This is a genomic window from Bacillus sp. SG20033, assembly GCF_044570195.1.
GTDB lineage: Bacteria > Bacillota > Bacilli > Bacillales > Bacillaceae > Bacillus > Bacillus subtilis.
The window spans coordinates 1,674,964-1,732,634 of record NZ_CP172606.1 but is presented as its reverse complement, the minus strand read 5'-3'; the positions used below and the strand labels follow the sequence as shown (position 1 = coordinate 1,732,634).

The window sequence follows — 57,671 nt, the reverse complement described above, 5'->3', positions numbered from 1 at the left end:
CATCTTCGGGATTTGATACATCCGCTTTGACAGCAATTGCTTTTCTGCCCATTGATTTAATTTCATCTACCACTTCATTTGCTTTCGCTTCATTGCCGGAGTAGTTCACGACAACATTTGCGCCGCTTTTTGCCAGATCAAGGGCGATTGAGCGGCCGATTCCGCGGGATGCGCCAGTGACAATAGCCGTTTTATCATTAAGCATTATCATTCTCCTCCTTAAGCGTTTGAATTGCCAGCTCGATCGTTTCCGGATCTGATACAGCAATTGTTTTTAACCGTCTATTTACTTTTTTCACAAGGCCTGAAAGCACTTTTCCGGGACCGATTTCAATAAAAGTCGTAACACCCTCTGCGATCAGCTTGTTAATGCTTTCCTCAAAACGAACCGGAGAGTAAAGCTGCTCAATAAGTTTTTCTTTGATATCTGCTTTTTCAGTCATCACGTCAGCAGAAACATTTGAGATGACCGGAACGTCAGCGTCTTTTATGTCACAGGCGTCCAATACCTCTTTCAGCTTTTCAGCAGCCGGTTTCATCAGTTCAGAATGGAACGGACCGCTTACTTCAAGCGGAATTGCGCGTTTTGCGCCGTTCTCTTTTGCCAGTTCAGATGCAAGCTCGACCCCTTTAGCTGTTCCGGAAATGACGATTTGGCCAGGACAGTTGAGATTCGCAAGCTGTACAAGGTTGCCTTCCTCTGTGACTTTATCGGTTACTCGCTTTAATGCTTCAGCATCCATGCCGAGAATCGCAGCCATTGCTCCTTCGCCAGCCGGCACCGCTTCATTCATAAACTCTCCGCGCTTTCTGACGGTATAAACAGCATCTTTGAAAGACAGAGCGCCAGCCGCAACCAGTGCAGAATATTCACCAAGGCTGTGTCCTGCTGTGAAATCAGGTGTAATGCCAGATTCTTTAAATTTCTCAAGAACAGCGATGCTTGTCGTAAGCAAAGCAGGCTGCGCATTGTATGTAAGTGTTAATTCTTCAGCATCCCCCTCAAAAATAAGCGAGCTGAGTTTTGTTTCCAACGTTTCATCGGCTTCATCAAACAGACGCTTTGCAGCAGGCACCTGCTCATAAAGCTCTTTTCCCATGCCGATAAATTGTGATCCCTGACCCGGGAATAAAAATGCAATCTTACTCATGATGTAAAAACCTCCAGACTACTCATCTGTTTTTTCTTCTTTCACTTCTTCCTGAATGAGCGCAGCCACATTTTGGCTGACCATCTCTCTTGCTTGCCGAATCGCATGGAATACAGCATTTGAATCTGAAGAGCCGTGCGCCTTGATCACAGGCGCTTTTAAGCCAAAAAGACTTGCTCCTCCATAATTCGAATACTCCATTTTCATTTTCATTTCTTTCAATTTTGGCTTCAGCACAGCTGCTGCAAGCTTGGATGTCAAAGTAGACGTCATTACGTCTCTCATCATTTTAAAAATAGACAACGCAGAGCCTTCCAGCGTTTTGAGTGTAACATTCCCGGTAAAGCCGTCTGTTACTACAACGTCCGCCACATCATCTAAAAGGTCTCGCGCTTCCACGTTTCCGATAAAATTGATGTTTGCTGTTTCTTTTAAAATTTGAAACGTCTGCTTCGTCAGTTCGTTTCCTTTTTTATCTTCTGTTCCGACATTTAAAAGTCCGACTCTCGGTGAAGTGACACCGCGCACTTGCTGAGAATAAACAGAACCCATGATGGCATATTGAACGAGGTGCTCCGGTTTGGCATCGACATTGGCGCCGACATCAAGGAGAAGAAATCCGTCTCCCGAAACAGTCGGAAGTGTCGGGGCAAGCGCCGGACGGTCAATTCCTTTAATTCTTCCGACAATAAAGAGACCGGCTGTCATTAATGCACCGGTATTTCCTGCTGAAATGCAGGCGTCAGCTCTGTTTTCCGCAACCTCCTGCGCCATAAGAACCATAGATGAGTTCTTTTTTCTTCGCACGGCACGGACCGGTTCATCCGTAGGCTCAATCACTTCATCTGCGTGCAGCACCGTGATGCGATCTGATGTAGTTGTTAAATGTGATTCTATCGTTGTTTTGTCACCGACAAGTGTGATATGGAGATCATCAAATGCCTCTATACCTTTTATAACTCCGTCAATAACAGCTTTGGGAGCGTGGTCTCCTCCCATTGCATCTACAGAAATTCTCATGCATGCTCCACCTTTATGAATGTTTTGAACGATACATGTCAAAGCGTCCAGAAAAAACAATTTCTTCGCCAACGTAGCTGTTCACTTCGACAACCGTTCTTCCTTTTTCTTTTTCGACAGCCGTCACTTTCGCTTTTGCTACGACACGTTCACCCTGCTTTACCTGTCTTGTAAAGCGGATGTCTGCACTTGCAGTCAGCGCCAGCTCGTCATCAATGACTGCAACGGCCAAAGAATTCGCCTGTGCAAATAAATGGTGTCCTCTCGCAATCTGATTCCGGCTGAACACGTGCTCCTGTTTTATTTCTAAAATGGATATCGCCTGATCATCCAGCTCAAGGTCAATAATTTCTCCGATAACTTCATCAAGTGACAGAGACTTCACTTCGTCCTCAAGTGTTTTCTCTGCCACGTTCTTAATTCTTTCTCTCAGTTCAGGTATGGAAAGCTCTAAGCGGTCCAAACGTATCGTCTGGATGCTCACCCCGAATTTACCCGCTAATTCTTCATCTGTAATAAAGGGGGTTGCTTGAATCGTCTGCTGAAGTAATTCCTGGCGTTCTCTCTTATTTCTTCTCATATCTAAACACCATCCGGACAATTAAGACTAGGTACTAATAGTAGTATATAATTTCATAGATTGGAATGCAACGATTGTTTCTGGCTGAACACCAAAAACTTCTGATACTCAGCTTAATTTTTCCCCGTCCATTACTCCGCTCTTCAGCAATTCATCTCTTAACACAGCGTATTCCGGCTCCTTCCAGAACGCGTCAGAAGCCACAAGATTCGCAGCATCCTGCCTTGCCGTTTCAAGCGCTCTGTAATCATGAACCATGTCCGCCACTTTAAATTCCGGCATTCCGCTTTGTTTTTTTCCGAAGAAATCACCGGGACCTCTCAGTTCCAGATCCTTTTCAGACAGCTCGAAACCGTCATTGGTCTCCGACATGATCCTCATCCGTTCTTTCCCTGTTTCTGATTTTGGATCAGCCATCAGAATACAGAAAGATTGATGCTCACCCCGTCCAACACGGCCGCGCAGCTGGTGAAGCTGTGATAGTCCGAAACGGTCGGCGTCATAAATCACCATAATCGTTGCATTCGGAACATTCACGCCAACCTCCACAACAGTGGTTGATACGAGAATTTGACAGTGATTTGCGCTGAATTCTCTCATGACCTGGTCTTTTTCATCGGAATGCAGCTTTCCATGCATAAGGCCGACATTCCATTTTCCCCGAAAAATATCAGAAAGCATATTGTACACGTCAATGGCGTTTTGCACATCAAGCTTGTCTGATTCTTCAATCAGCGGACAGATGATATAAGCCTGCCTGCCTTGCTTTAATTCTTTTTCGACAAATGCCAAAATACGATCCAGCATGTCATGTTTTACCCAATAGGTTTCAATTCGCTTTCGTCCAGCCGGCATCTCATCAATGACAGATACATCCATTTCACCGAACACTGTGATCGCTAATGTTCTTGGGATTGGAGTGGCTGTCATAAAGAGAACATCGGGATCCTGCCCTTTGTTCCGAAGCTTTTTGCGCTGCTCAACTCCAAATCTGTGCTGTTCATCAGTAATAACGAGACTCAGCGCCTTAAACTCCACCTCGTCTTGGATTAAAGCGTGTGTTCCTACAAGAATATCAATCTCACCCGCCGCAAGACGCTCAAGCAGTTCTTTTCGCCGCTTCCCTTTAACAGAGCTTGTCAAAAGAGCAACGCTGACGTCCCATTTTTCAAATAGCGAAACGAGCGAATCAGCATGCTGCTCGGCCAGAATTTCTGTCGGCACCATGAGCGCTCCTTGGTATCCGGATAGGATCGCGGCATACAGTGCAATGGCGGCAACTGCCGTTTTTCCTGATCCAACGTCCCCTTGAAGAAGGCGGTTCATTCTGTATGGAGAAGACATGTCTGCTGTTATTTCGCGAAGAACGCGTGACTGGGCGTTTGTGAGGGGAAACGGGAGGCTTTTGATAAATCTCATGAGTTCTTCGTTTGAAAAACGCTGCCGTATCCCTTGTGTCTGCTCTCTTTCCGCCTTTCGGAACGCCTGCATTTTCAACTGAAACAACAAAAATTCTTCATAAACAAACCGCCGTCTGGCAAGCTTTAATGCTTCCCTTGTTTCAGGCTGGTGCATTGCTTTTAACGCTTGATAATAGTCAGGCAGTTTATAGCTTTTTCTTAGCTTTTCCGGAAGAGGATCAGGAAGTGAGTCTGCATATTGGGTCAGCGCCTGCTGAATAAAGCGCCTCATCATTTTGACGGTAACATTTTCTTTCACAGAATACACTGGTTCAATACTTTTGTCTTCTTGATGCGGCCCGTTTTTCAACTCCTGAACAGAGATGGTTTGGCGGTGCTTGTCCCATTTACCTGAAACCGTCACCACAGAGCCGAGCGAAAGCTTCTTCTTCAAATAAGGCCGGTTAAAACATACGGCTGTGATTAAATAGTGGCCGACCAGAAGCCTGAATGTCAGCCTGTTTCGTTTTTTTCCGTAATAGGTAAGAGAAGGCTCTGAATGAACCTTCCCTTCGACTGTGACTCTTTCATCATGCTTTACTTCTTCTAAATCCCTCAGCTCGTAGTCATCATAGCGATAAGGGAAATAATTCAGAAGATCAGAAATGTCATAAATACCGAGTTCGTGTAATGTTTTTTCTGTTTCCGGCCCAATACCCTTAATGTTAGCTATACTAGTTTGCTGATGTTGTTTCACGTGAACCTAGCGCTCCTCCGAAAATTTTTTTCTCTAATTCTCTTCCTGTCGGTGTTGCCGCTAAACCGCCCTGGCCTGTTTCTCTAAGTGCAGTTGGCATCGTTTGGCCTATTTTATACATGGCATCGATAACCTCATCACATGGAATGCGGCTTGTAATGCCCGCCAATGCCATATCAGCGGCAATCATCGCATTTGACGCGCCCATCGCATTCCGTTTCACGCAAGGCACCTCAACAAGCCCTGCAACAGGGTCACACACGAGGCCTAGCATATTTTTTAATGTAATGGCCATGGCCTCCGCGCTTTGTTCGGGTGTTCCTCCTGCCATTTCAACAATGGCCGCAGCCGCCATGCCTGAAGCTGATCCAACCTCTGCCTGACATCCTCCGGCGGCGCCGGAAATGCTTGCGTTATTAGCCACGACAAATCCGAAAGCCCCGGCCGTAAACAAAAAGCGGATCATTTGTTCTCTTGTTGGATTCAGCTTTTCTTTTACAGCAAATAACGTACCGGGCACCACACCTGCAGAACCTGCAGTCGGTGTCGCACAGATGGTTCCCATTGCTGCATTTACTTCATTTGTTGCAACGGCTTTCGATACAGCATCTAAAATCAGCGGGCCAGACAGGCTTTTTCCTGATCGAATATAGGCCTGCAATTTAACGGCATCTCCGCCTGTTAAGCCCGTTTGGCTCGTAACTCCCTCGAGTCCTTTCTGAACCGCCGCTTCCATAACAGACAGGTTATGATCCATCTGCTGAAAAATGTCCTCTTTTGTTTTTTCTGTTACTTCCATCTCTTGAGCTATCATCACATCAGAGATCAATATTTGTTTTTCTTTAGTAATCTCAATTAATTCTTTTACATTACGAAACATAACTGGCTCCTCCTGACCCTTTTCGCTAGTCAGCAATCTTTGTCACTTGAATAATATTCGGCAGCTTCGACAGCTCGTCGAGAATGTGGTCGTCAATATTTTGATCGACCTCTATTGTCATCAGCGCAAGCTGGCCGATATCTTTCCGGGCTACTTCCATATGTCCTACGTTGATTGAAAATTTAGCCAGAACATTGGCAACACCGGCAATTGTGCCAAACTTGTCATTATGAACAACTAATATGGCCGGATGATTTCCTGACAGCCGGAGCTCAAAACCATTCAATTCTGTGATTTCAATCTTTCCTCCGCCAATCGAAATACCTGTCAGTTCCAGCTCACCCTTTTCATCAGAAATGGTGATTTTTGCTGTGTTCGGATGGACCGGGACTGCGTCTTCTACCCGAAACTCTATATCAATTCCTTTAGCTTCTGCAATTTGTATAGCGGTTTTAATCCGTTCATCGAATGTATCAAAATCAAGCAATCCGCCGATAATCGCGACATCTGTGCCGTGGCCCTTATACGTTTCCGCAAACGAGCCGTAAAAAGATACAATGATGCGCTCAGGCTCTCTTCCAAATAAACTTCTGGCCACTCTCCCGATTCTGGCAGCTCCCGCTGTATGAGAGCTGGACGGACCGATCATAACCGGGCCGATAATATCAAAAACGCTTCTGTATTTCATGCTATTCCTCCTTATGAACCAGAGCTTATTAGCGCTTTGCTTCTAGACTAATTGATCAGATATAAAATGGCAAGCGGGCGCGTTACAGCGCTGCCGCACTTAAAAGCAGACATAAGAATAGAAGGGCAAATTGCCCTTCTATTCTGCAGAAACTATATACGAATACAGAGGCTGTTTCCCATTGTGGATCTCAACCTCAATCTCCTCGTACTTTTCACTGAGAAACGCTTCAAGCTGCTCAGCTTCTTCCTGAGACGCATCCTCACCATATAGAATGGTCACGATTTCATCATCTTCTCCGATCATTTCTGACAGCAGCATTTTCGCGGCTGACAGCTGATTTTCAGAAGTGCCGATAATCGTTCCATTCAGAATGCCCATAAAGTCGCCTTTTTTAATATCTTTACCGTCAATATGAGTATCTCTGACTGAGAACGTCACCTGTCCGCTTTTTACTTGCTGAATGGCGCTTAGCATATTGGCCTCGTTCGCTTCAGCTTCTTGATCCGGGTTAAAAGCCAGCAGGGCTGACATCCCTTGCGGAACCGTTTTAGCAGGAATGACAAAAACCTGTTCATCCACTACGCTGGCCGCTTGGTTAGCAGCCATGATAATGTTGGAGTTATTCGGCAGGATAAATACCGTATCTGCATTTACAGACTTCACGGCCTCAACAATATCCTCAGTGCTTGGGTTCATGGTCTGGCCGCCTTCAATCACAACAGAAGCGCCAATGCTTTTGAATAGGTCTGAAATTCCTTCTCCCATCGCTACAGTCACAATGCCATACGGCTGTTTTGCCGGCGGTGTTTCGTTGTCTGCAGGTTTGCTTTCTTGACTGATGATAGAGGTATGCTGTTCTCTCATATTTTCTATTTTTATTTTGATCAATTCACCGTAATGCTGGGCGTAGTTTAACACGTTTCCCGGCTCTTCAGCATGAATATGAACCTTCGCCAGCGATTCATCCGCAATCACAAGCAGAGAATCTCCGAACTGGCTGAGGTCTTGCCTGAACGTACCTTCGTCGAACTCTCTTTTTGTCTGATCAAGCCTAACCATTACTTCGGTACAGAATCCAAATTCAATATCTTCGGTATTCATCATGCTTTGCGCGCTCTTGTGATGCTCCGCGCTGACCATGTCGTCAAGTGACGGAAGAACTGCTTTCTGAGGTACAGTTTCACCTTTTAATGAAGCAAGGAAACCTTCATACACACAAAGCAGGCCTTTGCCCCCGCTATCGACAACTCCTACTTCCTTTAGGACAGGTAGCAATTCAGGGGTGCGGTTTAAAGACGCCTCTGCTTCTTCTGTCACTGCAATCATCAGCGCAGTGATATCGGTTTCTTTTTCTGCTAAGATCATCGCTTTTTTTGCAGCGTCTTTTGCAACTGTTAAAATGGTGCCCTCTACAGGTTTCATGACAGCTTTATACGCCATGTCCACACCTGCTTGCAGCGCAGCGGCAAACTCAAGTGCATTAATTTCTTTTTTCGTTTCAATGCTTTTGCTAAATCCGCGGAACAATTGGGATAGGATAACTCCTGAATTTCCGCGTGCTCCCATGAGCAGCCCTTTAGATAACGCGGAACCCACCTTCCCGATATCATCCGTATCCATTTGTTCAACTTCTCTTGCTCCGGAAGTCATCGACAGGTTCATATTTGTTCCCGTATCACCGTCCGGCACCGGAAACACGTTCAGTGCATCAACTGCACTGGCGTTTTGAGACAGATTCTGCGCTCCCGCAAGAATCATCTCGGCAAAGGTTCTGCCGTTTAATGTTCTGATAGACAATCCTACTCCTCCTAACTACGGGTTCGTCACTCGTACGCCTTGGACATAAATATTGACAGAATCCACTGCCAGTCCGATGGTTTGATTTACTGTGTACTTTACTTTTGTTTGGACATTATGTGCCACTTCAGAAATTTTCGTGCCGTAGCTGACAATGATATACATGTCGATATGTATCTGTTCTCCTTCTTGGCGAACTTGGACACCCCTGCTGAAATTCTCTTTCCGAAGGATTTCAGTCAGTCCGTCTTTAATCTGGTTTTTAGAGGCCATGCCGACAATGCCGTAACAGTCAACCGCCGCGCCTCCTGCAACCATCGCGATGACTTCATTAGATATATCAATCTGTCCGTACTTCGTTCTTAATTCAATGGACACACTAGTTCCTCCTTCGAATGCATAGAGTTACAGCTATTCTACTATATGGTTTCCATTATGAAAAGACCAGGCAATAATCGCTGGCCGTACCTCTACATATACTATAGCGCTGCTGTTTCCGCAAGATGTCAAGTGAATTTTCTTGAAAGATGATGAAACAATAGTTGCAAACGTTTTTTAGCTGTGGTAAATTATTTAAAGTATCCATATCGAAAGCATCTAAGATTATATGAATGTTAAAAAGTAGATGTTTTGTGCAAGTGAGGAGGGAAACAAATGGCACGTAAATGCGTTATCACAGGTAAAAAAACAACAGCTGGGAATAACCGTTCTCACGCAATGAACGCTTCTAAGCGCACTTGGGGCGCGAATCTTCAAAAGGTTCGTATCCTTGTGAACGGAAAACCTAAAAAAGTATATGTATCTGCTCGAGCTTTGAAATCCGGTAAAGTTGAGCGTGTATAACAAAATGAACGCCTGCCCCGATATGTGGCAGGCGTTTTTATGTGGTGAAAGAGGGCTTTGAACCCCTGGGCATTAATCTTTTCTAAATGAGCCCAGCATCGCCCGGACAATTCCTCCTAAAAACTTCGGCAATTTAATGGTGTAAAATTTCATTTTTGTCCCCTCCTATAACGTCCCGTAACCGCCTTGTTCATTGTTTTCAGCAATTGAATGAAAGCACATGCTTAATCCGTGCTTCTTATCATTATTAATATGCCTTTTGCAAACGAAAAAGTACCTCGTGAATGAATGAGTTCGTTACTAATACATAGTGTTGAACCGAGCGTAATATGACAATTATTTAGAGGATATTTAAAACCGGTCAGGGTCAGCTCATGTATGTCTTCGGAAAACGGTATGAAGGAGATATATCGCTTATTTTCATCCTTCTCAATATCATATTCACCAGGAGGGAACATTTGAATATGATTTTGTTTGTCTATCAGCCTAATTTTTATGTTCGTTTTTACACCTCTATACAGAAGCTGAATGTTTCCTAAAAAATGATCAGCTCTGCCGCCTGTAATGCCGAAAATCTGAATAATATCCGGCTGCTTTTCCAGCGCCCAATCAAGGGCGAGGTCTAAATCTGTTTGATCTTTTTCTGCTTGATACACATGAAGGGCGGGAGCTGCTATTTCTATTCGCCGGCGTTCTTGCTCTGTTATGCTGTCAAAATCTCCGAAGGCTTCAACAGGAATGATCCCGGCATCTAAGAGAGTGACGGTGCCTTTGTCAACCCCGATCCAAAGCGTGTGTTCCTCCGTATAGCTGGTTAGATCGGGAATGAGATTTTTCGGGCCTCCCGCAACGATATTAATTGTTTTCATCTCTGATTCCTTTCTCTGCATACAGGAAAAAGAGCTTAGGCTATTGTATGCCCAGCTCTTTTCTAAAGCTGCTTATTTACTTCCTCTGATTTCAGAAATTGCTTTTTTGCGGTCAGACTGGCCATAAACAGCTGAACCGGCAACGAGTAAATTTGCGCCCGCTTCAATGACGAGCGGAGCGGTTTCTTTGTTGACGCCGCCGTCTACTTCAATTAACAGATCTTTTTTTCCTTTTTCATCCGCCATTCGCTTAACCTCTTTTATTTTAGGAAGGACTGAATGAATAAATTTCTGCCCGCCGAAGCCCGGGTTCACCGTCATTAAAAGAACAAGATCGAGATCGTCGAAAACATGCTCGATGACTTGTACAGGGGTATGCGGGTTTAGAACTACTCCGGCCTTCACTCCTTGCTCTTTAATGAGCTGGATGGTACGGTGCAGGTGCGGACATGCCTCAGCATGCACAGACAGGATATCTGCGCCTGCTTTCGCAAAAGCCGGGATATAACGATCCGGCTCTTCTATCATTAAATGGACATCGAGCGGCAGATCCGTTACCGGCCGGACTGCTTCTACAATCAGCGGACCGATTGTGATATTCGGGACAAAATGGCCGTCCATAACATCAATATGAATACAATCGGCTCCGCCTTTTTCTACATCTTTAATCTCATTGCCTAAAGCGGCAAAATCAGCGGAAAGAATAGATGGTGCAACCTTTATCATTATGCTAATACCTCGGCTTTCTGTCTTTAATCTCCGTCATAAATTCAACATAATGGTCATAGCGATACTGCTTTAATTCCCCGTCTTCAACAGCTTGTTTCACCGCACATTTCGGCTCTTTCAGATGTAAACAGCCTCTAAATTTGCATGAAGCGCTTTTTTCTCTGATATCAGGGAAGGTATAGCCCAGCTCTTCTTCCTCAATGTCTGTAAATTCAAGCGAGCTGAATCCCGGTGTATCTGCAACCAAACCTCCGGACGTGTGAATCAGCTCCACGTGGCGGGTTGTGTGTTTCCCGCGGCCCAAATGCTCTGAAATCTCGTTTGTTCTCAATCCGAGCTCCGGACTGATCGCGTTGAGAAGCGAGGATTTCCCAACACCGGACTGACCGGCAAATACCGTTGTTTTATCCTGAAAATGCGGGATGATGTCCGCTAAACTGTCTTGGTCCTTAGAGGAGGTAAGGTATACGTCATAACCAATATTCCGATAGTCCTCTGCATAGGCTTGTATCGTATCTTCTGTATCTTGATCTTCAATCAGATCCATTTTAGTAATGCATATAATCGGCTGAATATCATTGGCCTCAACGAGAACCAGGAAGCGGTCGAGCAATGCCGTGCTGAAAGAAGGCTGAACCGCTGAGAAAACCAGGACCGCTTGATCAACGTTGCAAATTGGCGGCCTGATAAGCTCGTTGGTTCTTTCTTTAATTTCCATTAAATATCCTTCTTTGTCATTTTCAGCTTGATACACAACGTAATCACCGACAAGAGGGGTAATTTTGTTTTTTCTGAAAATGCCTCTTCCTCTGCATTGTATTACTTTATCTGAATCCTCTGATTCATCCAGTACATAGTAAAAGCCGCTTAGCGCCTTAATAATTTTGCCCTCAGGCATATTTTCCCTCCTTGTTATTCATCTTTCGGATACTCAATGGTTTTGTAGCTGACAACTTTATTGTTTACCATTACTTGATAGTACCCTTTTTGGCCGGGTTCAATCTTTAGTTCGATCGTTCGTTCAGTCGGCTCTTTTATCTTAAATTCTTCGTAAGTGTCAGAGATGCTGTGATCAGCATCGTCAACCGCGATTTGCACTTGAAGCTCGTCCCCTTCATTTTCTGGTTCATAGGGGATCTTGACCTTTTCTTTCACTGTTTTCGCAGGTTTTTTCTCTGGTCCGAGAGAGAATGTCACTTCAATTTCGTTTCCCGGCTTTACTGCCGTACCTGCTGCTGGTTTTTGTTTGACAACCTGTCCTTCTGGAACATCATCTGAGTATGCTTCTTTTTCTACAAGCTTCAATCCGTTGTCTTCCAGATATCCAGACGCTGCTTCTTTACTGTAGGTTTTCAAGTCTCTAAGTGTAATGTCTTCGGGTCCGATACTGACTGTAAGTTTGACTTGATCTTCACTCGGGACAAGCTCAGTCCCTGCTGAAGGATTTTGGTCAATGACAGTTCCCGCGTTTTTCTCGTCATTCACTTCATTTACCGTTACATGTTTAAACCCTTGGTCCTTCAACGCTTTTTTTGCCTGGTCGACCGTTTGGCCTGTCACATCACCGATCTCCGTTTTTGCTTTTCCGGTGCTCTTATAAAGGGTGACCGTGGCGCCTTCTTTGACTGTGGTATCCGCTTTAGGATCCGTTTTTACCATCAGGCCCTCTTCAATTTTTTCATCTGAGATTTCCAACACCTCGGAATCAACCTGTAAACCTTCTTTTTCCAAGAGCCCTGCGGCTTTTTCGTATTCCATTCCGGAGACATCAGGTATTTTGACATCCTTAGGCATGAAAAGCGACGGAAAAACAGTGACAGCAAGAATTCCAGCTGTGATAAAAACGAGGCATATCGTGAGCAAAACCCACGGCCACTTTTTTCTTTTGCCGTTCTTCTTTGTTTTGTTTTCTTGTGCGGTTGTCACTTCAGCTTCTTTTTCGCCAGCAGCTTTAGCGAGTTCTTCATCTTTAATGATAGGTATCGCTTTTGTCATTTCTTCATCTTCTTGAACCGTAAATCTCTTTTCATTGATTCTGTCGGCATCAAAAGCTGTTTTTATGTCTGCTTCCATGTCTTCAGCCGTTTCGTAGCGATGAAAAGGATCTTTGGCAGTTGCCTTGAGTATAATGTTTTCAACGCTTTGGGGGACCGATGGATTCCACCTTTTTGCCGAAGGAGTTTCCGCTTGAAGATGCTTCAAGGCGATGCTGACTGCTGACTCTCCATCAAACGGAATACGGCCGGTTAAAAGCTCAAATAGAACGATTCCAAGCGCATAAATATCCGATTTTTTTGTGGCTAAGCCGCCCCGGGCCTGTTCAGGTGATAAGTAATGGACCGAGCCCAGAACTGAATTGGTATGGGTGATTGTGGTCGAACTTAGTGCCATCGCAATTCCAAAATCCGTTACTTTGATATTTCCCATATGATCAATCAAAATGTTATGCGGCTTGATGTCTCTGTGAACAATCTGGTTTTGATGGGCATGAGCGATGGCTGAGACAATTTGCTCCATGATGTTCAGCGCTTCTTTAGGGTGAAGCGGCCCATTTGCTGTTATGTATTCTTTAAGCGTCATGCCTTCAACGTATTCCATGACAATATAATAAATATCATCTTCCTCGCCCAAATCGTAAATGCTGACAATATTCGGGTGATCGAGGCTTGATGCGGATTGGGCTTCTCTGCGGAAACGTCTGATAAATTCATTGTCATTTGCATAGTCAAACCGCAGGATTTTAATTGCGACTTCACGGTCTAGAATGATATCCTCAGCTAAATACACGTTGGCCATTCCCCCGCCGCCTATAACGCGGAGAATTTGGTAACGCCCGCTGATCCGCTTGCCGATTAGCACTGATCTTCACCCTCTTCAACTTGTAAAGCAAGCTCAAGCAAAACTGCTGTTATGTTGTCTTCTCCGCCATTCTGATTGGCTTTGTCCACAAGCAGGTTTACTTTTTCCTGAGGAGCTGAATCGCTTTGCAGGATGTCTTTTAACTCAGTGCCTTCCACTTTATTCGTCAGTCCGTCAGAACATAGAAGCAGTTTGTCTCCGGGTTCTATATCAAAGGAACGGGTGTCAATGCTGACTGACTGGTCTGTTCCAAGCGCCTTCGTCAACACATTTTTTCGCGGATGATGTTCAGCGTCTTCTCTGGAGATCTCTCCAGTGCGAACCAGTTCATTTACAAGCGAATGGTCTTCTGTCACTTGAACGAAATCATCGTCTTGAAGCAAATAGCATCTGCTGTCTCCGATATGGGCAACAGAAACCGTTTTCCCCGTAAAAAGTGCACATACAATCGTCGTCCCCATGCCTTGGCATTCTTCGTGGGCTTGAGCGTGATCGTATATTTTGCTGTTTACCGAAAGAATCTGTTCTATGAGCCATTTTTCACAATCCGAGGGCGCAGTTGGAATTGTCTCTGCTTCATTCCATTTCTCCCCCATGGCTTTCACAGCCATCTTGCTCGCAACATCTCCAGCAAGATGGCCGCCCATGCCATCAGCGACAACCGCTAATACAAATTCATCTTTCCCCTTGAATATCCCCGCATCATCTTCATTATGCTGGCGGATTTTTCCTGTATCTGTTTTTAAGGCTGTTAACAACCCTCATCACCTCGTCTCGTCTTGACGCTCCTTCGCGCGAAGCTGACCGCAGGCTGCGTCAATGTCATGTCCTTGCTCTCTTCGGATTGTGACATTTACTCCGCGGGATTTCAGCGTTTTTTCAAAAGCAAAAATCTGATCACGCGGTGTGCGCACATAGTCCCGTTCAGGCACGTAGTTTACCGGAATCAAGTTCACGTGGCATTTGACTCCTTCCAGCAAGTCGGCAAGCTCTTCGGCGTGTTCCACCTGGTCGTTTACGCCTCCGAACAGCCCGTATTCAAAACTGATCCGGCGTCCCGTTTTATTAATATAATATTTAACGGCTTCCATTAGATCAGGCAGTTTATATGCTCTGTTAATCGGCATCAAACGGCTTCTGATTTCTGTGTTCGGCGCGTGCAGAGAAATTGCAAAGTTAATCTGCATTTGCTGATCAGCAAATTCGTAAATTTTCGGGATGATTCCACTCGTAGAGACCGTAATATGGCGAGCACCGATATTCAGGCCCTTGTCATGGTTAATGATTTTCAAGAAAGCGAGCATTTCGTTAAAGTTATCAAAAGGTTCACCGATTCCCATGATCACGACAGAGCTGACGCGTTCATCCGTTTCATCAAGAGCTTTTTGCACTTTGACTACTTGAGCGACAATTTCCCCTGCTTCAAGGTTTCGTTTTAAGCCTCCAAGCGTTGACGCGCAGAATGTGCAGCCAATACGGCAGCCGACTTGTGTCGTTACACATACAGAATTGCCATACTCGTGTCTCATTAAAACGGTTTCGATGGTATAACCGTCATGAAGCTCAAACAAAAATTTCATCGTACCGTCTTGAGAGGTTTGTTTAACAGCCGTTTTCAGCGTTGTTAACACAAAGTGAGTGTTTAATTTCTCACGCAGATCCTTTGAGAGGTTTGTCATATCTTCAAAAGAAGATACGCGTTTTTCATATAGCCATTCAAAGATCTGGGCTGCACGGAACGATTTCTCTCCATTATCTGTCAGCCATTGTTTGATTTCATCTAATTCAAAAGAATAAATAGACGGACGCTCTGTCCGCAATTCTTTTCTTACTTTTGTTTTATTAAGTTCTGCCATTGCTTATCCCTTCTTTCTCATGCTGCAAATAAAGAAACCATCTGTTCCGAAATAATGAGGAAGGATTTGAAGCCTTCCATCCCGAACAAAGGGTCTCACCTTTTCAGGCAGCCGCTTTTCAAGAGACAAATCGGGTTCAAAATCAGGATGTTCTTGTATAAACGCATGTATTACTTCATCATTTTCTGTCCGGTCCATTGTACACGTACTGTAGACAAGAGTGCCACCTTTTTTTACTAATGGTGCGATTTCCCTCAGGATCGACAGCTGGATTTCAGCTAGACGCGCGCTGTCGTCAGGCTTTTTCGTGTATTTCATGTCCGGCTTTCTTCTGATAACACCGAAACCTGAGCACGGAGCATCAACCAATATCCGGTCAAACTGTTCGTTTTCAAACGTTTCCCCCGCTTTTCTCGCATCCATTGTCTCCGCATGAATGATTGTCAGGCCAAGACGGTTTGCCGCTTCTTTGATCAGCTTCACTTTATGTTTGTGAAGATCAAGCGACGTAACGCTCCCCTTGTTCTTCATTAATTCTGCGATATGAGCTGACTTGCCGCCAGGCGCCGCACACGCGTCAAGCACTGTTTCATCAGGCTTAGGATCAAGGGCGCGGGCGACGAGCATGGAGCTCTCATCCTGGATGGATACTTCGCCGTTTTGGAAGAAATGAGTTCCGGCAATTGATCCCTTTAAGAGCTTCACAGCATCTTCAGCGAGGTCGCCTTTTTCAACTTCGATTCCCTCAGCAGCCATTTGGTCAAGTAGCTCAGCTCTGTCTGCTTTCATTTGATTGACACGCAGCGTCTGTTTCGGCGGAATGAGATGGATGCGGCAAATCTTTTCCGCAGCTTCAAATCCATACGCATCCGCCCACTCTTTCACAAGCCACTCCGGATGGCTTGTTTCTGTCGCCAGCCGGCGTACAGGATCTTCGATCGCGTCAAAGGATGGAACACCTTCGCGCTGAATAGAACGGAGCACGCCGTTGACAAATGAAGCAATGCCTTTGTGTCCGCGGATTTTAGCAATCTCAACCGCTTCATGGATGGCTGCCCTGTCTGGAATCTTCTCTAAATACTCCATTTGATATAAGGATAGGCGAAGAAGCTGAATCACCCACGGCTTTACCTTTTGAGGCTTATTGATAAACGGTTTAAGCATATAATCAAGCGCGATCTTATTTTGTAATGTACCATAGACAAGTTCAGTCAAAAGCCCTCTGTCCTGATCACTCAGTTCATTTGATTTAATGACCGATTTCAGCAGCAGGTTGCTGTATGCCTGGTTTTGTTCTAATTTGATCAGCGCCTCAAGGGCGATGTCACGAACACTAGTTTTTTTCATTGTTTACTCCTAACACATCACCGGCTTCAACATGAGCGCCTCGCACAAAGTCTTCGCCTTTCATTCGTTTTTTGCCTGCCGGCTGGAGTTCGGTTAATAACAGAGCCGTCTCGTTACCTGTGGCAACGATAATCCCTTCCTTTTCAACTGCAACGACTGTGCCGGGCTCAGCTTTGGTTGGTGCGGGTGTTTTTTTCGATTCCCACACTTTCAAGTTTTGTCCATTAAGCGTCGTATAGGCAACAGGCCAAGGATTTAAGCCGCGGATCTGGTTGTAAAGCTCTTCGCCCGTTCTGGACCAGTCGAGCAGCTCTTGCTCTCTTTTGATATTAGGCGCGTACGTCGCTTTCTCTTCATCCTGCTTTTCAGGTGATATGCTGCCGGCAATGACGTTTGGAACCGTTTCAGACAATAGCTTCGCGCCAGCAACGCTTAATTTATCGTGCAGTGTTCCTACATTGTCGGTTTCTTCAATATCCACTTCCACTTTTGAGATCATATCGCCCGCATCCAATTTTTCTACCATATACATAATGGTAACCCCGGTTTTCTTCTTTCCCTGCAGAATGGAATAATGGATCGGTGCCCCGCCGCGCAGTTCCGGCAAAAGGGATGCGTGAACGTTAATGCAGCCGTATTTTGGACTGTCGAGAAGCTCTTTAGGCAAAATTTGTCCGAATGCCGCCGTTACAATCAGGTCAGGCTTTAATGCCAGCACTTTCTCAATTTCTTCTGTCAATCTGACTTTTTCCGGCTGAAGAACCGGGATGCTGTGACGCAATGCCTCTTCCTTTACCGGAGGAGGTGTCATGACTTTTTTTCTGCCCTTCGGACGGTCCGGCTGTGTGACGACCCCCACTACTTCATATCCGTCCTCAATCAGGGTTCTTAAAACAGGAACTGAAAAATCTGGCGTTCCCATAAATACGATTCTCGTCATCAAATCATCCTTCCATATCCGCTAGTTCATCTTCTGTATAGTATTTACTTATTTTAGATGTAAACAGCACACCGTCTAAGTGGTCCATTTCATGCTGCACGGCTCTTGCTAAAAAGCCTCGCGCTTCCAGAATGAATGGTTTTCCCTGACGGTTAAACGCGCGCACTTTGACATAATCGGCACGTGTGACATCACCATAGACGCCAGGAAAGCTCAAGCATCCTTCAATTCCTGTTTGCTCGCCGCTTTTTTCTAAAATTTCAGGATTAACAAGATCAATTCTCCCTCTGTCATCCCCGATGTCTACAACGGCCGCTCTTTTTAAAATGCCGATTTGCGGCGCTGCCAGTCCGACACCATCCATTTCAAGCATGGTGTCGTACATATCGTCAAGCAGTTTTTTTAATTTTTTATCAAAAACAGTCACGGTTTCCGCAGGTGTTTCCAAAACCTCCGCAGGATGTGTGACGACCTTTTTTACTGCCAATTTGTTACCCTCCAAGACGTGAGATCTTACATCATCATATAAGGATTCATATCAATTGAAATCATTACATGTTTTTGTTCAATTTCGCGTTTATAATGTTCCAGTATCTTCTTCAATAAAGCGGATAACTGGGTTTCCTGTTTGTATTTTATCACGCATTGATAGCGATATCTATCTTTGATCCTGGCTATCGGCGACGCGCTTGGTCCGAGAATTTTCGTGTCAGCTCCGCAGTTTGCTTTCAAAAAATGAGCGATTTTTTCAGCTGTAACCGCTGCTTTCGCCACTTCCTCATGAGAAACAGTCACAAGAGCCAAATAGTAGTATGGCGGATAGGATTGCTCTCTCCTGTGCGCCATTTCATGCTGATAGAACGTTTCATAATCGTGTGTTTTCGTCAGCTGGATACTGTAATGAGACGGTGTATACGTTTGAATGATGACATGGCCGGGCTTTTCATGCCTGCCTGCCCGGCCGCTGACTTGCGTTAACAGCTGAAATGTTTTTTCAGCCGATCTGAAATCAGGAATATGAAGTGTTGTATCAGCACTTAACACTCCGACAAGCGTGACATTCGGAAAATCAAGCCCTTTCGCGATCATTTGCGTTCCGAGAAGAATATCCGCTTTTCCTTCTCCGAAAGCTGACAGTAATTTTTCATGGGCGCCTTTCCGTGATGTCGTGTCAACATCCATCCGAATCACTCTCGCACTTGGCAGCACTTTTGTCAGCTCTTCCTCCACTCGCTGTGTTCCCGTTCCGAAAAAGCGGATATGCTCGCTTGCGCATTCAGGACAAGTGTGCGGAACAGGCTCTTCATGTCCGCAATAATGGCATTTCAGCCTTTGGCCGTAACGATGATACGTCATGGAAATGTCGCAGTGCGGGCATTGCGGGACATAGCCGCAATCCCTGCACATCACAAAGGAAGAATAGCCCCTCTTATTTAAAAACAGCACCGCCTGCTCACCCTTGGCAATCGTTTCTTCAAGCTTTTCCATCAATTCAACTGAAAACATCGAGCGATTGCCGTTTCTAAGCTCCTCTCTCATATCGACAAGCGAAACCTCAGGCATCACCCGATGGTTAACACGGTGCTTCAGTGAAAGAAGCTCGTATACGCCCTTTTGCGCTCTTGCATATGACTCTAATGTCGGCGTAGCACTCCCTAATACAACCGGGCAGCTGTGATGCTCAGCCCGCTTGATTGCCACCTCTTTCGCATGATAGCGCGGCATTTCTTCCTGTTTATAGGAAGACTCGTGCTCTTCATCGATGATTATCATTCCGAGATTTTCAAACGGAGCAAAAATGGCGGATCTGGCACCGACGACAAGCCGTACTTCCTTCCGGTGGATTTTACGCCACTCGTCATATTTTTCTCCTGTGGATAAACCGCTGTGCATGACTGCCACCTGGGAGCCGAAGCGGCCCTTGAAGCGGTTGACCATTTGCGGCGTCAGCGATATTTCCGGTACGAGGACGATGGCTTCTTTTCCTTTCGCCAGTACTTTTTCAATTGATTGCAGATAAATTTCCGTTTTTCCGCTTCCTGTCACGCCGTGAAGGAGGAACACTTTATGCTCATCGCTGTCCAATGTCTCGCGTATGGGCTCGAAGGCAGCCCTCTGTTCGTCTGTCAGCGGCAGGGGCTCTGTTTTTTTGAACATTTTGTCCTGATAGGGATCTCTGTAAACCTCTTCATAGCTTTCCTTCAAAAGCCCTTTTTGGATAAGGGTTTTGATGGTTGCAGAGCTCGTGTCCGTTTTTTTGCACAATTCCGCCGCAGGAATTTTCACACCTTCCGGCTCAGAGATGAGAAAGTGAAGAATCGCCTGCTGTTTTGCTGCTTGGCGGGACAATCCCTCAGCCTGCTTAGCAAGCTCTTCTTTACTCGCATTTGCCTGAATATGCCTGACCATTTTTTTATTGGTTTTTTGCGCGACTTTATACGTCACGTCAATGTCCCCTTTTTGAACATGCCTTTGAATCAGTTTCAGCGTATCATGATCGGGTATATCCGAATACAACAGCGTCTTTGTTTCAGTAAACAGCCGTTCCACTTGCGGCGGAAGATCGGCGCCGTGTGCAATTTTTAATTCTTTTTCATATTTCGCCTTTAAGGCGGCAGGCAGCATTGCTTGAAGCGCCGTTATTTTAAAAGACAGCGTTTTGTCTGACAGCCATGATGACAGATCCATAAGCTCCTCTGTCAGAACAGGTGTAAGATCTAATAAATCCTCTACTTCCTTGACAGATTTTCCCGATAGGTCAGATGCTTCTTTGACTGCTGTCACAAACCCTTGAATCTTACGGGGGCCAAACGGAACAATGACCCGCATCCCCGTTTTGATCATGCCCTTGAGATGGTCTGGGATTTTATAATCAAAAGGCCTGTCTATATTTTTGGTGCTCACATCAACGATGACTTCGGCAAAATTCATGAGCGCTCTCCGGTTTGTTTTGAGAGGGCTGCGATCTCCTGAAGGATTTCAAAAGAAACATCGAGCTTAGACATAATCGGGAGTTCGCGTTTATGCCCGTCTTTGAAAAAGATTGTCACGATATTCGTATCAGCACCAAAACCGGCCCCATTTGCTTTCACATCATTTGCCACAATCAAATCAAGGTTTTTAGCGGCGAGCTTTTTACGTGCATAGTGTTCAATGTCTTGTGTTTCGGCGGCAAATCCGACCAAAATCTGCTCTTTCTTTTTCTCGCCCAATTCTTTCAAAATATCGACTGTTCTTTTCAGTTCTAAGGTCATGCCGCCGTCTTGTTTTTTCATTTTATGGTCAAATACTGTTTTCGGCGTAAAATCGGCTACCGCAGCTGTTTTAATGACTATATCGCTTGCGTCATACACAGAGAGCACAGCTTCGCGCATATCCGCAGCCGATTGAACAGTGATAAACTCAGCAAGGCCTTTAGGCTGATCAAGTGAAACAGGCCCAGAAATTAAGGTTACCCGTGCGCCGAGCTGAACAGCAGCCTCCGCTAGTGCGTAGCCCATTTTGCCCGTCGATTTATTGGTAAAAAACCGGACAGGATCAATCGCTTCCCGCGTTGGGCCGGCTGTAATGACCACATGCTTGCCTTCTAAAGGAGCGGATGTTTCTTCAGCAAAATGTTTCTCGGCCAGCTTTACGATGTTTTCCGGCTCTTCCAATCTGCCTTTTCCTACGTAACCGCATGCTAAATAGCCCTCACTTGGCTCAATAAAACGATAACCGTCCTGATAAAGAACAGAAATGTTTCGTTTGACTGCCGGGTGGTCATACATATGAACGTTCATCGCCGGCGCGATCCAAACGGGAGCCGTTGCTGCCAACAATGTTGTCGTCAGCATATCATCAGCGATGCCGTTTGCCAGTTTTCCAATCACATTAGCCGTAGCCGGCGCTACGATAATCAAGTCGGCCCAGTCTGCGGCATCAATATGAGAAATAACGCTTGGATTTTGTTCTTTAAATGTATCTGTATAGACTTCGTGGCGGCTCAATGCCTGAAATGTCAGCGGTGAAACGAATCGGCAAGCGGATTCAGTCATAATCACTTTGACATTTGCTCCTGCCTGAACCAGCTTGCTTGTTAACGCACAGGCTTTATAAACAGCGATGCCTCCGCTCACGCAAAGTAACACATTTCGATTGTTTAGCAATGAATTCTCCCCCTCTGCACTTTACAAAACCGCACGGAAAAAAATAACAACCTACATGATATAGGTTGCTACTTGTGCTACTATTCGCGGTCTTCCTTTTCAAACGAAAGCAGGCCTGCATCAATTTCTTCTAAAGCTTTGCCTACATATTTGTGTGAAATCGTATGTTCAATCATTTGGTCTTTTTTGATTTGCATTTCACGGGCGCGTCTCGCAGAAACAGTCACGAGCGTATATTTTGAATCTAATTTATTCATTAAAGAATCAATTGACGGATCTAACATTGATTATTCAACCTCCAGCATTTTCTTATATCTTGGTGCAACGCGTTCACGCTTCAAATGTTCAGCAAGAACGATTGCTTTGATTTTATCGCAAGCCGTTTCGACATTATCGTTTTCAACGACATAGTCATAAGCATCCATCATTTCGATCTCAGCTTTTGCAGCTTTCATTCGATTTTCAATCAGAGCGTCTGTTTCTGTGCCTCGTGTCACGATTCTGTTTTTCAGTTCAGAAAGGCTTGGAGGCGCAAGGAAAATAAACAGGCCTTCCGGGAAAGCATTTCTCACTTGAAGAGCCCCTTGAACTTCAATTTCTAAAAAGACGTCTTTTCCATCTTGAAGCGTCTGTTCAACATAATCGACTGGCGTGCCGTAATAATTGCCGACATACTCTGCCCATTCAAGCAGCTTGTTGTCCGCAATCATTTGCTCGAATTCATCTCTTGTTTTGAAAAAATAATCGACTCCGTTCACTTCGCCCTCTCTTGGACTTCTTGTGGTTACTGAAATCGAATATTCAAATTTTGTGTCTTCCTGCGAAAAGATCGCTTGTCGAACCGTTCCTTTACCAACTCCTGAGGGACCTGAGAGAACGATTAATAACCCTCTTTCTTTCATGCGGCAATTACCCCTGCCCTTCATCCATAATTTCTTCTTTAACAGAAAGTCTGTGTGCAACTGTCTCAGGCTGGACGGCAGATAAGATAATGTGATCACTATCCATGACGACAACTGCACGGGTTCTTCGTCCGTATGTAGCGTCAATTAGCATTCCGCGGTCTCTTGCATCCTGAATCATCCGTTTGATTGGCGCAGACTCCGGGCTGACAATCGAAATCATCCGATTGGCGGAGATGATATTGCCAAATCCGATATTAATCAGTTTAATCGTCATCTTCTACGTTCCCCCTGTAAAATAGACGTCTCTAGTTTAGCCTAGTAAGACCGTCTGTAAACAATACGCACAGTCACTATTCTATATTTTGCACTTGTTCTTTTATTTTTTCAATAGAACTTTTCATTTCAACGACAAGCTTTGTGATCTGATGATCATTTGCTTTTGAGCCGATCGTATTTGCTTCCCGATTGAGCTCCTGAACAAGAAAGTCGAGTTTGCGCCCGACAGCTCCGCCACTAGCTAATATATCACGAAACTGGGCGAAGTGGCTCTTCAGCCTTGTAATCTCTTCAGTGATATCAGAGCGGTCTGCAAAAATAGCGCATTCTGTTACAAGCCGGCTCTCGTCTAATACGTCTTCAGTCCATTCTTTGATTCTGGCGTACAGCCGTTCCCGGTAACGAGATACGACATCTGCAGCCAGCAATTCAGTTTCTCTCACCAGCTCTTCAAGCTGATCAATATGCATCAGGCAGTCTTTCGCTAAGAGCAGCCCCTCTTTTTCACGCATTTCACAGAGACCTTTTACCGCTTCTTCTGCAGCATCGATGATCAACGCCTCCAGCTTGTCATTTTGCGTCTGTTCTTCATGAACCTGGACGACATGATCAAGCTTAAAGAAATCCATTACATCGGGCTCTGCAGACAATTGATACCGCTTCTTCATATCTCTCGCGGCTGCGACAAACTCATCGAGCAGCGGCCAATCAATTTCAAGCCTTTTCTCAACAAGCATATCGCTGTCAACGGATACGAAAAGCTCAATTCTTCCGCGCTGAATATGCTGCAGAATGGTCTGTTTCAGCTTATCTTCAAAATATAGCAAAGGCCTTGGCAAACGAGCGTTCACTTCTTTAAATCTGTAGTTCACAGATTTAAGTTCAACGCTTACAGAGAGATCGTCTTGTGTTTTGCTTGCACTGCCGAAGCCTGTCATACTTCGTATCATTTTAAAACACCCAATTCTTCCCTGTTCTCATAATAAAAGGGCAATAGACACGCTATTACCCCTAAGATTATATCATATGAATTTATTTTTTTCTTGTTAAAAGTGACCCCGCCAGCAAAAAAGTAGGGATGGCGGACATACCGATGACGAGCATCCAGTCCCCCGGCGTGATGGCTACAGTATGGAAAATCGGCTGAAGCGGCGGATAGTAGATTACTACAAGCATCAGCAAAATGGATGACAATACCGCGCCGATTAAATACAGGTTTTGAAACGGATTTCTAGAGAAAACAGAAGTTTCGCTGCGGCAGTCAAAAACGTGAATAAGCTGAGCCAGCACCAATGTGGCAAACGCGATCGTCTGGGCATAAGCCAAGTTTTCCGGATTGCGGTGGTACACGATGATAAACGCTAAAATAGTGGCAACTCCGATTAAAAATCCTCTGGAAACGACCTTCCATCCTAGCTTGCGGGCAAATACCCCTTCTTTCGGATGACGGGGCTTGCGCTTCATGACGTCTCCTTCCGGCTGATCCATGCCGAGCGCCATTGCCGGCAATCCGTCCGTCACCAAGTTGACCCACAAAATCTGAATCGGAACGAGCGGTAAAGGAAGGGCGAGCAGCATCGCAAACAGCATGACAAGGATTTCTCCGACGTTAGACGCCAACAGGTATCTGATAAACTTCCTGATATTTTCGTAGATGTTCCTGCCTTCTTTTATCGCTGATTTAATCGTCGCAAAATTATCATCTACGAGAACAAGAGATGATGCTTCTTTGGCCACATCTGTCCCGGTAATGCCCATAGAGACGCCGATATCAGCTTGTTTAATGGCAGGAGCATCATTGACGCCGTCTCCCGTCATCGCCACAATATGCCCGTTCTCCTGATAGGCTTTTACGATTTTTAGTTTATGTTCAGGGGAAACGCGGGCAAATACATACACATCCTCCACCACATGAGAAAGCTCTTCTTGAGAAAGTTCATTCAGCATCTTGCCGTCCATGATTTTGCCGCTTTTCGGAAGGAGGCGCAAGTCTTTCGCTATCGCTTTAGCGGTTTCTACATGATCACCTGTTATCATAACGGTCTTAATTCCTGCTTCACGGCATTCTTTTATCGCCTGTCTGACTTCCGGCCGCGGGGGATCAATGATACCTGAAAGGCCAAGCATGGTCAGATCTTTTTCCGCCTGCTCCATTGACGGTGTTTCGCCTGCTTTTATCGGCCTGTAGGCGACCGCTATCGTTCTGAGCGCCTGTGATGCCAAATGTCTTAATACCGCCTCTGTTTCTGCTTTTCTTTCATTTGAAAAAAGAGCCGCTGAGCCATCATAATAAATACGGGAAGATCGCTGCATCAGTACATCCGGTGCACCTTTTGTAATGATATAGCGCTTTCTGTCTTGATCCTCTACGATGACAGTCATCATTTTCCGTGCAGAATCAAACGGAAATTCTTCGATCACCCGGTAGTTTGATTCAACAAACTCCTTTGAAAAACCGCCTTTTCTTGCCGCGGTGAGCAGCGCTCCCTCTGTCGGATCTCCGTCAAGCACATATTCGCCGTCTCTTTTCTCAATATTGGAGTTGTTACAAAGCGCTCCGAACAGAAGCATCTGCTGAAGCGGCTTATGTTCATTGACACTGATCTCTTTTTCGTTTAGTGTGAAGCTTCCTTTCGGTTCATAGCCGGCCCCTGCCACTCTCCATGTTTTCCCTCCGGACCAGACATGTGTCACCGTCATTTTGTTTTGGGTCATTGTCCCTGTTTTATCTGAACAAATGATAGACGCACACCCAAGCGTTTCAACAGCAGGAAGCTTTCTAACAATGGATTTTTGTTTAATCATCCTCTGTACACCAAGCGAAAGCGCCACTGTCACAATCGCCGGCAGCCCCTCCGGAATAGCGGCTACCGCTAACGAGACACCTGCTAAAAACATACTGTACAGATCATGACCCTGAATAACACCGACAGCAACGACAAGTACGGTCAGAAGCAATGCAACAACAATCAAAATCTTCCCGAGCTGCTCCAGTCTTCTTTGCAGCGGGGTTGACAATGTCCCTGCCGATTCAAGCATGTCGGCAATTTTCCCCATAGCCGTATTCATTCCTGTCCCGACGACAACCCCCACACCGCTGCCGCGGGTCACAATCGTACCCATAAATGCCATATTGGTAATATCGCCAAGTGAAACATCCGGTTTTTTCAATTTATCAGCATGCTTCACAACCGGGATTGATTCCCCGGTTAGCGCTGATTCTTCTATTTCAAGGCTTCTCGCTTCAACAATTCGAACGTCTGCGCCAATTCTGTCCCCGCTCGTAAATTTCACAATATCACCCGGCACCAGTTCCTTAGAAGGAATCTTTGTCCAGCTTCCTTCCCTGAGTGCCATGACATGCGGTGTTGAAAGCTCTTTTAAAGCCTGAAGAGATTGCTCAGCACGCCTTTCTTGAAAGAAACCGAGTATGCCATTCACAAACACAATCGCAATAATCGCAACCGCATCTACATATTCACCAAGAAAACCTGAGATTAACGTTGCCGCCAGAAGCACAAGCACCATAAAATCTTTGAACTGCGCGAAAAACAAGAGAAGCGCTGAAGTTTTTTTCCCTTCTTGCAGCTCGTTTGGTCCATGCTTGTCAAGGCGTTTTTTTACCTCTTTTTCTGTTAATCCTTGTTTCATGGACGTATTGGTTGCCTCTAGTAAATCTGTTTGTCCCATTTCATGAAACTTCATTCCGCTCGTCCACTCCCCTGCTCTCTTATAGAGATATCACTCTATAAGCATGCTTATTCTGACTCGTCCCATTTCATGCTATAATTATCGAATGCAGGAAGAATGAGAGGGTGTATTGCATATGTCGTTTGATGGCATGTTTACATACGGAATGACACACGAACTTAACGAGAAAATAATGGGCGGACGAATTACAAAAATCCATCAGCCATATAAGCACGATGTGATTTTCCACATCCGTGCCCAGGGAAAAAACCAAAAACTATTATTATCGGCACATCCGAGCTATTCACGGGTGCATATCACGGCACAAGCTTATGAAAATCCAAGCGAACCGCCAATGTTTTGCATGTTGCTGAGAAAGCATATCGAAGGCGGATTCATTGAGAAAATTGAACAAGCGGGCTTAGACCGCATTATGATTTTTCATATCAAAAGCCGAAACGAAATTGGCGATGAAACCGTACGAAAGCTTTATGTAGAAATTATGGGCCGCCACAGCAATATCATTTTGACTGACGCAGCAGAAAATGTGATCATCGACGGACTTAAGCACTTATCACCGTCAATGAACAGCTACCGTACAGTACTGCCCGGCCAAGATTATAAGCTTCCGCCTGCTCAGGACAAAATATCGCCTCTTGAGGCGTCAGAAGATGATATTTTGCGTCACCTCAGCTTTCAAGAAGGAAGGCTTGATAAACAAATTGTCGACCACTTTTCAGGGGTGTCTCCGCTTTTCGCCAAAGAAGCGGTTCACAGAGCAGGCCTTGCCAACAAAGTCACACTGCCAAAAGCGTTGCTGGCACTGTTTGCCGAAGTGAAAGAGCACCGTTTCATTCCCAACATTACGACTGTAAACGGAAAGGAATATTTTTATCTGCTGGAGCTGACTCATCTAAAGGGCGAAGCGCGCCGTTTTGATTCATTAAGCGAACTGCTCGACCGTTTTTATTTCGGAAAAGCTGAACGAGACCGGGTCAAGCAACAGGCTCAGGATCTTGAGCGTTTTGTTGTAAACGAAAGGAAGAAAAATGCCAACAAAATCAAAAAATTAGAGAAAACCCTGGAGTATTCGGAAAACGCGAAGGAGTTTCAGCTTTACGGAGAGCTTTTAACCGCTAATTTATATATGCTAAAAAAAGGTGATAAACAGGCTGAGGTCATCAATTATTATGATGAAGAAAGCCCGACAATCACGATTCCTTTAAACCCAAACAAAACGCCTTCTGAAAACGCACAGGCCTATTTCACGAAGTATCAGAAAGCGAAAAATTCGGTCGCAGTTGTCGAGGAGCAAATCAGGCTGGCACAGGAAGAGATCGAATATTTTGATCAGCTGATTCAGCAGCTTTCGTCCGCTTCTCCCCGGGATATCAGCGAAATCAGGGAAGAGCTTGTTGAGGGCAAATATTTGCGCCCTAAGCAGCAAAAAGGCCAGAAAAAGCAAAAACCGCACAATCCGGTGTTAGAAACATATGAATCCACCTCAGGCCTGACAATTTTAGTGGGTAAGAACAATCGTCAAAATGAATATTTAACGACCAGAGCGGCGGCAAGAGACGATATCTGGCTTCACACGAAGGACATTCCCGGCTCCCACGTTGTGATCAGAAGCAGCGAACCGGATGAGCAAACAATCATGGAAGCCGCGACAATTGCAGCTTATTTTTCAAAAGCTAAAGATTCAAGTTCAGTGCCTGTAGATTATACAAAAATCAGGCATGTCAAAAAACCAAACGGCGCGAAACCCGGTTTCGTCACCTATGACAGCCAGCATACCGTCTTTGTCACGCCTGATGCTGATACTGTCATCAAGCTCAAAAAAAGCTGAGCCGCATAAAGAAAAGCCAGAGCATTTGTATGCTCTGGCTTATTTCTTTCTTCTCACTTGATAAAGCCTGTTCACTTCAGCAACAAAATCGCCGTCAATCAGCTTATCCACGTTTTCAGCAAGCTCTTTCGTGTGCTTTGGACTGGCTCCGCTTGTAGAAACAGACACAGTGACATGCCCTCTTTTTACGATTTTCGGCATATATACATTGCCAAGCTCAGCGTCACTGACACAATTGACAAGCTGAAAAGGCGAAGCGGATTGGGCAATTTCTTTGTTCACTGCCGCATTATCCGTCGCAGCAATAATGAAGAAAGCATTGAGATAATCTTCTTTTTCAATTGTCCGTTTTTCCCATTTGATACGCCGCTCTTCTGCCATTTGCTTGATTTCCGGTTCCACATCCGGACTGACAAGCGTTATATCAGCTCCCTCAGAAATCACCGTTTTCAGCCTTCTGAGAGCGATGCTGCCGCCCCCCGCAATCACAACCTTCTTCTTTTCCAGGCTAATGTGCAGCGGAAGCATATGAACCTCCATCAAAATCAAATTGTCCCTCAGAATTTGCCGCAGTTTCTCTCACACGGTTCAAAAATGCGTTTTTCACATGAGGATGAAAACCGATATAGGAAGAGAGGTAGACGTTCGGATTATGGGCTTTTAATTTCTGAACCTCTCGTTCGATTTCATTCATCAGCATACCCGTAAAAAGCAAATATGGAACGATAAAGGTTGTTGTGCCGTCATCTTTTTTAAGTTCTGAAAAAACCTCTTTGTAATTCGGGCCGCATGCTGTCAAAAAGCACGGAATGATTTCCTTGACTGGAATCATTTCCTGAAGAAGATTAGCAATACCGGTTACGTCTCTTTTGACATCTGGATCTGAACTTCCCCTTCCGATGAGCACCACTCTGGCATTTTCATATGGAACACCTATGTCTTTCATTCGGTGATATACAGCCTTGACTACTTCTTCGTCAATCCCGATCGGCTTTCCGTATGAAATGCGGACTGACGGATATCGGGATGCAGCACGCGCAATTTCTTCCGGAATATCATGTTTTGCATGCGCAGCTGTTAAAAGAAGCAGAGGCACCACTGCGATATGAGTGGCGCCTTGCTTCACACATGCTTCAAATCCTGTCTCAATTGCCGGCTCCTGAAGCTCTAAAAAGCTGATTTCTTGTACTGGCACAGAGATGTGGGCCTTGCATCCTTCCAAAAAGGCTGCGGCTTCTTGCTGCGCTTTTTTGACCCGGCTGCCGTGGCCGACATATAAAATTGCTTGTTTCATTTTTACAACGCCTCGCTTAAATCTTGTTTTTTCAGTTCAGATTCAAACCATTCCAGCTTATAGTGATAATTTACAACATTTCCAATGACAATTAAACTCGGATTTGTAATGTTTTCTTTTATCACCGTTTCTGAAAGGGTGTCAACTGTACAAAAAACAGATTTTTGCTTGTCCGTTGTTCCCCAATGAATAAAGGCTGCCGGCGTAGAACCGTCCCGGCCGTTTTCAAGGAGTTTTCTTTCAATCTGCTGCACGTTTTTGATACCCATATAGATGACAAGTGTATCAATTCCTGTAGCCAGCGCTTTCCACTTTTCCTCAAAATCTTCTTCTTTTTTATAATGACCCGTTACAAAAGCGACGTTAGAGCCCGCCTCCCGATGAGTAACAGGAATCCCGGCATAAGCGGCTGCCGCGATTCCAGACGTAATGCCGGGGATGATTTCAAACGGAATTCCGTTTTCAGAGAGACATTCCGCTTCTTCTCCCCCCCTGCCGAACACAAAAGGGTCTCCGCCTTTCAGCCTGACAACGGTTTTCCCTTTTTGCGCATACTTTACAAGAAACCGATTGATGGTTTCTTGCTTCATCGTATGAAAATCTGGAAGCTTCCCGCAGTAGATCAGGTCTGCTTGCTCTTTGGCATATTGTAAAATCTCTTTATTTACTAATCTGTCGTATAAGATGACATCAGCTTTTTCAATGGCTTTCAGCGCTTTAATTGTCAGCAGATCAGGGTCACCAGGACCCGCTCCTACAATATATACTTTCCCCATCGTATTTCCCCCGATCTATTCGAGTTCTTCCAGAGCATTCGCTGTGATGTTGTTCTCGCTTGCATTCCGGCATCTGAGAAGAACGCAGCAGATCATATTCAGCTCAATTTTTGTTTAACAAACTCGATCAGCTGATTTTTACACGCTTCACGGTCATGCTGTCCAGAATCAAGAACGAGCTCTGGAGCTTCCGGTTCTTCATAAGGTGAATCAATTCCTGTAAAAAACGGAATCTCGCCGTTTCTTGCTTTTTTGTAAAGTCCTTTCGGATCTCTTTGTTCACAAATATCAAGGTCGCATTTAATGTAGACTTCATTAAATTCGCCCGCTTCCACAAGCTCGCGAACCTGTTGTCTGTCCTCGCGGAAAGGAGAGATAAAAGCAGTAATCACAATGGTTCCCTGCTGAACAAAAAGCTTCGCCACCTCTCCGATCCGGCGGATGTTTTCTTTTCGGTCTTCATCAGAAAAACCAAGATCCTTATTTAGGCCGTGACGGATATTATCCCCGTCCAGCACAATGACTTGGTAGCCTTGCTCAAACAATTCTCTCGCAGCGGCGTTGGCAATGGTTGATTTGCCTGAGCCGCTTAACCCTGTCAGCCAGAGAATGGAGCTTTTATGCTTGTTTTTTTGCTGATACTCTTCTTTTGTGATAGAGGCTTCATGCCATACAATATCGCGATTTGTCACTGCCAGTCCTCCTTAAGATACGCCTACTTCTTCTTTTTTCTTCATCCCTTTGATTAACACTTCTACTACTTCTTTTCGACTGAATTCAGCAGGCGGCAGCACACCGTCTCTCAGCATACCTCTTACCTTAGTGCCTGATAAAATGACGTGATGCTCTCTGCCATGAGGGCATGTTTTCGCTGTTCCCATATTTCCGCATTTTTTACAGAAGAAGCTGTGCTCAAATTTCAGCGGTGTAATTCCGAGTTCTTCAGGTTTAAATGTGTCAAACAGCTCCTGTGCTTCGTATGTTCCGTAATAGTCGCCTACACCTGCATGATCACGGCCGACGATGAAATGTGTGCAGCCGTAGTTCTTTCTGACAAGCGCGTGGAAAATTGCTTCTCTCGGGCCTGCATAACGCATCGCCGCTAAAAAGACACCAAGGAAAACGCGATCTTTCGGGTAATAATGATCAAGAAGCACTTGGTAGCTTTCCATCCGTACATCAGCTGGAATGTCATCAGATTTTGTTTCACCTACTAACGGATTCAAGAACAAGCCGTCTACTGTTTCAAGAGCCGTTTTTTGAATGTATTCATGCGCTCTGTGAACAGGGTTTCTTGTTTGGAAACCGACAATGGTTTCCCAGCCTTTTTCCGCAAACTGGCGTCTCGTTTCTGACGGTTCAAATGTAAATTCAGGGAACTGTTTTGAAGCTTTTTTAATCAACGTAATCGGTCCGCCGACATATGTATTGCCGCGGCTGAACAGCTTTTTAACACCAGGATGCTCCTGTTCATCTGTTTTGTACACATTGACAGCTTCTTTTTGTTTGTCAGGCACGTACAGGTCTTCGATTTGGATAACGCCGTATGTTTCTCCTTCATACGTTAACTTTACCGTTTCACCAAGTGACAGTTCCGCTGCTTTTTGCGCATCGACCGGAAGCGTGATTGGAAGAGACCAGACAACGCCGGAAGAAAGACGCATGTTTTCGACTACAGATACGTAATCTTTTTCATTAAAGAAACCTTCAATCGGGCTGTATGCACCGATACCGATCAATTCCAAATCCGCGAAAGAAATTAAATCAAGTTCAATTTCTTTTTGAATGCCGCTCACATCATATGATTCATCTACTCTGTTTACTAATGTTCCTCCGTGTGGTGCTAAGCTCATAATATCCATCTCCTCCTAGTTAACTTATAAAATTACTCAGATTAATGATCAGATTCCCCCGCCTTGTTCGTGGATTGAGCGTCTCTCTTTACGAATGGCCTTTGTCAGGCTGACGGCACCGCCCGCCGCTAGAAGCACACTTACCATGATAAAGATCGAATAATAATCTGCTTTTAAAAACAAGGATACAAGCATATAAGAAATCGATAAAGATAAAAATGGCGATACGATCCATACCTTCAGCATCGTTTGAACAACTTGTTTATGGAACACGTTCGGACCGTTTTTTGCCATGCCTATTCCGATAATAGACGATGACGTGACTTGCGCCAAGGGCACCGGCATCCCAAATACAGAACTGATGATCACCAGTCCGGCTCCTGTACCGGATAAGAGAATGCCTTCCCCTTTGGAGAATCTCGTAATTTTCTTCCCGTTTGTTTCTAGCACACGCCGGCCTAATAACAGTGCGCCAAGAGCAACAAAAGCTCCTCCATACAAGGTTCCTTTTCCGACATCAAGCACATCGGCAGCTACTAACGGGCCAACAGCATTCGCCACGTTATTCATGCCGGCAGAGAATGCTTCGAAAAATCCGGCAACTAACAAAACAACGCCGAGGATTTTTTGTTTTTTAGAAGATTTTACTTCAATCTTAAAATAACGAAACAGCTTAGATACGAAATAGGTGAAGCCGAAAGCGAACAGCGGGACAAAAACCCAAAATGACACAATGATCAGAAGATTGTTCACAAACAATACTTTATAAGCCACTCCCACGCCGACAACCGCGCCGACTGTTACTTCACTTGTCGACAAAGGTATGCCGAGCAGATTAGCAGTAAAGAGCGACAGGGCAGCAGCTCCAATAATGATGCAAACAATCGTCAGTGTAATCGTCTGCTCAGGAATAATGCCGGAGCTGATTGTTTTTACAACCTCGCCTCCGCCAATGACCGCCCCGGCAAAGACACCGACTGCGCATAGGATCAAAGCGTAGGTTTTCTTTTTGATGGCTCCGGAGCCGTAAGCAACCCCCATCGAAGCTGCAGCGCCGCTTGCACCAATATTCATCGCGAAAAACAAGCTAAATAAAATAGCGGCTAATTCCATTTTGCAGCTCCTTATTCATGCAGTCCGCATTCTGTTTTCGCCATACCATTCCATCTGCCTGAGCGCAAATCCTCCGCTGTAAAAGCGGGAGCAGTGCAAGGCGCACAGCCAATACTTGGATATCCTTGGTCATGAAGCGGATTGTAGTCCAGTTCATTCCGGGATGTGTATCTCCAAATGTCTTTCCAAGTCCAATGGATAAGCGGGCAAACTTTTACTGACTTGAATTTTTCATCTTTGTTTAAGAAATTCGTATTGGCACGGCTTGGCCCTTGATCACGGCGCAGGCCGGAAAGCCAGGCTGGATGTCCTGAAAGCGCCTCTCTTAAAGGAACGACCTTTCTAAGATAGCAGCATTGATTCGGCTCTCTTTCCCACAGTTTGTCACCATGTTCTTCGGCTTGTTCCTCAAGGGTGAGGTCTGGTTTTTTCAGGATGATATTAAGACCCGGATAACGCTCTTTCACTCGTTCAATTGTTTCATAGGTTTCTTTAAAATGAAGTCCTGTATCAAGAAACACAATCTCTGCGTCTTTTTTCACTTTATAAATTAAGTCAATCAGAACGATTCCCTCAATTCCGAAACTGCAGGCATAAACAAGCTGATTGCCGTAATGGCCGTATGCCCATTTTAAAACTGACAGCGCTCCTTTATAAGGATCGTCTTCCGGAAATGTAATCGTTGGTTCTTCCCAATTATCATACGTTAACATTTCTTCTTTCCTCCTTTCGGAGACAAACAAACAGTAGCTTTCTGCCGGTTGTCTTTTCCCAATTGTAATGTGATTCGCGGCTGCTGATATCACAGACAGCCTTTTTTCCTCTTAAAATAAAAAACTTTCAATCCGGCGGAAAGAAAGACAGGAACAGCATGTAGCCCTTATCTTTCAAAATGGAATTCATTTTGCTGGAAGTAGCACCTTACAAACTATGCAGGTTGCCGGGCTTCATAGGTCCAGTCCCTCAGCCGCTCTTGATAAGTTTTTAGATTTGTAGTAAATTTTAGCACAATTCTAACATAAGTCAACCCGACTTTTTTTATAGGATTAATAAAAAAACAGGCCTCATAGCCTGTTTTCAAGTACAGCAAGGCTTTGAAGCCTCTTTACATCATTTGAATTTATTTTTTATTTTTTAAACCAATCTTTTGACTCGGGATTTCGTTTCCATGTTTGCAGCTTTTTTAGATCATCTGAATGAATATTTCCGTTTTCAAGCGCGACCTCTGTGAGCGTATCATAATCAGTTAATGAGTAGTATGGCAGTTCTGCCTTTGCGAAGGTTTCCTCCGCTTTAGGAAGTCCGTACGTAAAGATTGAGACGACACCAAGCACCTCACAGCCGGCCACTTGTAAAGCTGCACAAGCTTCAAGCACACTGCCTCCTGTGGAGATTAAGTCTTCAATGACGACTGTTTTTTGCCCTTCTTGCACAGCTCCCTCAATCTGATTGCCTTTACCGTGCGCCTTCGGCTTGCTCCTCACATAACACATCGGAAGATTCAAACGGTCAGCCGCTAAAGCAGCATGAGGAATACCGGCAGTTGCTGTTCCCGCAATCATTTCAGCTTCAGGAAAATGCTCTTTGACAAGCTTGCTGATACCTGATGCGACATCGTTTCTGACCTCTGGGAAAGATAGCGTAAGGCGGTTGTCACAGTAGATTGGTGATAAAATGCCGCTTGCCCATGTGAACGGCTCGTTCGGGCGTAAAAATACAGCTTGGATGTCTAATAGATGTTTTGCGATGATTTGTTTCAAGATTTGATTCCCTCCCATTCAAGTCTGACAGCCTTATAGGCTTTTACCGGGTCTTCCGCTTTTGTAATCGAGCGTCCTACTACAATCGCTGATGAACCTTTCTCTCTTGCAATGGCAGGCGTCGCCACGCGGACTTGGTCATTCGCAGCGTCCTCTGACATTCTGATCCCTGGAGTGACAGTCAGAAATGAAGGCGACACCGCTTGGTAAATGGCTTTTGCTTCATGAACAGAGCAGACCACTCCATCCAGTCCGCTTTCTTCCGCCTTTTTGCTGTAGTGCACAACCGTATCAATCAGAGACTTTTCGATCAGCAGTTCATCTTTCATGATTTGTTCAGATGTGCTTGTCAGCTGGGTTACCGCGATAAGTGACGGACGTTTTTTTCCGGCCGGCGTACCTTCTTCTAAGCCTTCGAGAGCTGCCTGCATCATTTTTTTGCCCCCGGCAGCATGAACATTGACGAGGTCTACGCCAAGACTGGCAAGGCGCTTCATCGCTTTGTTTACAGTAGTCGGGATGTCATGGAGCTTGAGATCTAAAAACAGCTCGCAGTTTCTTTCTTTTAATTGTTTCACGATCGATGGTCCTTCTTGATAAAAAAGCTCCATTCCAACCTTTACAAATAACGGTTCTTGCTGAAAAGACGCTAAGAACGCAAGTGTTTCTTCAGCTGATGCAAAATCAAGCGCGATGATGGGCAGGTTGTTTTTCATGATTCCAGCTCCTTCCGATGCATTCTTCAATTGATTGATAGCCGTATTGGCGCAAAACAGATGGGAGCTGTTCAATAATCTCTGGACATGCAAAAGGATTCACAAAGTTTGCTGTTCCGACAGCGACTGCGCTTGCTCCCGCGAGAAGAAATTCCAGGGCATCTTCAGCAGTCTGCACGCCTCCCATTCCGATAATCGGGATGTTGACCGCCTGGCTGACTTCATACACCATGCGAATGGCAACCGGCTTCACAGCAGGGCCGGAAAGCCCCCCTGTTTTATTCGCTAATATCGGTTTGCCGGTTTTTAAATCGAGTCTCATGCCGATTAGTGTGTTGATCATCGTAAGACCGTCCGCTCCCGCTTCCTCGATCGCTAAGGCAATTTCTGTGATATTAGCCACGTTCGGGGAAAGCTTCACATAAACGGGTACATCCGAAACCTCTTTCACCGCTTTTGTCAAATCGGCAGCCATTTCAGGATTCGTGCCAAAAGCGATTCCGCCTGTTTTCACATTCGGGCAGGAAATATTCAATTCAAGAGCATGAACATTTGGCGCTTTGCTGATATGCTCTGCGACTTCAACATAATCCTCGACTTGAGAACCTGCGACATTGGCAATGATCGGCGTATCAAACTGCTCAAGCCACGGCAGCTCATTATGCAACACGCTATCCAGCCCCGGATTTTGGAGACCGATCGCATTGAGCATTCCAGCACCAGTCTCAGCTACCCGCGGCGTCGGATTCCCAAAGCGTGGCTCCTTTGTCGTAGCCTTAATCATGATGGCTCCAAGACAAGACAAATTATAAAAACGTGAAAATTCTTTTCCAAAACCGAAGCAGCCTGATGCAGGAATGATTGGGTTTTTCAAATGAAGTCCCGGCAATTTCACCTCTAGCATTACAGCGCCACCTCCTGAGCTTTAAATACAGGCCCGTCGAGACATACTTTTACATAGGACGTCTCACTTTCGTTTGTATGGCACACACACGCGAAGCATGCGCCGATTCCGCAGCCCATTCGTTCCTCCATGGACAGATATACTTCTTTATGAGCATATTCCTGTTTTAACGCCTTGAGCATCGGTGTCGGCCCGCAGCTGAGGAGGATATCAAACTCTAGATTTTTCCGTTTAATCACATCTGTGACAAATCCGGTTTCCCCGTAGCTTCCGTCAGCTGTTGCCACATACGTGTCTCCGTACTGCCGGCATTCTTCCTCGTAAAAAACATCCTTTGCCGATTGGAATCCTAAAACGTGGATGACATTTACCCCTTTTTCAATCAAGCGTTTCGACAGCTCTTGGAGAGGCGGCACACCTACTCCGCCTCCTACCAGCAAAGCCGTCTTTCCGGGTTGAACTTCATTAACAGGAAAGCCATTTCCCAAAGGCCCGAGGACATCCACAAGTTCTCCCTGCTGCTTCAGTGACAAGAGTCTTGTCCCTTCCCCATCTACCCGATAAATGATGGTGACTTCATTTTTTTCAAAGTTGACGTCTGCGATGCTGATTGGCCTTCTCAAAAGAGGCGTAACCGCTTCGCTCACTTTAAGATGAAGGAACTGTCCAGGGGTTGTAAACCCTTGGACAAGCTCCCCTTTCAGAACCATTTGAAACACCCGGTCTGCAATTTGCTGGTTAGAACATACTGTCAAATACGCTTTTTTCATATAGTGACTGTCGCCTCCTGATTTGTGTTGACTGCCGGCATTTGATCAGCACGGAATGTCATGCTTTCCAGCACTCGCAATATCGCCTCTGCCGTATCTAAAGATGTTAGGCAGGCAACACCATTTTCTACTGATTCACGTCTGATTCTAAAACCGTCTCTTGCCGGCTGCTTTCCTTTTGTCAGCGTATTGATGACAAACTGCGCTTCTCCGTTTCTGATGACGTCAAGCAAGTTCGGGCCATCCTGACCGATTTTTCCGACGACCTTCGCTGGAATGGAAGCTTCTTTCAGGTAGCCTGCCGTTCCTTCCGTCGCTAAAATGTTGTAGCCGATCGCGTGGAACCGCTTAGCAATGGCAAGCCCTTCTTCTTTGTCCTTATCAGCTACTGTTAAAAGCACGGAACCATAGTTCGGGATTTGAATACCTGAAGCAATTAAGGCTTTGTAGAGCGCCTTTTCAAGTGTCGAATCTTTCCCCATGACTTCACCTGTTGATTTCATTTCAGGCCCTAACGTAATGTCCACTCTTCTCAGCTTGGCAAAGGAGAAGACCGGCGCTTTTACAAATACACCTTGCTGTTCAGGCTGAAGGCCCTCTGTATAGCCAAACGCAGCCAGCTTTTGACCAAGAATGATTTTTGTTGCGAGATTCGCCATTGGGATACCCGTAATTTTGCTTAAAAACGGTACGGTTCTGCTTGATCTCGGATTCACTTCTAGCACGTACACCTCACCTTGCGACAAGACGAATTGAATATTGAGCAAACCGACAATATTCAGCCCTTTAGCCAATGCGATCGTGTATTGTTCAATTTTTTTCTTAATGTCCTCTGTGAGAGACTGAGGCGGATAAACAGCGATTGAGTCTCCGGAGTGAACGCCCGCACGTTCAATGTGCTCCATAATTCCCGGAATGACGACTGTTTCACCGTCGGATACTGCATCGACTTCAATTTCTTTTCCTGTCAAGTATCTGTCAATTAATACAGGGTGCTGTGGATTGATTTTAACTGCGTTTTTCATGTAATGAAGCAGCTCTTCTTCATGATACACAATCTCCATCGCCCGGCCGCCAAGTACATAGGAAGGACGCACCAGTACCGGATAACCGATATCACTCGCGATGCTTACCGCCTGATCAACTGATGTCGCTGTTTTGCCAAGCGGCTGAGGAACACCAAGTTCTCCAAGCGCTTGTTCAAATTTATCCCGGTCTTCTGCACGGTCTAAATCTTCTAATGAAGTTCCAAGGATTTTCACTCCGCGTGCAGAAAGCTCGTCAGCAAGGTTAATCGCAGTTTGTCCGCCGAACTGTACGACAACACCCATTGGCTGTTCAAGGTCAATGATGTGCATAACATCTTCAATTGTAAGCGGTTCAAAATATAGCTTGTCTGAGATGCTGAAGTCTGTTGAAACGGTTTCCGGGTTGTTGTTGACAATAATGGCTTCATAGCCTGCTTGTTTAATTGCCCATACAGAGTGAACCGTCGCATAGTCGAACTCGACACCCTGACCGATTCGAATCGGACCCGAACCAAGCACCATCACACTTTTCTTATCTGTAACGACAGATTCATTTTCTTCTTCATATGTGCTATAGAAGTATGGCGTTTCTGACTCAAATTCCGCGGCACACGTATCTACCATTTTGAATACCGGCGCAATCCCCGCTTGTTTTCTCAAGCTGTAAAGCTCGGATTCTTTCATTTTCCATTCACGGCTAATGTACTGATCAGAGAAGCCGAGTTCTTTTGCCCGTCTCAGCACATCCGTATTGCCCGCATTGGCCTTCAATTCTTTTTCAAACTGTACGATTCCGAACAGCTTATGCAAGAAGAAAACATCGATAGCGGAAAATTCATGGAGGTCTTCTACCGTGTAGCCTCTTCTGTACGCTTCAGCTAAGTAGAATAAGCGTTCATCACCGGCCTTTTTAATTCGCTTTTCAAGAAGCTCATCTGAAATGTCAGCGGCATCTTTCAATTCAAGATGATACACATCCGCTTCCAGTGATCGCACTGCCTTTAGCAATGACTCTTCAAGCGTGCGGCCGATTGCCATGACCTCACCTGTCGCTTTCATTTGCGTGCCAAGCTTTCTGTTTGCTGATTCAAACTTATCAAACGGCCAGCGCGGAATTTTGGATACGACATAGTCAAGAGCAGGTTCAAATGCTGCATATGTTTTTCCTGTCACCGGGTTCATCATTTCATCTAATGAAAGTCCGACTGCAATTTTAGCAGCGAGCTTTGCAATCGGGTATCCCGTTGCTTTTGATGCAAGGGCAGATGAACGGCTGACACGCGGATTTACTTCAATAATGTAATATTGGAAGCTGTCTGGGTCTAAAGCGAGCTGCACGTTACATCCGCCTTCGATTCCAAGCGCGCGAATCAGTTTTAACGATACATTCCGCAAGAGCTGATATTCGCGATCGCTGAGCGTTTGGCTCGGCGCGACAACAATACTGTCTCCAGTATGGATTCCAACCGGATCAATGTTTTCCATGTTACAAACGACAATGGCGTGATCCTGGCTGTCTCTCATGACTTCATACTCGATTTCTTTATAGCCGGCGATGCTTTTTTCAAGCAGACATTGGTGTACCGGGCTTAATTTCAAGCCGTTCTCAACGATTTCTTTTAGCTCTGTTTCATTCGAGCAGATGCCTCCGCCTGTTCCGCCTAATGTATATGCCGGGCGGACAATGACAGGGAATCCAATTTGACTGACGAATTTTTCTGCTTCTTCAAGGGAGTGGATAATCTCACTTTCAGGCACCGGTTCATTCAGTTCATTCATTAATGTTCTGAACAAGTCACGGTCTTCAGCTTGCTGAATCGCAGACAGTTTCGTGCCAAGCACTTCGACGCCGCATTCTGCCAAAACGCCTCTTTCAGAAAGCTCAACCGCAAGATTCAAACCGGTTTGGCCTCCGAGTGTAGGAAGAATGGCATCCGGGCGCTCTTTTCTGATGATTCGTGTCAGGAATTCAGGTGTGAGCGGTTCAATGTAAACCCGGTCAGCCATTTCTGTATCTGTCATGATCGTGGCAGGGTTTGAGTTGACAAGGATGACTTCATAGCCTTCTTCTTTCAAAGCAAGACAGGCTTGTGTTCCCGCATAGTCAAATTCTGCTGCTTGGCCGATGATGATCGGTCCAGATCCGATTACTAAAATTTTGTTAATGTCTACGCGTTTTGGCATACCGCTTCCCCTTCTTTCTCTGTTGTTTCGATCATTTCGATGAATCTGTCAAATAGATGGTTGGCATCCTCAGGACCAGGTGAGGATTCGGGATGATATTGAACCGTAAATGCCGGCAATGTTTTATGCTTCAGCCCTTCAATCGTATCGTCGTTAATTGCGATATGCGTCACTTCCAGTTCTGTTTTACTGATAGACGAAACTGTATATCCATGGTTTTGAGATGTTAAGGCAACTTTTCCTGTAGCCAGCTCTTTTACCGGGTGGTTTGAGCCCCTGTGGCCGAATTTCATTTTTTCAGTATTCGCCCCGCACGCCAGCGCGAATAATTGGTGGCCAAGACATATTCCGAATAATGGCACTTTTCCAAGAACACCTTTAATCATTTCAATCGCTTCAGGCACATCCTTCGGGTCTCCAGGTCCGTTAGAAAGCATGATACCGTCCGGTTTCAGCTGAAGCACCTCTTCCGCTGTAATGTTGTAAGGCACAACGATGACGTCACATTTCCGTTTGTTCAGCTCTCTTAGAATCCCGTGTTTCATGCCGAAGTCAACCAAGACAATGCGTTTGCCTCTTCCCGGGCTCGGATATGCTGTTTTTGCTGATACTTGGGATACTTGATTTCTTGGCAATTCCGTTTCGTTCAGTCTTTTCAGCACTGCTTCGATATCTTCATCAGATGAAGCGAATGTTCCTTTTAGCGCGCCTGCCGTGCGGATCATTCTTGTCAGCTTCCTTGTATCAATCCCCTGGAGTCCGGGAATGTTTTTCATTTTTAAATACTCGTCTAAGGTGTATGCTGAACGCCAGTTGGAAGGCAGCTCACATAATTCTTTGATGATCAGCCCTTTTACAAAAGGGGTAATGGATTCAAAATCATCACGGTTAATGCCGTAATTTCCGATAAGCGGGTATGTTAATGTTACGATCTGTCCGCAGTAAGAAGGGTCAGATAAAATTTCCTGATAGCCTGTCATCCCAGTATTAAAAACGACTTCTCCCATGTTGTGTTCTAAGCTTCCGAAGGCTTCTCCCTCGAATACTGCTCCGTTTTCCAGTACTAATCGTCTCTTCATTTGACAAGTCTCCCCTCTTCATAAGCAAGCTTCCCTGCCGCAATTGTAGCGACCGGCCAGCCGGTGCAGCTGATGCCGTTGAATGGTGTATTTTTTCCTTTTGATAAAAATGTCTCTTTGTCTATAACTGCTTCTTTTTCTAAATCGATTAACGTAATGTCCGCAGCTTGCCCCGTTTGTAATGTTCCATATGGGAGACCGAACGCTTCGCATGGCTTGATTGTCATGTAGTCAATCAGCTGCTTCAGCGACCAGCTGCCATTTTTGACAAAGTGTGTGTAAAGAAGCGGGAATGCTGTTTCTAAGCCGACAATTCCGAATGGCGCCAGTTTCATTTCTGTTTTTTTCTCTTCTTCCGTATGCGGTGCATGGTCTGTTGCGATAAAATCAATTGTTCCGTCTAAAAGACCTTCAATTAAAGCAGCTCTGTCTTCTGCACTGCGGAGCGGCGGATTCATTTTATAGTTTGTGTCCAGCCCCGGGATATCCTCATCACAAAGCAGCAAATGATGCGGCGACACTTCTGCTGTCACTCTGATTCCCGCTTTTTTCGCATCGCGTACAACCCTGACAGATTCTTTCGTGCTGATATGGCATACATGATAATGGCAGTTTGCCGCCTCAGCCAGCAGCACATCGCGGGCAATATGAACCGATTCACACACAGAAGGAATGCCGTTGAGCCCGTTCGCTTTGGAGAATGTCCCCTCATGTACGCTGCCTCCGTAAATTAAGGAGTTGTCCTCGCAATGTGCAACAATTGCTTTGTCAATTGCGGCTGCCCGTTTCATCGCTTCATACATCATTCCTGCTGTCTGTATACCAACGCCGTCATCTGTAAAAGCAAATGCCCCGGCTTCTTTTAACGCTTCAAAGTTTGTCATTTCATCGCCGATTTGCCTGATCGTAATGGATGCATATGGAAGAACTCTGACGCATGATGTTTCTTTAATTCTGTTTTGCACCCATTCCATCTGCTCCTTTGTATCAGGAACCGGCCGCGTATTCGGCATTGCTGCTACTGTAGTATAGCCGCCGCGTGCCGCTGCTTTTGCCCCGGTTTCAATAGTTTCTTTTTTCTCTCCGCCCGGCTCTCTGAAATGCACGTGGAGATCAACAAACCCAGGTGAAACGAGCAAACCTTTTGCATCAATTACCGTTTCATTATCCGTTGCATCAAGCTTGCCGATTGCGGTGATGGTTTCTCCAGTCACTCGGATATCCGCTTCTGTTTTTTCACCATTTTCGTTTAGTATCCAGCCGTTTTTAATGAGATATGACATACGCTGCTTCTCCTCTTTTCACATTGGTTTGTAAGGCACGCTGTATCACTGCCATTCTGATAAATACGCCATTTTGCATTTGCTTGAAGATTCTTGATTTTTCGCTTTCTACTAAGCTGTCATCAATCTCCACTCCTCTGTTTACCGGAGCAGGATGCATGATGATCGCATGCCGCTTCATACGCTCAGCCCGTTCTACGGTCAAGCCGTATTTGTTTAAATAGCCTTCCTGGCTGACAGCGGACTGATGTCGTTCATTTTGAATGCGCAGCAGCATGACAACATCGGAAGACTCAACTGCTTCATCCATTGAGACATACGTGCCGAATGTATTTTCTTCATCCTGCCATTCCGAAGGGCCGGAAAATAGGACCCGGGCACCCAATCTTGTCAACACTTCCGCATTTGACCTTGCCACTCTGCTATGCTTGATGTCGCCGTGAATGGAGACGGTAAGCCCTTTGAACGTATTGAACTCTTCATAAATCGTCATTAAATCAAGCAGTGATTGTGTTGGATGCTGGCCGCATCCGTCTCCCGCATTCAGAATCGGAATGTTCACCTGGCTGACAAGCTCTTCATAATACTCATCCTCACTGTGCCTGATGACGCAGACGTCCACACCGATTGATTCGAGCGTCCGGATCGTGTCATATAAGGTTTCGCCTTTTTGCACGCTTGTGCTTGTTCCATCAAGGTTTAGCACATTCATGCCCAGCTTTTTTTCTGCGACCTCAAAGCTGAACCGCGTTCTCGTGCTCGGTTCGAAAAACAGGTTTGCGGCAAACTTTCCTGTAAGCTGATTGTCTGTTTTTCCGCTTTTAAGGTCTTGTGCTGATTGAAGCAAATCTTTGATTTCCTCAGTGCCGAGTTCACTCATCGTCGTTAAATGCTTCATGTTCTTTCCCCTCTCTTTTCAACTTAAGGCTGAAAAAAACCCCGGTCTAAGATAGACTCGGGGTATGGTTAAATAGAGGGCAGCATTGAAGCTTCCTTCTCTTCATAACCCTTCCAAGCCTCTCTGGACTTTCATTAAAAGGTTTTAAATATGATGTTGTTCAGATGTGTCTGTCTGCTCTTCCTTCGCCTGCGGAAGAATCAGGTTTAAGATGACACCGACAATTGCGGCAAGCGCCATTCCTGACACTTGGAATCCGCCTTGAGATACTTGGATAAAAGCGCCTCCTACACCGATGACAAGGATAACTGATGTAATAATGAGGTTTCTGTTGTTTTCATAATCAATTTTGTTGTCAATCAGCATTCTCAGGCCGCTTGAAGCAATGATTCCGAACAGCAGGAAGGAGACGCCTCCCATGACCGCTGACGGCACTGAACTGATCAGCGCTGAAATTTTGCCGATAAAGCCGAAGCAACAGGCAATCACTGCCGCTCCTCCGATGACAAAGACGCTGAATACTCTTGTGATGGCCAGCACGCCAATGTTTTCTCCGTAAGTCGTTGTGGGCGGACCGCCGATCAGGGAAGCGAGGATTGTCGCCACACTGTCACCCATAATAGAGCGATGAAGACCTGGCTTTTTAATGAAGTCTTGTCCGACAACCTTGCTCAGCACCATTTGGTGGCCGATATGCTCTGACATTGTGACAAATGCGACAGGAACCATTGCGGCTGCGATGCCGAGTGTAACTGACGGTGAATAATCTTTGAACGGAATGATAAATTCAGGCACTGCGAACCATTTCGCGTCAAGCACCGGCTGGAAGTTGACAATCCCTTGAGTAAGGGCAAACAGGTATCCGCCGATGATTCCGATCAGAACCGGAATCAGGCTTAAAAATCCTCGTAAGAAAATCGCACAAATAATCGTGATTGCCAGCGTAACTCCTGCGACACTAAAGTGCTTTAAGCTGTAGACCAACTCACTCGCGTTTGGATCAGCATACATCGCCATGTTTACCGCAGTGCTTGCCAGTCCCAGCCCGATGACGATAATAACAGGCCCTACGACTACAGGCGGGAGAATCTTCATCAGCCATCCTGTTCCAAGCTGCCTGATCAATAAGGCAATCAGCCCGTACACCAGCCCTGCAAGAAACGCTCCAACCATTGCCGCTCCCGGCCCGCCGGTCGCTTTTACCAGAATGATCGGAGAAATAAAGGCGAAGGACGAACCGAGATACGCCGGAATTTGCCCTTTCGTAATAAGAAGATACGCCAGTGTTCCGATGCCGCTTGTCACCAGCGCCACAGCAGGACTCATTCCGACGAGCTTCGGAACCAAAATGGTTGAGCCAAACATGGCAAACAAATGCTGAAGGCTGAATGAAACCCAAGAGAAAGGTGTCGGGACATCCTTGACCCCTAAATTTACTTTTTTCTTACTCATGATGATTTCCCCCTGATTGTTGACTTTCATTTTAGGATGACTCAATGACTGTATAAAAAAACCTCTTTGCTTTTTTACGCAAAGAGGCATACAAAGACCTGCCGAATACTTTTTGGGCCTTTGTTGTGCACCTCTTTGCAACCTCTCTGGATTGCCCTTAAAAAGGTGATCTATTATTCGTTTTCATAAATGGCGACGAGATCGTTTTGGTCTACCTCATCAAGCTGAACCATAACCTTTTCAGACTTTGATGTCGGGATGTTTTTCCCGATATAATCCGCTCGGATCGGCAGCTCCCGGTGCCCTCTGTCCACAAGCACTGCAAGCTGAATGGAGGAAGGTCTGCCTACATCAACAAGCGCATCCATTCCTGCTCTGACTGTTCTTCCGGTATACAGAACATCATCAACGAGAATGACTTTTTGATCTGTAATATCTACCGGAATATCTGCACCTTTTACAAGCGGTTCATCGTTGCTTGTTTTTTTAGAAAGATCATCTCTGTAAAGAGTAATATCAATTTCACCGACTGTAACAAGATTTCCCTCAATCTGTTCAATGCGTTCCGCAAGGCGTTTTGCCAGGTAAATCCCTCTTGTCTTAATGCCGACAAGAATGCAGTTATTCATTCCTTTATTGCGTTCGATCATTTCGTGAGCAATCCTGGTCAGCGCCCGTCTGATTGCCTGTTCGTCGAGAATGACAGCTTTTTGATTCAATGTGTGACACCTCACAGTTCATATAGAAGAAAAAACCCCTCCTGCCAGAGCATAGAGGGGTTTTAGGACAAGGTGCGCGCCTGTACACGCATCCCGTCTATCCGTTATCCTTCTCAGCCTCTCTGGACTGTTTTAAAGAATCTATTCAGCTTCGTTTATTATTTCAGAAAAGAAACACGCTGTCAACCGTTTTTTCTGAGGTTTTCGATTAATTCTGCCATATCCTCAGGAAGCGGCGCTTCAAATTCGACATATTCTCCTGTTCGTGGATGGTCAAAACCTAAAACTCCCGCGTGAAGCGCTTGGCCATTAAAGTCGATTGTTTTTCTTGGGCCGTATTTCGGATCGCCTGCTAATGGGAATCCGATATATTTCATATGAACACGAATTTGATGGGTTCTCCCTGTTTCAAGCTGGCATTCCACTAACGTAAAATCCTGAAAACGCTCTAGTACATGAAAATGAGTGACAGCGTTTTTGCCATCACGTGTCACAGTCATGCTTTGACGGTCTTTTTTATCCCGTCCGATCGGCGCGTCAATTGTGCCGTCATCATGAGAAATAAGCCCGTGGACAACGGCCGTATATTTCCGGGTGACCGTTTTGTTGACCAATTGGTTTACGAGTGACTCGTGTGCCATATCATTTTTCGCCACCATTAATAAACCGGACGTGTCCTTATCGATTCTGTGAACAATACCCGGACGCATCACGCCATTTATTCCGGAAAGGTCTGTGCAATGAGCCATAAGGCCGTTTACAAGTGTGCCCGTAAGATGCCCGGGTGCTGGGTGAACAACCATTCCGCGAGGTTTGTTGACGACCAGCACATCCTGGTCCTCATAATAAATATCCAGATCCATAGGCTCTGCCAGGACGTCGAGCGCTTCCGGTTCGGGTACAGTGACGGTCACCTGATCACCCGGCTGAATTTTATAATTCGCTTTCACCGCGCTTCCGTTCACGACAACCTGTCCGTCTTTTACCCATTGCTGAACCTGGGTTCTTGACCAATCATTCTCAGTCGATGCCAAAAATTTATCAATCCGCTCACTTTTTTGTTCTTCTGAAGCGGTTATATCAATTTGATTCATGCTATTGCTCCTTTTTCTTTTTCCCGCTGTCCAACAGCATTTGTATAAATAAAAGCATTACGCCGACACATAATGAAGAGTCCGCGATGTTAAATATCGGGTAATTGTAATTGACAATAATAACATGGATAAAATCCACAACTTCCTGTCTGACAGCCCGATCGATAAAGTTGCCGATGGCACCGCCAAGCATAAGTCCGAGGGCAACGCCAAGAAGCCTTTGTCCTTTTGTATAACGCTGTATGTAATAAACAATACCAATAATAACAGCGGTTGTTATGAGGTAGAAAAACCACATCTGACCCGCTAATATCCCCCATGCAGCACCCGTATTGCGATGGGAGGTGATATAGAATACCTGATCAATGATCGGAATGCTTTGGCCAAGTTCCATGTTCTTAACAACTAGCCATTTTGTCAATTGATCGGCTGCAATAATAAGTAGTGCAATCATATAATACAGCACAAACGTTCCTCCAGTTTACGGTTACTTTAATCCATTATGCATTTTATCAATAAAAAGCACTGGAGTAAAGAAATATCAGGCATAATAACCGGCCAGACACTGTTATTCATACAGTGCCTGACCATATTCGATATCCGTTGATTTCCATATCGGAAGCGTTTTTTTCTCAAATTGGACAGAATAAAGAAAATCGTTTGCTGTTCGGGCCGTCGGCAGCACTGCCAGCTTTGCAAGAGGAATGGGGGCCCCGGTTTCTTCACAGTATCCGAATGTGCCGTTTTCGATTTTGGACAATGCAAGGAGAACGTCTTGAAGTTCTTCTTTAATATGGTAGATCAGAGTTGCTTTTTGTTTTTGATTGATTGCTGCTTGCGGCCTTGTAGAAACCTGAAAGCAAGAATACTCAAATAATCTGGACTGTAATTCTTCTTTCATCAGAAGAAGTTCCGTATAAATTGCGGTCAGTTGATCATTCATTCTTCACAACTCCTGCTCTTAACGTAGTATCTTTATTGTTGCCTGTGAATGATGATCTAAAGCCCATAAGATTTTTCCTGTCGTTCTAAAGGATGTCACTCTTGGCACAAAAAAAGCCCGGCTTTTAAGCCGGGCTCTTTTGCATTATTTTTGATAGTATTTTTCAACGATTTCAGCGTTGCGTAATGAAAGTGTAGGATATTTCGGATTTGCCCCTACATCTTTTGAAATCACACGAGATCTCTCACACATTTCGCCTTCCGCTTTCTCGACAGCGATTTTACCTGTCGCAAAGCTTTGCGCATCGTTCGGCGCTTCATTTTCTTCGCTGATTGTCAGTTCAGACACAATAAACAGCTGAGAAAGGTTTTCTTTTATGGAAGCCAAGAGCTCCTTGTTTTCTTTGTTTGGATACAATTTCAGGTTTGCTTCCAAAGATTTACCGATAATTTTTTCATTTCGCGCAGTTTCTAATGCTTTTAACACGTCATCACGAAGAGCCATAAAGCGGTCAAATTTTTCTTCAGTCGCTTCACTGTTTGGAACCGCGATTGTTTCCGGCATATCGGTCAGCTGAACGCTCTGCTCTTCAACAAATGTTAAATGAGACCACAATTCGTCTGCCGTATGTGGAAGGATAGGCGCTGAAAGCTTCACTAATGCAAGAAGCGTTTCGTAGAATACTGTCTGCATGCTGCGTCTATCCGGATGATCCGCATGCTCGATGTAGACAATATCTTTTGCAAAATCAAGGTAGAATGAGCTCAATTCGATTGTGCAGAAATTATGAATGCTGTGATACACAACCGCAAATTCGTACTCATCATATGCTTTTTTCACTTTATCAATCAGCTTGTTCAGCTTAATCAGCATATACTGATCCACTTCACGAAGATCTTCGACAGCCACCCCATTTGTTTTTGGATCAAAATCGAAAAGGTTGCCGTGAAGGAAACGGAACGTGTTGCGGATTTTACGATATACTTCCGCAACCTGCTTCAGAATGGCGTCAGATACGCGAACGTCCGCCTGATAATCCACTGAAGATACCCATAATCTTAAGATGTCGGCACCAAGCTGTTTCATGACTTTAGCCGGAACAACAACGTTACCGATTGATTTACTCATCTTGCGTCCTTCTCCATCCAGTGCGAACCCATGGCTGAGCACACCTTTATACGGCGCTTTCCCTGTTACGGCTACTGCTGTAGAAAGAGAAGAGTTAAACCAGCCGCGATATTGGTCAGATCCCTCTAGGTATAGATCAGCCGGGCGAACGAGGTCATCACGTTCTTCAAGCACTGCTTGATGTGAAGAGCCTGAATCAAACCAAACATCCATGATATCCTGTTCTTTTGTAAATGTGCCGTTCGGGCTGCCAGGATGCGTAAAGCCTTCCGGAAGAAGATCCTTTGCTTCTTTTTCAAACCAAATGTTTGATCCATGCTGTCTGAACAATTCAGAAACATGTTCAATGGTTTCATCTGTAATAATCGGTTCTCCGTTTTCAGCGTAAAATACCGGAATCGGCACACCCCACGCACGCTGTCTGGAAATACACCAGTCTCCGCGGTCCCGAACCATGTTGTGCAAACGCTGCTCGCCCCATTCAGGAACCCATTTGGTTTCTTTAATGGCATCCAGCAGGTCTGATCTGAAATCTTTAATAGACGCAAACCATTGCGCTGTCGCTCTGAAAATGGTTGGTTTTTTTGTTCTCCAATCATGCGGATAAGAATGAGTAATGAATTCAAGCTTCACAAGTGCGCCTTTTTCATCAAGCTGCTGTGTGATCGCTTTGTTTGCATCATCATAGAACATGCCTTCAAAGCCAGGAGCTTCGCTTGTCATTACACCTTTTTCATCGACCGGGCAAAGCACATCTAAACCGTATTTTTGGCCGATGATAAAGTCATCTTCCCCATGTCCAGGCGCTGTATGAACACAGCCTGTTCCGGCATCAGTTGTTACGTGTTCACCAAGCATAACGAGAGAGTCTCTGCCATATAGCGGGTGTTCAGCGATAATGTTCTCAAGGTCTTTTCCTTTGACCGTTCTTGTCACTTCATACTGATCAAATCCGCATGCCGATGCAACATTTTCGACTAAGGCACTTGCTACGACAAAGCGGTCTTCACCTACTGCAATCACGCTGTACTCAAGATCAGGGTGCACTGAAATTCCGAGGTTCGCCGGAATTGTCCAAGGCGTTGTTGTCCAAATAATGATGCGCTCGCCGTTTTCAAGAACGCCTTTTCCGTCTTTTACACCAAAAGCGACGTAAATAGATGCTGAACGTTTGTCTTGATATTCGATCTCGGCTTCAGCCAGAGCAGACTCACTTGAAGGTGACCAGTTAACCGGTTTAAGGCCTTTGTAAATGTAGCCTCGTTTTGCCATTTCACCAAATACGCGGATTTGTTGCGCTTCGTATTCCGGTTTTAATGTCACGTATGGGTTTTCCCAGTCACCGCGGACACCAAGACGTTTGAATTGCTCACGCTGTCCCTCGATTTGCTTCCAAGCGTACTCTTCGCATAGTTTGCGGAATTCCGCTACTGACATTTCTTTGCGGTTGACCTTTTTGTTTTTTGTCAGAGCTGTTTCAATTGGCAATCCGTGTGTATCCCAGCCCGGCACATACGGTGCGTTGTAGCCGCTCATTGATTTATAGCGGACAATGAAGTCTTTCAAAATCTTGTTAAGTGCATGGCCCATATGGATGTCGCCGTTTGCATACGGAGGTCCGTCATGTAAAACAAATTTCGGGCGGTCTTTCGTCCGTTCCTGAACAAGACGGTAGATATCTTCTTCCTCCCATTTTTTTTGAATGTCAGGCTCACGGTTTGGCAAATTTCCACGCATCGGGAAATCTGTTTTCGGCATTAAGAGCGTGTCTTTAAAATCCATTTTCATTCCTCCACTGCATTTTTTCAGAAAATAAAAAAAGCCCTCTCATCCCATAAGGGACGAGAAAGCTTATCTCGCGGTACCACCCTTTTAGAAAAAGCAAGCATACACTTTTTCCTCTTGAGCATCGTAACGTGATGAACGTCCTAACCTACTGTGAGTTCAGCAAGGAAACTAAAGGGCTGATCTACATGATTCCGGCCATCCCGGACTTTCACCATCTCCGGGTCGCTATGAAGGCCTGAAGGAAACATGACTGTCCCTTTCAACCGTTTTTTCATCTGAATTTATGAACGTATTATATTCGACAAGCTAAGAAAATGTCAAGATAATCAGAGAATTTATTCCTTTTCCTCAAATACAGCGTCGACTTCATACTCAAGGAGATGATCCCAATCGTCATTTTTCAGAAGATCAAGCTGAGCTTCAATCAGCATTTGGAAACGTGTTCTGAACACTTTAGACTGTTTTTTCAGCTCTTCAATTTCCATTGCAATTTTTCTTGATTTTGATAACGATTCGTTGATAATGCGATCAGCGTTTTTCTCCGCTTCCCGAACGATCAGCTTTGCTTCTTTTTGAGAATTGCGTTTTACGTCTTCAGCCGCTTCTTGAGCAACTAAAATTGATTTATTCAATGTCTCCTCAATATTGGCAAAGTGTCCGATTCTTTCATCAAGCTCATTGACTTTCGCTTCAAGCTCAGTTTTCTTGCGGAGAACAATTTCGTAATCTTTTCTGACTTGGGCTAGGAATTCATTTACTTCATCTTCATCATATCCGCGAAAACTTTTTGTAAACGTCTTGTTGTGAATATCATTTGGCGTTAATGGCATGATGCCACCTCCATTTTTACATTTCAGTACGGTTATCTAGTTCACATTATAAAACAAATTTCGCACAGATGGAGAAAAAAACTGAAAAACCGACTATTTTTGTCGTTCAAACGTAACTCTCCATTTGTCTTTTTTGGTTTTCCCTTCGATTTTTGTTAAGCTGCACCGGCCAAAACCTCTGATTGACAGCATGTCCCCTTCCGCGACTATGTATGAAGGATCTTCAACCACCTTCCAGTTCACTTTCACAAGGCCGTTTTTCACAAGCGTCTGTGATTTCTGGCGGGATTGCCTGCTCATAGAGGCGCAGACGGCGTCAAGCCTTAAAGAAGAAACCGTGTCATCTCTTATTTCGACATCAACTGCTGGAATGTTAAGGTCTGATAAGTCGATTTTCTCTAGGCTGACCGCCGCTTTGCCTGCTTGGGTCAGCTGTGCAGCCACAAAATCAGCGGTATCGGCTGAGACAATCAATTGCACTGCTGTCTCAGAAAACACGATATCACCGAATTTTTGCCGCTTTAATCCTATGCCCATTAATGCACCAAGCAGAGAACGATGATCTACTGAGACAAACTTGTCAGCATAACGGACGTTAAACGCCTGCAATTCAAAATCCGATTCTTCCGGAGTAATGTACTCTGGAAACAGAATCGCCCGTTTCCGCTCCGCTCTGTCATAGCCGCCGGAAAAAGCAAGCCCGACATCTGCCTGTCCCGTAACAGCAGAAAGGATAACCTGCTCTCGTGGGTCTAAAAAGTCGGTCAGCTTCATCCGGTACTGCTCCTGGACAATTCTTTTCCATTCGAGCGCCTGATCAATAAAGGCCCGCTCGTCTTTTCTGAAGTGCTGATATATATCGCTCATCGTCTTTCCCTTCTATGTAAAGAGGCTTGGCTGCTGCCAAGCCCCTATCAAACTGTCACATTAAAACGCAATCATGCGATAAAGCCCCCACAAGCCGGTTGTCGCAAACCGAAGCACAAGTATTGCTACGATTGGTGAAATATCCAGCATTGCAATCGGAGGAATGATTTTTCTGAATGGTTCGAGATATGGTTCACAAATCGAAGCCAAAAAACGCCCGACTGCTGTTTCCCTCGTACTCGGCACCCATGACATAAAAATATATATGATCAGGGCAAATGAGTATATTGTGATTAATAAGTTTAAAACCGAAAAAACTTGATAAAGGATCATCTCGCTTTACCACCTCTGATGTTCGTCTTCAGATATGAGCTCAGAAATTGTGCCTGATACATCTACGTTGTCAGGCGTGCAGAGGAAAATATCTGAGCCGATTCTTTGAATATCGCCGCCAATGGCATAAACGGTTCCGCTTAAAAAGTCAACAATCCGCTTCGCCTGGTCATGTTGTATCCGCTGAAGATTGACGACAACTGCCCGCCGGTTCTTCAAATGGTCGGCTATTTCCTGCGCCTCCGCATAAACGCGCGGCTCACTCAACACCACTTTAGAGGATTTCTGAACACTTTGCAAGCTCACTACATTCTGTTTGCCCGAAGGTTTATTCCCCGTATAAGCCGGCTTTTCTTTTTGCTCATGCTCCTCATGAGATTCCCGCTCTGTCTCAATATATTCATATTCGTATTCTTCATCTTCCATTGAGAAAAAGTTTTTCAGTTTATTTTTCATACTCATTGCTGTACACCCCCTGTTTCATTTCCGACTAACGATGAGCCGATTCTAATATAAGTAGCTCCTTCTTCAATTGCAATTTCAAAATCATTTGACATGCCCATCGACAGTTCAGTACACGGAGCGTTCGGCTGGTTCAGCTTCTGAACCTGGTCACGGAGTTCTCTCAGCGACCTGAAACAGCTTCTGATCTGATCTTGATCATCAGTCAGCGGAGCCATTGTCATCAGCCCGGCAACAAGGATATGTTCGAAACCGGAAAGCTCCTGTATGAATGGAATGACTTCTTCTTTTTTCATGCCGTGTTTAGAAGGCTCAAGAGAGGTATTGACCTGCACAAAGCATCGTACAGTACCTTCAGCCCGTTTTTCAATTTCTTTCGCTAATGAGAGCCGGTCTAGGGAATGGATATAGGAAACCGAATTGACGACAGATTTTGCTTTTCTTGATTGCAGACTGCCGATAAAATGCCATTCCGGATTCCCTTTTATCAATTCCTGTTTGCGGAGCAGTTCCGCATCCCGATTCTCTCCGAGGCAGGTGATGCCAGCATCTACTGCCTCCTGTGCTCTTTCAGGCGATACATATTTAGTGACTGCAATAACCGTAACTTCATCGGAGCTGCGGCCCGATCTGTTACATGCTTCGTTTATTCGTTCGTTTATATGTCGTAAATTATCAACAACACGCAAGATCTTTTATGCCTCCTTCATTCCGATAAAGGACATCATCCGTCCAGTTTTCCCCTGATCGCGGCGGTGAGAATAGAAAAGAGACGGCTCGCTTTCCGTGCATAAACCGCTGACAGAAATTTGTTCACTTGCCAAACCGCTGTCCTTCAGTATAAGACGGTTCAGCTCTTTCAGATCAAGCTGATATTGTGCCTTTGCCGTCTGATTAACGGCAAGGTCTGCTGAAACCGGCAATGCGCGGACAGCATCAATTACGCGGTCGTCTACCGTATAGCATGCACCGCTGATAGACGGGCCAATAACAGCGTAAATATCTGAGGGATTTGAACCTTCCTTCTCAGTCCATTGTTTCACCATTTCTCTGCCAATCTGTTTGACGGTGCCTTTCCACCCGGCATGGGCGACTCCGACAAGCGACTTAACCGGATCATAAAAGAAAAGAGGCACACAATCAGCAAAGCATAATGCTAAAAATACATTTTTTTCATTTGTATAGAGCCCGTCCGTTGCTTTTAGAGCCGTGTGATACTCACGGGCGCCTTTTCCCCTATCCCTCTGCGTCACTTTCTGAACGCGATTATCATGTGTCTGATCAGCGAATACCCAAGACTGCAAATCAGTATTAAACATATCGGCAATATATTCACGATTTTTAACTACATCTGCATCTTTGTCATGAACGTGCAATCCTGTATTTAACGATTCAAAAGGCTTTTGGCTGACACCGCCGTTTTTTGTCGTAAATCCGGCAATGACCTCTTTGTTGTTTTGATTCGTTTGAGCCCAGTCTTGTATCATGAGTGTCGAGGGTGTGGTAAGACTGAATGGGTGATATGTATTCATGATGATCCAACCTTTCGACAAACATTTAAAAAAGCGGAATTTCCCACTTATTTTACCACATCTTACTGCATACGTTGAGCGCCGATTTGCATATTTCTAAATGAAATGTGCCGGAAGAATCGAGACTTCCGGCATTTGCCAATCTGCGGCAGACAAGCAGGTTTATGCATGTGGTTCACTTAATCGGACCAAGATTACATCTTCCCCGATTTTTACTATATTTCGCCATGGAATGACCAATTCCTCTTCTTTTCCAAAAAATCCGAGAACTTTCCCATTTCCTCCTAGTATGATCGCCTGAATTTTACCAGTGGTCACATTGATATCAATATCACCAATACTCCCCAGCTTTTTTCCGTTTGAGACATTGACGACATCCTTTACCTGAAATTCTGAAATGCTGATCATTCCATCACGTCCTTTTTTCGTCCTTTTGTTCAAGTATATGAACGGGCAGGCTGAACCTTGTCAGCAAGAAGAAATTTTCATGTCATTGTTCTTTTTTCCGGCTGCACCAGCTGATGATAAAATCGAGTATAATTTTTGTATACTCTACTAGCTGCTCAATCGATACCTTCTCGTTCACAGAGTGTGCATTGTGCAGATCTCCAGGACCGTATATTACGCATGGAATACCGGCATCATACAGCCATCCGCCATCTGTAACTGATTGAGAAACGTCAATAATTGGACACTCCCGTTTCACTTTCTCATGAGAGGCAGTTAGCGCTAAGACGCCTGGGTGGCCAGGGTCAACTTCCAATGCCGGAAAAATTTCTCCTCTGTCTTCTATCATAGATGAGCCTCCCCACTTGAATACAGGGCGGTTTTCCCTAAGCCAAATATCACTGTCACTCAGCCGATTGACGTAATCTTCTATTTCCGCTGCCACTTGGTCATGAGTTTCATTCGGATAAAAATGGACTGTGATCCACAGCCGGCATTCGTCCGCTATAAAAGCCGCATGTCTGCCGCCTTCTATAACAGCCGGGTTAATTGTATTTGTTCCAGGTTTAAAGCCGGGATAACTTTTCATAATAGACCAGTGGCGCTCAAGTTCACCGAGCCCCGCAATGATTTTCGCCATTTTTTCAATTGCGCTTGCTCCGAATGTTCCTCCGCCTGCGTGAATCATATTCCTTCTCGTTCCATCATGAAATGTTTGACTGCTTTTGATTTCGATCCAGCCTGTAATGACACCGCCTTGGCCTTGAATATGCATATCGCTCGTATCCGCGACAATTGCAAAATCAGCGTGGTAGCCCCTCTTGCAGCATTCAAGTGTGCCGGCTTCTCCAACTTCCTCCCCAATAACCGATTGCAAAATCAGATCACCTGGAAGTTCAATGCCGGCTTCACGAATTAATTTGACAGCAAACAGCACACAAGCCATTCCGCCCTTCATATCGGAAGCGCCTCGCCCGATTAAGAGACCGTTTTTTTCAATTGGATGAAACGGATCGCGCTCCCATTCTTCATCCTCTTTTACCTCTGCCACATCTACATGACCATTGATAATCAGGCTGTAATAATCTGCTGAATCTGTTCCCTTTAGCTTGCCGACAACATTGGGATCTCCAGGGTACACATCCCATTTGTCGATCGAGAATCCCAATTCATTTAAAAATCCCGCAATCCATGACTGAATGCCCTCTGTATTTCTTGCAGGCGGAGCGGGTGTTTGATAAGAAATCAGCGTTTTTGCAAGCTGAATAAGCTCCTCCTTTTGTTCTTCCACTTTTTTTTGCAAAGAGTCTATTTGTTGATCCAATGTAAATCCGCTCCTATTCTTTAAAATCAAAAAAGCCGTTTCAAATGTGATGAAACGGCTTAATAAAAACAAACGAAGTCCGATGTACTCCGCTTTTCACCGCTTCCCTCCGCTGGCATGATCCAGATCAGGTCAAAAGGGTTGAGACAAAGTCTCTCTCAGCTTCGTAAAGCACCCCTAGGATGAATCTATATATGTTTGTCAGGCATTCGTTATCGGCTCAGCTCTTGTTAAAAACGGCCGATCCTGATTCCATAATACATGGATTGGCGTATCAAAAAAAGCGGAAAGTACTTGATCAGTAAGCATTTCCTTTATTTCTCCGGATCCAAAGACCTCTCCCTGTTTTAATAAAAGGGCTTTATCAAAGACAGGCAAAATTTCTTCAGCATGATGAGTCACATAAAGGATAGATGGTGCATTTTCTTTGTTTGCAATGTATGTAATCGTATCTAACAACTTTTCCCGGGCAATAAAATCCAGCCCTGTGACTGGTTCATCCAGTAT

Annotated in this window: 58 protein-coding genes, 2 riboswitches and 1 other annotated feature (2 of these 61 only partly in view); of the genes, 2 read left to right on the top strand and 56 right to left on the bottom strand. The window is 45.1% G+C overall.

The window, feature by feature from the left end; all coding sequences use genetic code 11:
- From fabG to ACFVP7_RS09155, 9 genes are all read right to left on the bottom strand, one after another.
- On the bottom strand, window positions 1-205 hold the 5' end (the start) of the coding sequence (gene fabG / locus ACFVP7_RS09195) for a 3-oxoacyl-[acyl-carrier-protein] reductase (protein WP_003232035.1). 536 nt of this gene lie to the left of the window's left edge; the window shows 205 of its 741 coding nt (coding positions 1-205); the start codon lies at window positions 203-205; the stop codon falls past the left edge of the window.
- A complete protein-coding gene (fabD, locus tag ACFVP7_RS09190) occupies window positions 198-1,151 on the bottom strand; it encodes an ACP S-malonyltransferase (RefSeq protein ID WP_122894541.1) in 954 nt (317 codons plus the stop codon). The genes fabG and fabD overlap by 8 nt, the downstream gene beginning before the upstream one ends.
- An 18-nt stretch (window positions 1,152-1,169) precedes the next feature.
- Window positions 1,170-2,171, bottom strand: a complete 1,002-nt coding sequence (gene plsX / locus ACFVP7_RS09185) for a phosphate acyltransferase PlsX (RefSeq protein ID WP_338733744.1) — start codon at window positions 2,169-2,171, stop codon at window positions 1,170-1,172.
- Between the two features lie 13 nt (window positions 2,172-2,184).
- The gene (gene fapR, locus ACFVP7_RS09180; protein ID WP_003232044.1) at window positions 2,185-2,751 is read right to left on the bottom strand and encodes a transcription factor FapR; all 567 of its coding nucleotides are present in this window, start codon (window positions 2,749-2,751) and stop codon (window positions 2,185-2,187) included.
- Between the two features lie 108 nt (window positions 2,752-2,859).
- On the bottom strand, window positions 2,860-4,908 hold the full coding sequence (gene recG / locus ACFVP7_RS09175) for an ATP-dependent DNA helicase RecG (protein ID WP_029317792.1): 2,049 nt from the start codon (window positions 4,906-4,908) through the stop codon (window positions 2,860-2,862).
- On the bottom strand, window positions 4,886-5,788 hold the full coding sequence (gene sdaAA, locus ACFVP7_RS09170) for an L-serine ammonia-lyase, iron-sulfur-dependent, subunit alpha (RefSeq protein ID WP_003232049.1): 903 nt from the start codon (window positions 5,786-5,788) through the stop codon (window positions 4,886-4,888). The genes recG and sdaAA overlap by 23 nt, the downstream gene beginning before the upstream one ends.
- Before the next feature lie 25 nt (window positions 5,789-5,813).
- Window positions 5,814-6,476: an L-serine ammonia-lyase, iron-sulfur-dependent subunit beta gene (sdaAB, locus tag ACFVP7_RS09165; RefSeq protein WP_003232050.1), complete on the bottom strand. Its 663-nt coding sequence runs from the start codon at window positions 6,474-6,476 to the stop codon at window positions 5,814-5,816.
- Between the two features lie 138 nt (window positions 6,477-6,614).
- On the bottom strand, window positions 6,615-8,276 hold the full coding sequence (locus tag ACFVP7_RS09160; RefSeq protein ID WP_396583166.1) for a DAK2 domain-containing protein: 1,662 nt from the start codon (window positions 8,274-8,276) through the stop codon (window positions 6,615-6,617).
- A 15-nt stretch (window positions 8,277-8,291) separates the two neighbouring features.
- Window positions 8,292-8,654: an Asp23/Gls24 family envelope stress response protein gene (locus ACFVP7_RS09155; protein WP_003232054.1), complete on the bottom strand. Its 363-nt coding sequence runs from the start codon at window positions 8,652-8,654 to the stop codon at window positions 8,292-8,294.
- 276 nt (window positions 8,655-8,930) lie between these two features.
- On the opposite strand from ACFVP7_RS09155, the gene rpmB reads away from it, so the two are divergent.
- Window positions 8,931-9,119: a 50S ribosomal protein L28 gene (rpmB, locus tag ACFVP7_RS09150; protein WP_003221548.1), complete on the top strand. Its 189-nt coding sequence runs from the start codon at window positions 8,931-8,933 to the stop codon at window positions 9,117-9,119.
- A 72-nt stretch (window positions 9,120-9,191) separates the two neighbouring features.
- Here the strand turns inward: rpmB and spoVM are convergent, their stop codons facing one another.
- The 17 genes from spoVM to ACFVP7_RS09065 form a co-directional block, all read right to left on the bottom strand.
- On the bottom strand, window positions 9,192-9,272 hold the full coding sequence (spoVM, locus tag ACFVP7_RS09145; protein ID WP_003221545.1) for a stage V sporulation protein SpoVM: 81 nt from the start codon (window positions 9,270-9,272) through the stop codon (window positions 9,192-9,194).
- Between the two features lie 71 nt (window positions 9,273-9,343).
- Window positions 9,344-9,988, bottom strand: a complete 645-nt coding sequence (locus ACFVP7_RS09140; RefSeq protein ID WP_396583165.1) for a thiamine diphosphokinase — start codon at window positions 9,986-9,988, stop codon at window positions 9,344-9,346.
- A 72-nt stretch (window positions 9,989-10,060) separates the two neighbouring features.
- Window positions 10,061-10,714, bottom strand: a complete 654-nt coding sequence (rpe, locus tag ACFVP7_RS09135; protein ID WP_003232058.1) for a ribulose-phosphate 3-epimerase — start codon at window positions 10,712-10,714, stop codon at window positions 10,061-10,063.
- 4 nt (window positions 10,715-10,718) lie between these two features.
- The gene (rsgA, locus tag ACFVP7_RS09130; protein ID WP_014476783.1) at window positions 10,719-11,615 is read right to left on the bottom strand and encodes a ribosome small subunit-dependent GTPase A; all 897 of its coding nucleotides are present in this window, start codon (window positions 11,613-11,615) and stop codon (window positions 10,719-10,721) included.
- A 14-nt stretch (window positions 11,616-11,629) separates the two neighbouring features.
- On the bottom strand, window positions 11,630-13,576 hold the full coding sequence (gene prkC / locus ACFVP7_RS09125; RefSeq protein WP_396583164.1) for a serine/threonine protein kinase PrkC: 1,947 nt from the start codon (window positions 13,574-13,576) through the stop codon (window positions 11,630-11,632).
- Window positions 13,570-14,334, bottom strand: coding sequence for a protein-serine/threonine phosphatase PrpC (prpC, locus tag ACFVP7_RS09120; RefSeq protein ID WP_217017784.1), 765 nt, complete (start codon window positions 14,332-14,334; stop codon window positions 13,570-13,572). Before prpC ends, prkC begins: the two co-directional genes overlap by 7 nt.
- Window positions 14,335-14,340: 6 nt before the next feature.
- On the bottom strand, window positions 14,341-15,432 hold the full coding sequence (rlmN, locus tag ACFVP7_RS09115; protein ID WP_396583163.1) for a 23S rRNA (adenine(2503)-C(2))-methyltransferase RlmN: 1,092 nt from the start codon (window positions 15,430-15,432) through the stop codon (window positions 14,341-14,343).
- A 3-nt stretch (window positions 15,433-15,435) separates the two neighbouring features.
- Window positions 15,436-16,779: a 16S rRNA (cytosine(967)-C(5))-methyltransferase RsmB gene (rsmB, locus tag ACFVP7_RS09110; protein WP_396583162.1), complete on the bottom strand. Its 1,344-nt coding sequence runs from the start codon at window positions 16,777-16,779 to the stop codon at window positions 15,436-15,438.
- Window positions 16,766-17,719 carry a methionyl-tRNA formyltransferase gene (fmt, locus tag ACFVP7_RS09105; RefSeq protein ID WP_396583161.1) on the bottom strand — a complete coding sequence of 318 codons (954 nt, stop codon included), beginning with the start codon at window positions 17,717-17,719 and terminating at the stop codon, window positions 16,766-16,768. Before fmt ends, rsmB begins: the two co-directional genes overlap by 14 nt.
- 4 nt (window positions 17,720-17,723) lie before the next feature.
- On the bottom strand, window positions 17,724-18,206 hold the full coding sequence (def, locus tag ACFVP7_RS09100) for a peptide deformylase (RefSeq protein WP_015383630.1): 483 nt from the start codon (window positions 18,204-18,206) through the stop codon (window positions 17,724-17,726).
- A gap of 26 nt (window positions 18,207-18,232) precedes the next feature.
- A complete protein-coding gene (gene priA / locus ACFVP7_RS09095) occupies window positions 18,233-20,650 on the bottom strand; it encodes a primosomal protein N' (RefSeq protein ID WP_043857477.1) in 2,418 nt (805 codons plus the stop codon).
- Window positions 20,647-21,867: a bifunctional phosphopantothenoylcysteine decarboxylase/phosphopantothenate--cysteine ligase CoaBC gene (coaBC, locus tag ACFVP7_RS09090; protein ID WP_396583160.1), complete on the bottom strand. Its 1,221-nt coding sequence runs from the start codon at window positions 21,865-21,867 to the stop codon at window positions 20,647-20,649. The genes priA and coaBC overlap by 4 nt, the downstream gene beginning before the upstream one ends.
- An 80-nt stretch (window positions 21,868-21,947) precedes the next feature.
- Window positions 21,948-22,151, bottom strand: coding sequence for a DNA-directed RNA polymerase subunit omega (rpoZ, locus tag ACFVP7_RS09085; RefSeq protein ID WP_003221520.1), 204 nt, complete (start codon window positions 22,149-22,151; stop codon window positions 21,948-21,950).
- 3 nt (window positions 22,152-22,154) lie between these two features.
- Window positions 22,155-22,769: a guanylate kinase gene (gene gmk, locus ACFVP7_RS09080; protein ID WP_003232083.1), complete on the bottom strand. Its 615-nt coding sequence runs from the start codon at window positions 22,767-22,769 to the stop codon at window positions 22,155-22,157.
- Between the two features lie 7 nt (window positions 22,770-22,776).
- Window positions 22,777-23,046 (bottom strand): extracellular matrix/biofilm regulator RemA, encoded by a 270-nt coding sequence (remA, locus tag ACFVP7_RS09075; RefSeq protein WP_003154355.1) that lies wholly within the window; start codon window positions 23,044-23,046, stop codon window positions 22,777-22,779.
- Window positions 23,047-23,122: 76 nt separating this feature from the next.
- A complete protein-coding gene (locus tag ACFVP7_RS09070; RefSeq protein WP_009967215.1) occupies window positions 23,123-23,998 on the bottom strand; it encodes a YicC/YloC family endoribonuclease in 876 nt (291 codons plus the stop codon).
- A gap of 82 nt (window positions 23,999-24,080) precedes the next feature.
- The gene (locus ACFVP7_RS09065) at window positions 24,081-26,753 is read right to left on the bottom strand and encodes a calcium-translocating P-type ATPase, SERCA-type (protein ID WP_014476772.1); all 2,673 of its coding nucleotides are present in this window, start codon (window positions 26,751-26,753) and stop codon (window positions 24,081-24,083) included.
- 121 nt (window positions 26,754-26,874) lie between these two features.
- Here ACFVP7_RS09065 and rqcH point away from each other — a divergent pair, with 121 nt between their 5' ends.
- Window positions 26,875-28,587, top strand: a complete 1,713-nt coding sequence (rqcH, locus tag ACFVP7_RS09060) for a tRNA modification protein RqcH (protein ID WP_396583159.1) — start codon at window positions 26,875-26,877, stop codon at window positions 28,585-28,587.
- 39 nt (window positions 28,588-28,626) lie between these two features.
- Here rqcH and sirC read toward each other — a convergent pair whose 3' ends face one another.
- From sirC to ACFVP7_RS08910, 30 genes are all read right to left on the bottom strand, one after another.
- On the bottom strand, window positions 28,627-29,115 hold the full coding sequence (gene sirC / locus ACFVP7_RS09055; RefSeq protein ID WP_015715866.1) for a precorrin-2 dehydrogenase: 489 nt from the start codon (window positions 29,113-29,115) through the stop codon (window positions 28,627-28,629).
- Window positions 29,096-29,881 carry a sirohydrochlorin chelatase gene (gene sirB / locus ACFVP7_RS09050; RefSeq protein ID WP_163117349.1) on the bottom strand — a complete coding sequence of 262 codons (786 nt, stop codon included), beginning with the start codon at window positions 29,879-29,881 and terminating at the stop codon, window positions 29,096-29,098. The genes sirC and sirB overlap by 20 nt, the downstream gene beginning before the upstream one ends.
- Window positions 29,882-29,883: 2 nt before the next feature.
- Entirely contained in the window at window positions 29,884-30,657 is a 774-nt protein-coding gene (cobA, locus tag ACFVP7_RS09045; protein WP_015715864.1) for a uroporphyrinogen-III C-methyltransferase, read from the bottom strand.
- Between the two features lie 98 nt (window positions 30,658-30,755).
- Window positions 30,756-31,349, bottom strand: a complete 594-nt coding sequence (cysC, locus tag ACFVP7_RS09040; RefSeq protein ID WP_015252120.1) for an adenylyl-sulfate kinase — start codon at window positions 31,347-31,349, stop codon at window positions 30,756-30,758.
- 12 nt (window positions 31,350-31,361) lie between these two features.
- Window positions 31,362-32,510, bottom strand: a complete 1,149-nt coding sequence (gene sat, locus ACFVP7_RS09035) for a sulfate adenylyltransferase (RefSeq protein ID WP_003245745.1) — start codon at window positions 32,508-32,510, stop codon at window positions 31,362-31,364.
- Between the two features lie 48 nt (window positions 32,511-32,558).
- Complete coding sequence (gene cysP, locus ACFVP7_RS09030) at window positions 32,559-33,623, bottom strand: sulfate permease (RefSeq protein WP_338733710.1); 1,065 nt, start codon at window positions 33,621-33,623, stop codon at window positions 32,559-32,561.
- An 11-nt stretch (window positions 33,624-33,634) separates the two neighbouring features.
- Window positions 33,635-34,336 (bottom strand): phosphoadenylyl-sulfate reductase, encoded by a 702-nt coding sequence (locus ACFVP7_RS09025; protein WP_003221498.1) that lies wholly within the window; start codon window positions 34,334-34,336, stop codon window positions 33,635-33,637.
- Between the two features lie 164 nt (window positions 34,337-34,500).
- Window positions 34,501-34,606: riboswitch (SAM riboswitch) on the bottom strand.
- A 144-nt stretch (window positions 34,607-34,750) separates the two neighbouring features.
- Window positions 34,751-35,383, bottom strand: a complete 633-nt coding sequence (pyrE, locus tag ACFVP7_RS09020) for an orotate phosphoribosyltransferase (RefSeq protein ID WP_338733707.1) — start codon at window positions 35,381-35,383, stop codon at window positions 34,751-34,753.
- A complete protein-coding gene (gene pyrF, locus ACFVP7_RS09015) occupies window positions 35,380-36,099 on the bottom strand; it encodes an orotidine-5'-phosphate decarboxylase (protein WP_338733705.1) in 720 nt (239 codons plus the stop codon). The genes pyrE and pyrF overlap by 4 nt, the downstream gene beginning before the upstream one ends.
- The gene (locus ACFVP7_RS09010) at window positions 36,068-37,003 is read right to left on the bottom strand and encodes a dihydroorotate dehydrogenase (RefSeq protein WP_338733703.1); all 936 of its coding nucleotides are present in this window, start codon (window positions 37,001-37,003) and stop codon (window positions 36,068-36,070) included. Before ACFVP7_RS09010 ends, pyrF begins: the two co-directional genes overlap by 32 nt.
- Window positions 37,003-37,773 carry a dihydroorotate oxidase B electron transfer subunit gene (gene pyrK, locus ACFVP7_RS09005; protein ID WP_014479746.1) on the bottom strand — a complete coding sequence of 257 codons (771 nt, stop codon included), beginning with the start codon at window positions 37,771-37,773 and terminating at the stop codon, window positions 37,003-37,005. The genes ACFVP7_RS09010 and pyrK overlap by 1 nt, the downstream gene beginning before the upstream one ends.
- Window positions 37,770-40,985 (bottom strand): carbamoyl-phosphate synthase (glutamine-hydrolyzing) large subunit, encoded by a 3,216-nt coding sequence (gene carB, locus ACFVP7_RS09000; RefSeq protein ID WP_396583158.1) that lies wholly within the window; start codon window positions 40,983-40,985, stop codon window positions 37,770-37,772. The genes pyrK and carB overlap by 4 nt, the downstream gene beginning before the upstream one ends.
- The gene (locus tag ACFVP7_RS08995) at window positions 40,970-42,064 is read right to left on the bottom strand and encodes a carbamoyl phosphate synthase small subunit (protein ID WP_338733697.1); all 1,095 of its coding nucleotides are present in this window, start codon (window positions 42,062-42,064) and stop codon (window positions 40,970-40,972) included. Before ACFVP7_RS08995 ends, carB begins: the two co-directional genes overlap by 16 nt.
- Complete coding sequence (locus tag ACFVP7_RS08990) at window positions 42,061-43,347, bottom strand: dihydroorotase (RefSeq protein ID WP_144482469.1); 1,287 nt, start codon at window positions 43,345-43,347, stop codon at window positions 42,061-42,063. The genes ACFVP7_RS08995 and ACFVP7_RS08990 overlap by 4 nt, the downstream gene beginning before the upstream one ends.
- Window positions 43,331-44,245, bottom strand: a complete 915-nt coding sequence (locus tag ACFVP7_RS08985; RefSeq protein WP_338733691.1) for an aspartate carbamoyltransferase catalytic subunit — start codon at window positions 44,243-44,245, stop codon at window positions 43,331-43,333. The genes ACFVP7_RS08990 and ACFVP7_RS08985 overlap by 17 nt, the downstream gene beginning before the upstream one ends.
- A gap of 144 nt (window positions 44,246-44,389) precedes the next feature.
- Window positions 44,390-45,697, bottom strand: a complete 1,308-nt coding sequence (gene pyrP, locus ACFVP7_RS08980) for a uracil permease PyrP (protein ID WP_338733689.1) — start codon at window positions 45,695-45,697, stop codon at window positions 44,390-44,392.
- Between the two features lie 173 nt (window positions 45,698-45,870).
- Window positions 45,871-46,416 carry a bifunctional pyrimidine operon transcriptional regulator/uracil phosphoribosyltransferase gene (gene pyrR / locus ACFVP7_RS08975; RefSeq protein WP_338733687.1) on the bottom strand — a complete coding sequence of 182 codons (546 nt, stop codon included), beginning with the start codon at window positions 46,414-46,416 and terminating at the stop codon, window positions 45,871-45,873.
- Window positions 46,417-46,598: 182 nt separating this feature from the next.
- Window positions 46,599-47,510: an RluA family pseudouridine synthase gene (locus ACFVP7_RS08970; protein ID WP_003245307.1), complete on the bottom strand. Its 912-nt coding sequence runs from the start codon at window positions 47,508-47,510 to the stop codon at window positions 46,599-46,601.
- A 1-nt stretch (window position 47,511) separates the two neighbouring features.
- The gene (lspA, locus tag ACFVP7_RS08965; RefSeq protein ID WP_003245047.1) at window positions 47,512-47,976 is read right to left on the bottom strand and encodes a signal peptidase II; all 465 of its coding nucleotides are present in this window, start codon (window positions 47,974-47,976) and stop codon (window positions 47,512-47,514) included.
- Window positions 47,977-48,078: 102 nt separating this feature from the next.
- Window positions 48,079-48,453 carry a sporulation-related RNA polymerase-binding protein YlyA gene (ylyA, locus tag ACFVP7_RS08960; RefSeq protein ID WP_338733684.1) on the bottom strand — a complete coding sequence of 125 codons (375 nt, stop codon included), beginning with the start codon at window positions 48,451-48,453 and terminating at the stop codon, window positions 48,079-48,081.
- A 144-nt stretch (window positions 48,454-48,597) separates the two neighbouring features.
- The gene (ileS, locus tag ACFVP7_RS08955) at window positions 48,598-51,363 is read right to left on the bottom strand and encodes an isoleucine--tRNA ligase (protein WP_338733682.1); all 2,766 of its coding nucleotides are present in this window, start codon (window positions 51,361-51,363) and stop codon (window positions 48,598-48,600) included.
- A gap of 52 nt (window positions 51,364-51,415) precedes the next feature.
- Window positions 51,416-51,642 (bottom strand) — a binding site (T-box leader).
- A gap of 62 nt (window positions 51,643-51,704) precedes the next feature.
- Window positions 51,705-52,199, bottom strand: coding sequence for a septum site-determining protein DivIVA (gene divIVA, locus ACFVP7_RS08950; protein WP_003221468.1), 495 nt, complete (start codon window positions 52,197-52,199; stop codon window positions 51,705-51,707).
- Between the two features lie 93 nt (window positions 52,200-52,292).
- Window positions 52,293-53,066: an RNA-binding protein gene (locus ACFVP7_RS08945; protein ID WP_003232140.1), complete on the bottom strand. Its 774-nt coding sequence runs from the start codon at window positions 53,064-53,066 to the stop codon at window positions 52,293-52,295.
- 60 nt (window positions 53,067-53,126) lie between these two features.
- Complete coding sequence (locus ACFVP7_RS08940; protein ID WP_014479736.1) at window positions 53,127-53,399, bottom strand: YggT family protein; 273 nt, start codon at window positions 53,397-53,399, stop codon at window positions 53,127-53,129.
- 6 nt (window positions 53,400-53,405) lie between these two features.
- A complete protein-coding gene (gene sepF / locus ACFVP7_RS08935) occupies window positions 53,406-53,861 on the bottom strand; it encodes a cell division protein SepF (protein ID WP_014479735.1) in 456 nt (151 codons plus the stop codon).
- Window positions 53,858-54,550 (bottom strand): YggS family pyridoxal phosphate-dependent enzyme, encoded by a 693-nt coding sequence (locus tag ACFVP7_RS08930; protein ID WP_014476752.1) that lies wholly within the window; start codon window positions 54,548-54,550, stop codon window positions 53,858-53,860. The genes sepF and ACFVP7_RS08930 overlap by 4 nt, the downstream gene beginning before the upstream one ends.
- 6 nt (window positions 54,551-54,556) lie before the next feature.
- On the bottom strand, window positions 54,557-55,393 hold the full coding sequence (gene pgeF / locus ACFVP7_RS08925) for a peptidoglycan editing factor PgeF (protein WP_338733675.1): 837 nt from the start codon (window positions 55,391-55,393) through the stop codon (window positions 54,557-54,559).
- A gap of 162 nt (window positions 55,394-55,555) precedes the next feature.
- Window positions 55,556-55,801, bottom strand: coding sequence for a YlmC/YmxH family sporulation protein (locus ACFVP7_RS08920; protein ID WP_003232153.1), 246 nt, complete (start codon window positions 55,799-55,801; stop codon window positions 55,556-55,558).
- A gap of 82 nt (window positions 55,802-55,883) precedes the next feature.
- Window positions 55,884-57,164 carry an N-formyl-4-amino-5-aminomethyl-2-methylpyrimidine deformylase gene (gene ylmB / locus ACFVP7_RS08915; RefSeq protein ID WP_338733673.1) on the bottom strand — a complete coding sequence of 427 codons (1,281 nt, stop codon included), beginning with the start codon at window positions 57,162-57,164 and terminating at the stop codon, window positions 55,884-55,886.
- 87 nt (window positions 57,165-57,251) lie between these two features.
- A riboswitch (TPP riboswitch) is annotated at window positions 57,252-57,353 on the bottom strand.
- Window positions 57,354-57,365: 12 nt separating this feature from the next.
- Window positions 57,366-57,671 carry the 3' end of an ABC transporter ATP-binding protein gene (locus ACFVP7_RS08910; RefSeq protein WP_014479731.1) on the bottom strand. It continues 489 nt past the right edge of the window, so the window shows 306 of its 795 coding nt (coding positions 490-795); the start codon falls outside the window, past its right edge; the stop codon is at window positions 57,366-57,368.

Coding starts and splice junctions, on each gene's coding strand:
- fabD (WP_122894541.1), bottom strand. CDS start 1,151: ATGAGTAAGATTGCATTTTTATTCCCGGGTCAGGGATCACAATTTATC.
- plsX (WP_338733744.1), bottom strand. CDS start 2,171: ATGAGAATTTCTGTAGATGCAATGGGAGGAGACCACGCTCCCAAAGCT.
- fapR (WP_003232044.1), bottom strand. CDS start 2,751: ATGAGAAGAAATAAGAGAGAACGCCAGGAATTACTTCAGCAGACGATT.
- sdaAA (WP_003232049.1), bottom strand. CDS start 5,788: ATGTTTCGTAATGTAAAAGAATTAATTGAGATTACTAAAGAAAAACAA.
- sdaAB (WP_003232050.1), bottom strand. CDS start 6,476: ATGAAATACAGAAGCGTTTTTGATATTATCGGCCCGGTTATGATCGGT.
- rpmB (WP_003221548.1), top strand. CDS start 8,931: ATGGCACGTAAATGCGTTATCACAGGTAAAAAAACAACAGCTGGGAAT.
- spoVM (WP_003221545.1), bottom strand. CDS start 9,272: ATGAAATTTTACACCATTAAATTGCCGAAGTTTTTAGGAGGAATTGTC.
- ACFVP7_RS09140 (WP_396583165.1), bottom strand. CDS start 9,988: ATGAAAACAATTAATATCGTTGCGGGAGGCCCGAAAAATCTCATTCCC.
- rpe (WP_003232058.1), bottom strand. CDS start 10,714: ATGATAAAGGTTGCACCATCTATTCTTTCCGCTGATTTTGCCGCTTTA.
- rsgA (WP_014476783.1), bottom strand. CDS start 11,615: ATGCCTGAGGGCAAAATTATTAAGGCGCTAAGCGGCTTTTACTATGTA.
- rlmN (WP_396583163.1), bottom strand. CDS start 15,432: ATGGCAGAACTTAATAAAACAAAAGTAAGAAAAGAATTGCGGACAGAG.
- rsmB (WP_396583162.1), bottom strand. CDS start 16,779: ATGAAAAAAACTAGTGTTCGTGACATCGCCCTTGAGGCGCTGATCAAA.
- fmt (WP_396583161.1), bottom strand. CDS start 17,719: ATGACGAGAATCGTATTTATGGGAACGCCAGATTTTTCAGTTCCTGTT.
- priA (WP_043857477.1), bottom strand. CDS start 20,650: ATGAATTTTGCCGAAGTCATCGTTGATGTGAGCACCAAAAATATAGAC.
- rpoZ (WP_003221520.1), bottom strand. CDS start 22,151: ATGTTAGATCCGTCAATTGATTCTTTAATGAATAAATTAGATTCAAAA.
- gmk (WP_003232083.1), bottom strand. CDS start 22,769: ATGAAAGAAAGAGGGTTATTAATCGTTCTCTCAGGTCCCTCAGGAGTT.
- remA (WP_003154355.1), bottom strand. CDS start 23,046: ATGACGATTAAACTGATTAATATCGGATTTGGCAATATCATCTCCGCC.
- ACFVP7_RS09070 (WP_009967215.1), bottom strand. CDS start 23,998: ATGATACGAAGTATGACAGGCTTCGGCAGTGCAAGCAAAACACAAGAC.
- ACFVP7_RS09065 (WP_014476772.1), bottom strand. CDS start 26,753: ATGAAGTTTCATGAAATGGGACAAACAGATTTACTAGAGGCAACCAAT.
- rqcH (WP_396583159.1), top strand. CDS start 26,875: ATGTCGTTTGATGGCATGTTTACATACGGAATGACACACGAACTTAAC.
- sirC (WP_015715866.1), bottom strand. CDS start 29,115: ATGCTTCCGCTGCACATTAGCCTGGAAAAGAAGAAGGTTGTGATTGCG.
- sirB (WP_163117349.1), bottom strand. CDS start 29,881: ATGAAACAAGCAATTTTATATGTCGGCCACGGCAGCCGGGTCAAAAAA.
- cobA (WP_015715864.1), bottom strand. CDS start 30,657: ATGGGGAAAGTATATATTGTAGGAGCGGGTCCTGGTGACCCTGATCTG.
- sat (WP_003245745.1), bottom strand. CDS start 32,510: ATGAGCTTAGCACCACACGGAGGAACATTAGTAAACAGAGTAGATGAA.
- cysP (WP_338733710.1), bottom strand. CDS start 33,623: ATGGAATTAGCCGCTATTTTATTTAGCTTGTTTTTCGCGATGAATATT.
- ACFVP7_RS09025 (WP_003221498.1), bottom strand. CDS start 34,336: ATGTTAACGTATGATAATTGGGAAGAACCAACGATTACATTTCCGGAA.
- pyrF (WP_338733705.1), bottom strand. CDS start 36,099: ATGAAAAACAACCTGCCCATCATCGCGCTTGATTTTGCATCAGCTGAA.
- ACFVP7_RS09010 (WP_338733703.1), bottom strand. CDS start 37,003: ATGCTAGAGGTGAAATTGCCGGGACTTCATTTGAAAAACCCAATCATT.
- pyrK (WP_014479746.1), bottom strand. CDS start 37,773: ATGAAAAAAGCGTATTTGACAGTATGTTCTAACCAGCAAATTGCAGAC.
- carB (WP_396583158.1), bottom strand. CDS start 40,985: ATGCCAAAACGCGTAGACATTAACAAAATTTTAGTAATCGGATCTGGA.
- ACFVP7_RS08995 (WP_338733697.1), bottom strand. CDS start 42,064: ATGAAGAGACGATTAGTACTGGAAAACGGAGCAGTATTCGAGGGAGAA.
- ACFVP7_RS08990 (WP_144482469.1), bottom strand. CDS start 43,347: ATGTCATATCTCATTAAAAACGGCTGGATACTAAACGAAAATGGTGAA.
- ACFVP7_RS08985 (WP_338733691.1), bottom strand. CDS start 44,245: ATGAAGCATTTAACGACGATGAGTGAACTCGGCACTGAGGAAATCAAA.
- pyrP (WP_338733689.1), bottom strand. CDS start 45,697: ATGAGTAAGAAAAAAGTAAATTTAGGGGTCAAGGATGTCCCGACACCT.
- ACFVP7_RS08970 (WP_003245307.1), bottom strand. CDS start 47,510: ATGAATCAAATTGATATAACCGCTTCAGAAGAACAAAAAAGTGAGCGG.
- ylyA (WP_338733684.1), bottom strand. CDS start 48,453: ATGAATGATCAACTGACCGCAATTTATACGGAACTTCTTCTGATGAAA.
- ileS (WP_338733682.1), bottom strand. CDS start 51,363: ATGGATTTTAAAGACACGCTCTTAATGCCGAAAACAGATTTCCCGATG.
- divIVA (WP_003221468.1), bottom strand. CDS start 52,199: ATGCCATTAACGCCAAATGATATTCACAACAAGACGTTTACAAAAAGT.
- ACFVP7_RS08945 (WP_003232140.1), bottom strand. CDS start 53,066: ATGAGCGATATATATCAGCACTTCAGAAAAGACGAGCGGGCCTTTATT.
- ACFVP7_RS08940 (WP_014479736.1), bottom strand. CDS start 53,399: ATGATCCTTTATCAAGTTTTTTCGGTTTTAAACTTATTAATCACAATA.
- sepF (WP_014479735.1), bottom strand. CDS start 53,861: ATGAGTATGAAAAATAAACTGAAAAACTTTTTCTCAATGGAAGATGAA.
- pgeF (WP_338733675.1), bottom strand. CDS start 55,393: ATGAATACATATCACCCATTCAGTCTTACCACACCCTCGACACTCATG.
- ACFVP7_RS08920 (WP_003232153.1), bottom strand. CDS start 55,801: ATGATCAGCATTTCAGAATTTCAGGTAAAGGATGTCGTCAATGTCTCA.